The 57,671-nt window shown below is 60.6% G+C and carries 49 protein-coding genes and 4 tRNA genes (1 of these 53 running past the window's edge); 18 read left to right on the top strand and 35 right to left on the bottom strand.

What is annotated here, in order from left to right; translation table 11 throughout:
- Positions 1 to 627 precede the first annotated feature (627 nt).
- The 6 genes from ICL81_RS02655 to rpmB all read right to left on the bottom strand — a co-directional run bounded on the left by ICL81_RS02655 (position 628) and on the right by rpmB (position 4,226).
- The gene (locus ICL81_RS02655) at positions 628 to 939 is read right to left on the bottom strand and encodes a thiamine-binding protein (protein WP_188033448.1); all 312 of its coding nucleotides are present in this window, start codon (positions 937 to 939) and stop codon (positions 628 to 630) included.
- A 172-nt stretch (positions 940 to 1,111) separates the two neighbouring features.
- Positions 1,112 to 2,662 carry a DHA2 family efflux MFS transporter permease subunit gene (locus ICL81_RS02660; protein WP_188033449.1) on the bottom strand — a complete coding sequence of 517 codons (1,551 nt, stop codon included), beginning with the start codon at positions 2,660 to 2,662 and terminating at the stop codon, positions 1,112 to 1,114.
- A 62-nt stretch (positions 2,663 to 2,724) separates the two neighbouring features.
- Positions 2,725 to 3,003, bottom strand: coding sequence for an HU family DNA-binding protein (locus ICL81_RS02665; RefSeq protein ID WP_188024839.1), 279 nt, complete (start codon positions 3,001 to 3,003; stop codon positions 2,725 to 2,727).
- Positions 3,004 to 3,514: 511 nt separating this feature from the next.
- Positions 3,515 to 3,820, bottom strand: coding sequence for a 30S ribosomal protein S14 (rpsN, locus tag ICL81_RS02670; RefSeq protein ID WP_188024838.1), 306 nt, complete (start codon positions 3,818 to 3,820; stop codon positions 3,515 to 3,517).
- Between the two features lie 2 nt (positions 3,821 to 3,822).
- A complete protein-coding gene (gene rpmG / locus ICL81_RS02675) occupies positions 3,823 to 3,990 on the bottom strand; it encodes a 50S ribosomal protein L33 (RefSeq protein ID WP_010155688.1) in 168 nt (55 codons plus the stop codon).
- A complete protein-coding gene (gene rpmB, locus ICL81_RS02680) occupies positions 3,990 to 4,226 on the bottom strand; it encodes a 50S ribosomal protein L28 (protein ID WP_188024837.1) in 237 nt (78 codons plus the stop codon). The genes rpmG and rpmB overlap by 1 nt, the downstream gene beginning before the upstream one ends.
- A gap of 249 nt (positions 4,227 to 4,475) precedes the next feature.
- Between rpmB and ICL81_RS02685 the strand changes: the two genes are divergently transcribed.
- Positions 4,476 to 5,435 (top strand): rhodanese-related sulfurtransferase, encoded by a 960-nt coding sequence (locus tag ICL81_RS02685; protein WP_188033450.1) that lies wholly within the window; start codon positions 4,476 to 4,478, stop codon positions 5,433 to 5,435.
- Positions 5,436 to 5,511: 76 nt separating this feature from the next.
- Here ICL81_RS02685 and ICL81_RS02690 read toward each other — a convergent pair whose 3' ends face one another.
- Both ICL81_RS02690 and ICL81_RS02695 read right to left on the bottom strand, forming a co-directional pair.
- Positions 5,512 to 7,497, bottom strand: coding sequence for a YhgE/Pip domain-containing protein (locus ICL81_RS02690; RefSeq protein WP_188033451.1), 1,986 nt, complete (start codon positions 7,495 to 7,497; stop codon positions 5,512 to 5,514).
- A complete protein-coding gene (locus ICL81_RS02695) occupies positions 7,494 to 10,208 on the bottom strand; it encodes an MMPL family transporter (protein ID WP_188033452.1) in 2,715 nt (904 codons plus the stop codon). Before ICL81_RS02695 ends, ICL81_RS02690 begins: the two co-directional genes overlap by 4 nt.
- Before the next feature lie 133 nt (positions 10,209 to 10,341).
- Between ICL81_RS02695 and ICL81_RS02700 the strand changes: the two genes are divergently transcribed.
- Both ICL81_RS02700 and dcd read left to right on the top strand, forming a co-directional pair.
- Positions 10,342 to 11,019, top strand: a complete 678-nt coding sequence (locus tag ICL81_RS02700) for a TetR/AcrR family transcriptional regulator (RefSeq protein WP_188033453.1) — start codon at positions 10,342 to 10,344, stop codon at positions 11,017 to 11,019.
- 9 nt (positions 11,020 to 11,028) lie between these two features.
- Positions 11,029 to 11,634 (top strand): dCTP deaminase, encoded by a 606-nt coding sequence (gene dcd, locus ICL81_RS02705; protein WP_188033454.1) that lies wholly within the window; start codon positions 11,029 to 11,031, stop codon positions 11,632 to 11,634.
- Positions 11,635 to 11,754: 120 nt separating this feature from the next.
- Here the strand turns inward: dcd and ICL81_RS02710 are convergent, their stop codons facing one another.
- From ICL81_RS02710 to ICL81_RS02725, 4 genes are all read right to left on the bottom strand, one after another.
- Positions 11,755 to 12,522 (bottom strand): SDR family NAD(P)-dependent oxidoreductase, encoded by a 768-nt coding sequence (locus ICL81_RS02710; protein WP_188033455.1) that lies wholly within the window; start codon positions 12,520 to 12,522, stop codon positions 11,755 to 11,757.
- Between the two features lie 216 nt (positions 12,523 to 12,738).
- Entirely contained in the window at positions 12,739 to 14,742 is a 2,004-nt protein-coding gene (locus ICL81_RS02715) for a cytochrome c oxidase assembly protein (protein ID WP_188033456.1), read from the bottom strand.
- 133 nt (positions 14,743 to 14,875) lie between these two features.
- A complete protein-coding gene (locus tag ICL81_RS02720; protein WP_188033457.1) occupies positions 14,876 to 17,410 on the bottom strand; it encodes a LuxR C-terminal-related transcriptional regulator in 2,535 nt (844 codons plus the stop codon).
- Positions 17,411 to 18,917: 1,507 nt separating this feature from the next.
- Positions 18,918 to 19,000: transfer RNA gene (locus ICL81_RS02725), tRNA-Leu, on the bottom strand.
- 171 nt (positions 19,001 to 19,171) lie between these two features.
- Here ICL81_RS02725 and ICL81_RS02730 point away from each other — a divergent pair.
- The 7 genes from ICL81_RS02730 to pknB all read left to right on the top strand — a co-directional run bounded on the left by ICL81_RS02730 (position 19,172) and on the right by pknB (position 28,295).
- On the top strand, positions 19,172 to 19,885 hold the full coding sequence (locus ICL81_RS02730) for a DUF3662 and FHA domain-containing protein (RefSeq protein WP_188033458.1): 714 nt from the start codon (positions 19,172 to 19,174) through the stop codon (positions 19,883 to 19,885).
- Positions 19,882 to 20,499, top strand: coding sequence for an FHA domain-containing protein (locus ICL81_RS02735; RefSeq protein ID WP_188033459.1), 618 nt, complete (start codon positions 19,882 to 19,884; stop codon positions 20,497 to 20,499). The genes ICL81_RS02730 and ICL81_RS02735 overlap by 4 nt, the downstream gene beginning before the upstream one ends.
- Before the next feature lies 1 nt (position 20,500).
- On the top strand, positions 20,501 to 21,745 hold the full coding sequence (locus ICL81_RS02740) for a PP2C family serine/threonine-protein phosphatase (RefSeq protein ID WP_188033460.1): 1,245 nt from the start codon (positions 20,501 to 20,503) through the stop codon (positions 21,743 to 21,745).
- A complete protein-coding gene (locus ICL81_RS02745) occupies positions 21,745 to 23,148 on the top strand; it encodes an FtsW/RodA/SpoVE family cell cycle protein (RefSeq protein ID WP_188033461.1) in 1,404 nt (467 codons plus the stop codon). Before ICL81_RS02740 ends, ICL81_RS02745 begins: the two co-directional genes overlap by 1 nt.
- Positions 23,145 to 24,632, top strand: coding sequence for a penicillin-binding protein 2 (locus tag ICL81_RS02750; protein ID WP_188033462.1), 1,488 nt, complete (start codon positions 23,145 to 23,147; stop codon positions 24,630 to 24,632). Before ICL81_RS02745 ends, ICL81_RS02750 begins: the two co-directional genes overlap by 4 nt.
- Positions 24,629 to 26,368, top strand: a complete 1,740-nt coding sequence (locus ICL81_RS02755; RefSeq protein WP_188033463.1) for a protein kinase — start codon at positions 24,629 to 24,631, stop codon at positions 26,366 to 26,368. The genes ICL81_RS02750 and ICL81_RS02755 overlap by 4 nt, the downstream gene beginning before the upstream one ends.
- Positions 26,369 to 26,597: 229 nt before the next feature.
- Positions 26,598 to 28,295, top strand: coding sequence for a Stk1 family PASTA domain-containing Ser/Thr kinase (gene pknB, locus ICL81_RS02760; RefSeq protein WP_188033464.1), 1,698 nt, complete (start codon positions 26,598 to 26,600; stop codon positions 28,293 to 28,295).
- A 260-nt stretch (positions 28,296 to 28,555) separates the two neighbouring features.
- On the opposite strand, the gene ICL81_RS02765 is transcribed toward pknB, so the two are convergent.
- From ICL81_RS02765 to ICL81_RS02780, 4 genes are all read right to left on the bottom strand, one after another.
- The gene (locus ICL81_RS02765; RefSeq protein ID WP_353055398.1) at positions 28,556 to 31,249 is read right to left on the bottom strand and encodes a metallophosphoesterase family protein; all 2,694 of its coding nucleotides are present in this window, start codon (positions 31,247 to 31,249) and stop codon (positions 28,556 to 28,558) included.
- Between the two features lie 311 nt (positions 31,250 to 31,560).
- Complete coding sequence (locus ICL81_RS02770; RefSeq protein ID WP_188033466.1) at positions 31,561 to 32,196, bottom strand: aminodeoxychorismate/anthranilate synthase component II; 636 nt, start codon at positions 32,194 to 32,196, stop codon at positions 31,561 to 31,563.
- 15 nt (positions 32,197 to 32,211) lie between these two features.
- Entirely contained in the window at positions 32,212 to 32,367 is a 156-nt protein-coding gene (locus ICL81_RS02775) for a hypothetical protein (RefSeq protein ID WP_188024817.1), read from the bottom strand.
- Positions 32,368 to 32,376: 9 nt separating this feature from the next.
- Positions 32,377 to 33,123, bottom strand: a complete 747-nt coding sequence (locus tag ICL81_RS02780) for a class E sortase (protein WP_188033467.1) — start codon at positions 33,121 to 33,123, stop codon at positions 32,377 to 32,379.
- A gap of 62 nt (positions 33,124 to 33,185) precedes the next feature.
- On the opposite strand from ICL81_RS02780, the gene ICL81_RS02785 reads away from it, so the two are divergent.
- Positions 33,186 to 33,458 carry a cell division protein CrgA gene (locus ICL81_RS02785; RefSeq protein ID WP_188033468.1) on the top strand — a complete coding sequence of 91 codons (273 nt, stop codon included), beginning with the start codon at positions 33,186 to 33,188 and terminating at the stop codon, positions 33,456 to 33,458.
- Positions 33,459 to 33,580: 122 nt separating this feature from the next.
- On the opposite strand, the gene ICL81_RS02790 is transcribed toward ICL81_RS02785, so the two are convergent.
- Entirely contained in the window at positions 33,581 to 34,261 is a 681-nt protein-coding gene (locus ICL81_RS02790) for a rhomboid family intramembrane serine protease (protein ID WP_251381720.1), read from the bottom strand.
- 251 nt (positions 34,262 to 34,512) lie between these two features.
- The gene (locus ICL81_RS02795) at positions 34,513 to 35,022 is read right to left on the bottom strand and encodes a peptidylprolyl isomerase (protein WP_188024813.1); all 510 of its coding nucleotides are present in this window, start codon (positions 35,020 to 35,022) and stop codon (positions 34,513 to 34,515) included.
- 177 nt (positions 35,023 to 35,199) lie between these two features.
- On the opposite strand from ICL81_RS02795, the gene ICL81_RS02800 reads away from it, so the two are divergent.
- Entirely contained in the window at positions 35,200 to 35,700 is a 501-nt protein-coding gene (locus tag ICL81_RS02800; RefSeq protein WP_188033470.1) for a DNA/RNA helicase, read from the top strand.
- 246 nt (positions 35,701 to 35,946) lie between these two features.
- On the opposite strand, the gene ICL81_RS02805 is transcribed toward ICL81_RS02800, so the two are convergent.
- The 5 genes from ICL81_RS02805 to ICL81_RS02825 form a co-directional block, all read right to left on the bottom strand.
- The gene (locus ICL81_RS02805; protein ID WP_188033471.1) at positions 35,947 to 36,510 is read right to left on the bottom strand and encodes an NUDIX hydrolase; all 564 of its coding nucleotides are present in this window, start codon (positions 36,508 to 36,510) and stop codon (positions 35,947 to 35,949) included.
- A 10-nt stretch (positions 36,511 to 36,520) separates the two neighbouring features.
- Positions 36,521 to 37,558: an alpha/beta hydrolase gene (locus tag ICL81_RS02810; RefSeq protein ID WP_188033472.1), complete on the bottom strand. Its 1,038-nt coding sequence runs from the start codon at positions 37,556 to 37,558 to the stop codon at positions 36,521 to 36,523.
- Between the two features lie 32 nt (positions 37,559 to 37,590).
- Positions 37,591 to 38,055 carry a DUF4097 family beta strand repeat-containing protein gene (locus ICL81_RS12140; RefSeq protein ID WP_370566838.1) on the bottom strand — a complete coding sequence of 155 codons (465 nt, stop codon included), beginning with the start codon at positions 38,053 to 38,055 and terminating at the stop codon, positions 37,591 to 37,593.
- A 500-nt stretch (positions 38,056 to 38,555) separates the two neighbouring features.
- Positions 38,556 to 39,260, bottom strand: a complete 705-nt coding sequence (locus ICL81_RS02820; protein ID WP_188024808.1) for a response regulator transcription factor — start codon at positions 39,258 to 39,260, stop codon at positions 38,556 to 38,558.
- The gene (locus ICL81_RS02825) at positions 39,248 to 40,480 is read right to left on the bottom strand and encodes a histidine kinase (RefSeq protein WP_188033474.1); all 1,233 of its coding nucleotides are present in this window, start codon (positions 40,478 to 40,480) and stop codon (positions 39,248 to 39,250) included. The genes ICL81_RS02820 and ICL81_RS02825 overlap by 13 nt, the downstream gene beginning before the upstream one ends.
- A 310-nt stretch (positions 40,481 to 40,790) precedes the next feature.
- Here ICL81_RS02825 and ICL81_RS02830 point away from each other — a divergent pair, with 310 nt between their 5' ends.
- The 3 genes from ICL81_RS02830 (at position 40,791) to ICL81_RS02840 (ending at position 44,158) form a co-directional block, all read left to right on the top strand.
- A complete protein-coding gene (locus ICL81_RS02830; protein ID WP_188033475.1) occupies positions 40,791 to 42,797 on the top strand; it encodes an Ig domain-containing protein in 2,007 nt (668 codons plus the stop codon).
- A 95-nt stretch (positions 42,798 to 42,892) separates the two neighbouring features.
- A complete protein-coding gene (locus ICL81_RS02835) occupies positions 42,893 to 43,234 on the top strand; it encodes an antibiotic biosynthesis monooxygenase (RefSeq protein WP_188033476.1) in 342 nt (113 codons plus the stop codon).
- A gap of 9 nt (positions 43,235 to 43,243) precedes the next feature.
- Positions 43,244 to 44,158 (top strand): dihydrodipicolinate synthase family protein, encoded by a 915-nt coding sequence (locus ICL81_RS02840; RefSeq protein ID WP_188033477.1) that lies wholly within the window; start codon positions 43,244 to 43,246, stop codon positions 44,156 to 44,158.
- A gap of 83 nt (positions 44,159 to 44,241) precedes the next feature.
- Here the strand turns inward: ICL81_RS02840 and ICL81_RS02845 are convergent.
- From ICL81_RS02845 to dnaA, 12 genes are all read right to left on the bottom strand, one after another.
- Positions 44,242 to 44,317: transfer RNA gene (locus tag ICL81_RS02845), tRNA-Ala, on the bottom strand.
- Between the two features lie 176 nt (positions 44,318 to 44,493).
- Positions 44,494 to 44,569, bottom strand: a tRNA-Ala gene (locus tag ICL81_RS02850).
- A 223-nt stretch (positions 44,570 to 44,792) separates the two neighbouring features.
- Entirely contained in the window at positions 44,793 to 45,347 is a 555-nt protein-coding gene (locus ICL81_RS02855; RefSeq protein WP_188033478.1) for a hypothetical protein, read from the bottom strand.
- An 11-nt stretch (positions 45,348 to 45,358) separates the two neighbouring features.
- Entirely contained in the window at positions 45,359 to 45,925 is a 567-nt protein-coding gene (locus tag ICL81_RS02860) for a M57 family metalloprotease (RefSeq protein ID WP_188033479.1), read from the bottom strand.
- A gap of 528 nt (positions 45,926 to 46,453) precedes the next feature.
- A tRNA-Ile gene (locus tag ICL81_RS02865) sits at positions 46,454 to 46,530 on the bottom strand.
- Positions 46,531 to 46,599: 69 nt separating this feature from the next.
- The gene (locus ICL81_RS02870) at positions 46,600 to 47,007 is read right to left on the bottom strand and encodes a DUF3566 domain-containing protein (protein ID WP_188024801.1); all 408 of its coding nucleotides are present in this window, start codon (positions 47,005 to 47,007) and stop codon (positions 46,600 to 46,602) included.
- The gene (gyrA, locus tag ICL81_RS02875) at positions 47,000 to 49,537 is read right to left on the bottom strand and encodes a DNA gyrase subunit A (protein WP_370566839.1); all 2,538 of its coding nucleotides are present in this window, start codon (positions 49,535 to 49,537) and stop codon (positions 47,000 to 47,002) included. Before gyrA ends, ICL81_RS02870 begins: the two co-directional genes overlap by 8 nt.
- Before the next feature lie 25 nt (positions 49,538 to 49,562).
- Entirely contained in the window at positions 49,563 to 51,551 is a 1,989-nt protein-coding gene (gene gyrB / locus ICL81_RS02880) for a DNA topoisomerase (ATP-hydrolyzing) subunit B (protein WP_188033481.1), read from the bottom strand.
- Positions 51,552 to 51,908: 357 nt separating this feature from the next.
- Complete coding sequence (locus ICL81_RS02885; protein ID WP_251381724.1) at positions 51,909 to 52,325, bottom strand: DUF721 domain-containing protein; 417 nt, start codon at positions 52,323 to 52,325, stop codon at positions 51,909 to 51,911.
- Between the two features lie 77 nt (positions 52,326 to 52,402).
- On the bottom strand, positions 52,403 to 53,599 hold the full coding sequence (gene recF / locus ICL81_RS02890; RefSeq protein WP_188033484.1) for a DNA replication/repair protein RecF: 1,197 nt from the start codon (positions 53,597 to 53,599) through the stop codon (positions 52,403 to 52,405).
- 9 nt (positions 53,600 to 53,608) lie between these two features.
- Positions 53,609 to 54,751, bottom strand: a complete 1,143-nt coding sequence (gene dnaN, locus ICL81_RS02895; protein ID WP_188033485.1) for a DNA polymerase III subunit beta — start codon at positions 54,749 to 54,751, stop codon at positions 53,609 to 53,611.
- Between the two features lie 399 nt (positions 54,752 to 55,150).
- On the bottom strand, positions 55,151 to 56,581 hold the full coding sequence (dnaA, locus tag ICL81_RS02900) for a chromosomal replication initiator protein DnaA (RefSeq protein ID WP_215394746.1): 1,431 nt from the start codon (positions 56,579 to 56,581) through the stop codon (positions 55,151 to 55,153).
- A gap of 399 nt (positions 56,582 to 56,980) precedes the next feature.
- On the opposite strand from dnaA, the gene rpmH reads away from it, so the two are divergent.
- The 3 genes in view from rpmH to yidD are tightly spaced (at most 21 nt apart) and all read left to right on the top strand, a layout consistent with a single transcriptional unit that may run on beyond the window.
- Positions 56,981 to 57,118, top strand: coding sequence for a 50S ribosomal protein L34 (rpmH, locus tag ICL81_RS02905; protein ID WP_188024794.1), 138 nt, complete (start codon positions 56,981 to 56,983; stop codon positions 57,116 to 57,118).
- 21 nt (positions 57,119 to 57,139) lie between these two features.
- Entirely contained in the window at positions 57,140 to 57,523 is a 384-nt protein-coding gene (gene rnpA / locus ICL81_RS02910; RefSeq protein WP_188033487.1) for a ribonuclease P protein component, read from the top strand.
- A 14-nt stretch (positions 57,524 to 57,537) separates the two neighbouring features.
- Positions 57,538 to 57,671: the beginning of a membrane protein insertion efficiency factor YidD gene (gene yidD / locus ICL81_RS02915; RefSeq protein WP_353055415.1), read on the top strand. The gene runs 160 nt beyond the window's last position; 134 of the gene's 294 nt are visible here — the first part of the coding sequence; it begins with the start codon at positions 57,538 to 57,540; its stop codon lies off the right edge, out of view.

A 57,671-nucleotide genomic window follows, 5' to 3' on the forward strand; every position in this document is an offset into this window, starting at 1 on the left:
ACAAAAAGCACCCATCCACCGGAATAAGGCAGACAAGATGCGAGTTTGACCTGACAAATAGAAACACTGACATAAAAAATGTCACTGAATTATTCATCCAAAAAAGGAATCTCCAACACAAACCAAAAACGGTTCATGCCAGGGATAAAAAATTGGCATTTGACAATCAAGTGCACACTATTGAGTTCTCAAGGACCAGACACTCCCCGTACCGACCAAACCAATGGCCCTCCGAAAAGCAGTCCAACAACCAAAACCCGTAGGTTTCGGTTAACCGCAAGCGAATCAACCAGGCCAGCGATGCTGCCCGGCTGCGTTGCGGCGACAAGGGAATACATTACGCCGATCCACACCCCAGCGCAAACCGAGACCGTTTCACGGGCGTGTTCCGACACCACACGACCCGAAACCCAGTCCATCCAGCGAGCAACCCGCCACCGGGAACAGGGAAAACCCCTCAACCACCCCAAAACACACCAGAAATCGCGCAATTTCGACTCAAACCTTGGCTGCCGCACTCCCCAAGCCATCGAAACAAGGTCGTTCTGTCACAACAGGTCGTTTCTAACGCAAGAAAGGCCCCTTCTTGAGAGAACGGGCCTTTCTCGGCAGCGTGAACGAAAGCGACTAGCTCGCGGCGATCGCGCCCTCAAGCCGCTCAAGCTTGCCGTCAAGCTCACCTTCGAACCCAGGGCGGATGTCTGCCTTAATCACCAACGAGACGCGTGCACCAAAGGGCATGACCGCTTCAGTCGCGCGCTTCACGACGTCGAAGCACTCATCCCAGGTGCCCTCGACCTCGGTGAACATCGATGAGGTGCGATGCGGAAGACCCGACTCACGGACGACCTTGACCGCCTGCGCGACCGCCGGTGAGACCGATCCGTCTTCAGTGGCATTGGGCCCACCGCTGGGGGCGACTGAAAAGGCAACGATCATGACTCATCCTTACTAAGCGGGAGCGCGCGGGCCGCGTCGCTCAATGCTGCCACCCTACCGAGCGATGCCCGCGCGCGGGGGTTATGCACAAGGGGCGCGGATCGCGACAGCAGCTGGTGAGAGCTGGTCGCGATCCGCGCCCCTGTGCATGCGTGGGAAGTCCCCACGAACGTTACTTCGCGTTGGTGACGACCTCGACCGGCCCGGTCTTCGTCGGACGCGGCTTGAACGCGAGCGTGACCACCGCGCCAACGAGGATGACAACGGCAGGAAGAATCATCGACTCTGCCATGGCGCGAGCGAAGCCCTCGCGCGCGATCTCGGGAAGCGCTTCAACGTGTGCGCCGGTTCCGCTGTCTGCGGCACCAGCACCGAGGTGTGCAGCAAGGCGCGAAGACATCAGCACGGCCATTGCGGCCGAACCGAGAACTGCGCCGATCTGACGGGTGGTGTTGTAGACGCCGGATCCGGCGCCAGCGAGCTGCGGCTTCAAGCTAAAGGTGGTGATGGCCGCGAGCGGACCCCACATGATCGCGTTCGCCAGGCCAAGCACGGCGCTCGGGACGAGGAGGAGCCAGATGGATGCATCCGGGGTGAGCCAGAGCATGTAGAGGCCAAGGCCGACCGCTACGAGCAACAGTGCGATCGGCGCGAGGCGGCGCGGATCATGGTTGTCAATATAGCTGCCGACGGGCTTCGCCAGCGCAGCGGAGAGCACGGCCATTGGCACGAGCATGAGAGCTGACTGAGTGGGGGTGAGTCCACGGACGAGCTGGTAGTAGAACATGAGCGGCAGGCTCATACCGGTCACCGCGAAACCGACGGTCGTAATCGCGAGCGAGCCGATCGAGAAGTTGCGATCGTGGAAGAGCTCGAGCGGAAGCAGCGGCTCCCCCTTCTGCACCTTTTGCCACCACACGAAGATCGCGAGCACCACGACACCGGCGATAATGACACCCCAGACAGAGATCGGACCCCAAATCTGGCCCCAGTCGAAGGACTCACCCTCCTGCACGCCAAAGACCACCAGGAAGAGGCCAACCGCGCTCAACACGACGCCAAGCCAGTCAAAGCGGCGCTGGTGCTTCTCGAGCACCGGCACATTGCGCATCGCGAGATAGAACGCGATCACACCAACGGGGACGTTGATGAAGAAGATCCACTCCCAGCCTGCAGCATCGAGCAGGAATCCGCCGAGGATCGGGCCAACGAGCGTCGCAACACCAGCAGTGATGCCCCAGACCGCCATTGCTGCACCGCGCTCACGCGGCGCGAAGATGCGGGTGATGACCGCCATCGTCTGAGGTGTCATGAGCGCCGCACCGAGGCCTTGGAAGACACGAGCGATAATCAAGAGCTCAATCGAGGGTGCGAGACCGCACGCAAGCGATGCGAGCGTGAAGACCGTCAGGCCGATGAGGTAGACACGGCGCGGGCCGAAGCGGTCACCCAGGCGGCCGGTAATAAGCAGCGGCACCGCGTACGCGAGCAGGTACGCACTCGTCGCCCACAGCGTGAGCGTCATTGTTGTTTCGAGACCGGCCATGATCGTCGGGTTCGCGACCGACACGATCGTGGTGTCTACCAAGATCATGAAGAAGCCGAGAACGAGCGACCAGAGTGCTGGCCATGGGCGTATTGCGTTGCCGCGGGAATCCAAAGTCACTGGGCAATCGTACGCGCGAATGCCGGAAAGTGGGGCATGAGTTTGGCTGGGCGGCATACAAATAGAGAAGGCCCCCGCGCCGCGAACGGCGAGGGGGCCTTCCCAAAAAGCAAGTGAAATTACTTCACAGCAGCCTTGAGCTTCGAGCCAACCGAAACCTTGACGCGCTTGCCAGCGGGGATCTCGATGGTCTCGCCGGTGCGGGGGTTACGTCCGGTGCGAGCAGCGGTGGTCGCAGTCTCGAACGAAATCCAACCGGGGATCGAAACCTTCTCGCCTGCAGCGACGGTCTCCGAGACAGCCGAGAAGAGGCCATCGAGGACGCTCGAAACTGCAGCCTGGCTCTGGCCAGTCTCAGCAGCGATCTTTGCGACGAGCTCGGTCTTGTTGAGTGCCATGTTGTGTCCTTCCAGGGCCTAACCCGAAGAGTTGGCCACTGTTTGAGGTTAAAGAGACCTCTTCGCCGAGAATCGCGAAGGGTCCGATCATGTGATCGCGTACGAATCTACCTCAATTTGGCGTGATTTCGCGGGTTTCGATAAGAATTTTTCCTCTTTCAAGGCGTTTTTTCGCCGATTTTTCGCCGACAGCGTTCGAAAACACTCAGATGCGAGTAAATAGCAGCGCTTGAGCCGGTTAGGTCCCGACAGTTCGACCCGCGCCGCGACCTCCTCGAAACAGGCACTTTCTGCCGAAATCACCCCTTTCATGCGTATGAAAGACCCCTTTTCGGCAGAAAGTGCCGGTTTCGCGGGGTTGGCGGGCTTCGCGGCGGTGGCGGTGGTGGCGCGGTGGCGGGGTGGCAAGCGCGGCAAGGACGGCAAGACCGGCAAGGCCCCCCCCAAAAAAAACAAAAGGTGGGTGCGGCCCCGAAGGACCACACCCACCTTTCAGCGTAAAGCTAGGGAATTACCAAGACGACTTGGTGATACCCGGAAGCTCACCGCGGTGAGCCATATCGCGGAAGCGAACACGGCTGATGCCGTACTTCGACAGAACGCCACGGGGGCGGCCGTCGATGACGTCGCGGTTGCGAACGCGTACCGGCGAAGCGTTACGGGGAAGCTTCTGCAGGCCTACGCGAGCAGCCTCGCGGCTCTCATCGGTGCCGTTGGGATCGATGAGCGCAGCCTTGAGCTCGAGACGCTTTGCAGCGTAGCGCTCAACGATAGCCTGACGCTGCTTGTTCTTTGCAATCATGCTCTTCTTAGCCATGTTTAGCGCTCCTCTCGGAAATCAACGTGCTTGCGGATGACCGGATCGTACTTCTTGAGCACGAGGCGGTCAGGGGTGTTACGACGGTTCTTCTTGGTCACGTAAGTGAACCCAGTGCCTGCCGTCGAACGGAGCTTGATGATCGGACGTACGTCCTTGTCCTTAGCCATTAGAACTTCACCCCACGCTTCTTCAGATCAGCAACAACTGCTTCGATGCCACGAGCGTCGATCACCTTGATGCCCTTGACCGAGAGGGTCAGGGTCACCTTGCGGCCGAGCGAAGGCACGAAGTAGGTCTTCTTCTGGATGTTCGGATCGAACCGACGCTTGGTGCGACGGTGCGAGTGCGAAATGTTGTGACCAAAGCCGGGAACGGCGCCGGTCACCTGGCACACTGCTGCCATGATGGTTTCCTCTCTACCGTGAGACCAGACGGTCTCACCCAAGATTGCTTGTCTGCAGAACCCGAACTGCACTCGCGCACGTTGCCAGGTCCCACGGTCCGTTTACTGGAATTGCAAACGGCCAGTGGCCTACTTTACGGCAATCCCGGGCGATTCACAAATTGAATTCGAACGGAATCGTGACGGGGAATGTGCGGCGGATCCGCGCCCCCGACACGGTTGTCAGCCGTGCGGTTTACCATGGGTACCGTGAGCGAGCCCAAGATTCTGCTGTATTACGCATTTGCCCCCATCGCCGACCCCGAGGCTGTCCGTCTGTGGCAGACCGAGCTGTGTCGGTCGCTCGGCCTGCGCGGCCGCATCATCATTTCGAAGCACGGCATCAACGGCACCGTTGGTGGCGAGATTGATGCGTGCAAGCAGTACATCCGCCGCACGCGCGAGTTCGGGCCGCTCAACGGCCTCGAGGTCAAGTGGAGCGAGGGCACTGGCTTCGAGCCTGCAGAGCCCGAAATGCTGCACGGCAAAGATCGCCGTGCGCCGTGGCGTCGCATCGTAGATTTCCCGAAGCTCAGCGTGAAAGCGCGTGACGAGCTCGTGGCATTCGGCATTCCCGAAGAGACCGTCGTTGACGCAGCGGGCGTTGTTGGCGGTGGCGAGCACCTCTCCCCCGCTGGCGTGAACGAGCTCGTGGCCGAGCGCGGTGACGACGTCGTGTTCTTCGACGGCCGTAACGCGTGGGAGGCCGAGGTTGGCAAGTTCAAGGGCGCGATCGTCCCTGACGTGCGCACGACCCACGACTTCATCAAACAGATCGAGAGCGGCGACTTCGATCACATTAAAGATCGCCCGGTCGTGACCTACTGCACCGGCGGTATCCGCTGCGAGATCCTCTCGGTTGCCATGAAGAACCGCGGCTTCAACGAGGTCTACCAAATCGACGGTGGCATCGTGAAGTACGGCGAGGCCTTCGGTAACGACGGCCTCTGGGAAGGCTCACTCGCAGTCTTCGACGGCCGCGAGGTCATGGACTTCGCGCCTGGCGCTGAGGTCATCGGCCGCTGCCGCGTGTGCGAAGCCCCCTCAAACCGCGTCTCCGATTGCACGCTGGCAAGCTGCAAGACCCGCTTCGTCATCTGCGACGAGCACGCTGGCATCGGCTGCGAGGTGCACGCCGAGACTGCTGCTGCAGCGGGCGCACTGGCGTAAGCGGCTCACACCCGCACACACGCAAGGGGCGCGGATCACCAGGTGTTGGTGATCCGCGCCCCTTGCGCTGTCTGCCCTACTTCTTGTGGGCTGCGCGTGCGCGCATGACCCCGAAGGCGGTGAGCACGAGCCCGCCAAGGCCCCACACGACGAGGATGAAGGCGGCGAGACCCGCACCCCCAGTGCCGGCGGCGACGGCTTGGAACCCGCTGAACGCTGCGCCGATCGGGCTCGCGTCTCCAACGGCCGCGAGGCCAGCCGGAACGGTCGAGACGATGCCGACGACGAAGCCGACGACGAGGAGCGCGAAGGCGAGGAAACGACCGAACCCGCCGAGCAGCGCCGAGAGGCCCTGCACGATGAGCGCGAACGCGACACCGGCCAACACCGCGAGGCAGAAGAACGCCGCGCCCTGCGCGAAGTCGTACTGCAGCGCAGCGGGAAGCACGATGCCGGCGATGACGCCCTGTGCAGCGCCAATTGCGGCTGCCGGGCCAGCGGATCGGAGGGTGATCCAGCCGATTCCGCGAGCTGCGTCGCGCGTGCGGCTCCACAGCGGTGCGAGTACGAGGAAGCTCGCGAGCGCGCCGGCCCAGAGCGCGATGCCCGCGAAGAACGGCAGGCCAGCGCCAGAGAAGATCTCGTCACTGCCGCCCTCGGCCTTCACCGGGGTCACAGCGGTCTTGGCGAGATTTTCTGCCTGGTCGTCCGTGTAGTTCGGGATGCCATCGGCTGCCTCGCGCAGGCCGCTCGCAAGCTCACGAGTGCCCTTCGCGGAGGCGTCACTGCCCTCAGCGAGCTTGGTCACACCGGTCGCGAGCTCGTTCGTGCCAGACGCAAGTTCGTTCGTGCCGGAGGCGAGGGCGGAGGCGCCTTCGGAGAGTCCGCCGACGCCGGCGGCGACCTGGTCTGCACCCTGATATATTCCTGGAACAGCTTTGGAATACTTCGCAGCACCGTCAGCAATGGCATAGCTGCCAGCAATCAGTCCATCGAACTGTTCCAACTGTGTTTCGACGTCGTTGTTCTCAATTTGCGCGATGGCCGCATCGAGCGCGTTCGCGACTTCGATTGGATCTTGCCCCTCCGGCAGCGGAACGAGGCCAGCCCGCACCGCAGCACTCACAGTTTTGAGGGTGTCAACGTTTGCTTTCAGTTCTGTGAGTGTCTGCTTCAGCGGGTCGCGCACAGCGGTCAGCGCATCACCGACCCCGGTGGCATAGCTGTCCACGCCGTTCAGATATGTCACCATGCCGGGGTTCTCCGCGGTGCCGTTTCCGTCAACGAGTTCGTGCATACCCTGAGCAAAAGTACTCGCACCGGTCGCGAGCTGCGCAGTGCCGTCAGCGAGCTCGCCAGCGCCGCTTGCAAGCTCGGTCGTGCCAGAGGCGAGCTCGGTCGTACCGTCTGCGACGCCCTTCACGCCCGTGGCGAGCTGGGTGTTACCGTCTGCGAGCTTCTTTGCGCCGTCTGCTGCGCCGCCGATGCCCCTGTTGAGTTCGGTCATGCCGCCGAAGAGTGCGCTTACCGACTGTGTACCGAGTTGCTCGTTGAGCACACGCGTTGCAGTCTGGGTCACGATGCCCGAGAGAGCCGTGTCGATGAGGCGGCCACGGTCGCTTTCGGTGATCTGGATCTGCGCCTGGCGCACCTCGTCTGCGTCCCCAGACATCGACGTTGCCGCAGCCGAGAATGTCTCGGGGATCGTCACGATCGTGGCGTACTTGCCGTCTTGCAGACCAGCTTCGGCTTCTGCTTCGTCAGTGAGGATCCAGGTGAAGTTCGTCTGCTCACTCGTCTGCTTCGGACCACCGATGAGCTCGCCAGCGAGCACGCGACCGAGCGGCACGAGCTGGCCGTCCAGCTCAACAGGCTCGTCAAGGTTCACGACCGCCGCGGTGACATCCTGCAGGCGCTCGGTCGGGTTCCACAGGCCCCAGATAAAGAGGCCCGCAATCACGAACGGCACGAGCATCAGCCCGAGGATCGTGGTCGCGTTCACTGGCTTGCGTCCGCGCAGTCGTGGCAGCGTCGCACTAGTGGTGTTCTGCGTGCTGGTCATCGGGTGACTCCCTCAGTGGACTGGGTCAGAAAAACAGTTTCGGTGCCTGTGGGCAACGTGTGCGCCGCATCTTCGGCAGAACCGATCACGATGAAGATGGGTGCCCGTCCCGCGTTGGCGTCGATGAGACCGGCGCCGAGCGCGGATCGCAAGTCGCGCTGCTCGTCGAGCGAGAGCCCAACGACCGCGGAGTCTCTGAGATCAAGCACGAGCACAGTCGGGCGGTCGCTGAGTGCGGCGCGGATCGTTCCCTGCGACGCCCACGCGGATCGGGTCCGCAGTGAGCTCGCACGTTCCGGCAGCAGCAGGCCGTCGACCTTGAGCGTGCCGAAACGCACAGCTCGACGGCCAGTGCAGGCTTCGGCGAGCGCGAGCGCATTCGGATCCGTCGGTGAAAGCACGAGTGCTTGCCCGGGGGCGACGCGCAGGTGATCGATCCGCGCCCCGCCCTCGAGACTGAGATCTTCAGCTGCGATTGCGGCGTCAGGCTGGTCAGCTGGCCAGGTTTCGTACTTGATTTCGCGGGCAAGACCCTCGCCCTCGACATCGAACGAGGGCAGCACCTTCGCGAGCCACTTTGGCATGCGCCACGCACGATCGCCGAGCAGCGCAAGCACCGCGGGTACAAGTGTCATGCGTACGACGAACGCGTCGACCGCGACGCCGACCGCGAGGCCGAGCGCAATGACCTTAATCGACGGGTCGCCTTCTGGCACGAAGGCCGCGAAGACCGCGAACATGATGAGTGCGGCTGCCGTGACGACCTTGGCGCTGCCGGCGAATCCGCGCTTGATCGCAGACTGCGCATCGGCACCGTGCACGTACTCCTCACGGATACGGGCGACGAGGAACACCTCGTAATCCATCGCGAGGCCGAACAACACGCCCATGAGAATGATCGGCATGAAGCTGAGGACGGGCCCGGTGGACGGCACGTTGAGGAGGTCAGCAAACCAACCCCACTGGAACACCGCCACAACCGCGCCAAAGCTCGCGCCCACCGACAGCACGAAGCCAAGTGTCGCCTTAATCGGCACCCACACTGAGCGGAACACCATCGCGAGCAGCACGAGCGAGAGGCCGACCACGAGGATGCCGAACGGCAGCAGCGCGAGCATGAGCTTCTCAGAGACATCGATCGCAACGGCGGTGAAGCCCGTCACCGCGAAGCTCACGTCGTATTTCTCGACCCAGTCGTCGTGCTTGTCACGCAGGTCGTGCACGAGCTGCGTCGTGCTCTCTGCGTGCGGGCCTTCCTCGGGCACGATCTGAATGATCGCGGTATCTGCGCCCTGGTTCGGGGTTGCGAGCGGCACGTCTGCGACGCCAGGCATCGCGAGCAGCTCTTCCTTGATGTCATCCATGAGTCCGAGCGGATCGGTGCTCGTGATGATCGAGCCTGTGAGCAACAGTGGGCCGTTGCTGCCATCACCGAAGTGCTCGCCCGTCAGCTCATAGGTCACGCGTGCGGGATCGTCAGCTTCGAGCGACGTAGCGGTGGGGAGCGCGAGGCGCAGATCCGCCGCCGGAATCGTCGCAACGCCCAGCACCGCAAGCACGGCCACGATCGTCAGGATCGGGCGCCGCGTCGCACCGCGCACCCAGCCAGCGAAGAAGCGATCGGCGCGAGTCTGCTTCGGCTCGGGCGGACCAGCGGGGCCGGCCTCTGCGAGCGCCTTTCGCTGCTTCTTGGGGAGGATCTTCGTGCCAGCCATCGCGAGGATCGCGGGCGTGAGCGTCACCGAGATCGCGACCGCAATTGCGACTGCGACCGCAGCTGCGACACCGAGCGCGGTGAGGAACGGGATGCCGGCGACCGACAGGCCGACAAGCGCGATGATGACGGTGAGGCCAGCGAATACGACGGCAGAGCCAGAGGTCGCGGTCGCGCGCGCAATCGACTCCCCGACGGGAAGGCCCGCGCGCAACTGCTCCTGGTGTCTACTGACAATGAATAGCGTGTAGTCGATGCCGACGGCGAGACCGAGCATGAGCGCGAGCATCGGGGTGGTCGAGGTGAGTTCGACGAATGCGGTCACGAAGAACACGCCAGCCACCGAGATACCGACGCCGAGCATCGCAATGATGAGCGGCATGCCGGCCGCAATGAGCGAGCCCAGCGTGAGAATCAACACGATGAAGGCGATGATGACGCCGATGGCCTCCGACGCGGTTACGCCGGGAATCGCGGCAGAGAAAATCTCTCCACCGTACGACACCTGAGTGCCCTGGGGCAGCGTCTCGCGAAGATCTTCGGTGACCTGCTCAATACCCGACACGGTTTCGTCAGCGACCGTCGACATGTCAGATTCAATCTGCACGGTGAGCAACGCTGCCTGTCCGTCATCGGAGAGGCCACTACTCATCAGTTCCGAGAAGGGCGTCTGCACACCGCTGACGTCGCGGAGAGCTTCAAGCTCAGTCGTCGCGTCGACGATCGCGTCGCGGTACGGCGCATCCTCGACTGATGTGCCCTCTGGCGCAACCACGATGATCGTCGCGCTCGTGCCACTGACTTCCGGGAAGGTGTGGCTCAGCGATGTGATCGCATCCTGCGACTCAGTGCCTGGGATCGCAATCGGTCCGTTGGCGCCCTTGCCGAAGACCGCGGCACCCGCACCCAAGAGGAGCAGGAGGGCGATCCAGATGGCAAGTACGAGCGCTTTGTACCGGCTGGCCCAGCGGCCAAGCGCGTAGAGAGCTGTCGACATTCTGACCTTTCGGTACGGCCGATACAGTTGTGCATCGACTATTCGATACATAAGTGTATCCGTTTCGATACACTGGTGTATCCGACTATTCTCAGGAACCTCCGAGTGCGGAAGAGATGGGAGAATGGTGCAAATGCTCTCCGAGACACCCGACACCACACACCTCGCCGAAGCTGTGCCAAGCGCACGCCGGCAAGAGACCCGCGCACGCCTGCTCGATGCGGCGTTCGAGGTGTTCACCGAGACCGGGTTCCAGGCAGCATCCGTTGAACTCATTACGAGTCGCGCCGGTTTCACGCGCGGTGCCTTCTACTCGAACTTCTCGAGCAAGGAAGAATTGTTCGTCGAACTCTTCAACCGCGCCTACGGGCAGCGCGCAGCAGATCTGCGCACGCGCACTACCGAACTCATGCCGCACCTTGCCGCGCAACAGTGCCCCATAAGCACCGAAGAAGCAGCCGCCTACGTCGCAGATTTCTTCTTCGAAACCGGCGATGAGGCAAAGTGGTTCGCACTTGAGACCGAGTTTTTGCTCCTCGCGATGCGCGAACCGAGCGAATCTCTCCACTTCACTGACTTCGTCAGTAAGTTCCGGGCCGAGCTCGCCGACCTCGTTGACGAGATTCTGCACGTTGCCGGCCGGCGCTTTTCCCTCCCCAGCGAGAACGCAATGATCGTACTCGGCTCGGTCTACGAGCGCTCGTTCCGCATCTCAGCAATCGGCGGCTATGACGCCCCCGAAGGCCTCAGTGAACTCGGCGATCGGATTGCAGAGCTTCTCTTCGCCATCACTGAAGAGATTCCAACGTAGGATTAACCTGTGCTGCTCTCAGATCGTGACATTAACGCCGAACTCGCCTCCGGACGCATTGGGCTCAGCCCGAGCGAACCCGAAATGGTGCAGCCATCGAGCGTTGACGTGCGCCTCGACCGCTACTTCCGTCTCTTCGACAACCACAAGTACGCGGTCATCGACCCCTCAGAAGACCAGCCTGAGCTCACGCGTCTCATCGAGGTCGACCCCGAAGAAGGCTTCATTCTTCACCCCGGCGAGTTCGTGCTTGGTTCGACCTACGAACAGGTCAGCCTGCCCGACAACATCGCTGCACGCCTCGAGGGCAAGAGCTCACTCGGCCGCCTCGGCCTACTCACCCACTCGACCGCGGGCTTCATCGATCCCGGCTTCGAAGGCCACATCACCCTCGAGCTGTCGAACGTCGCAACCCTGCCGATCCGCCTTTGGCCCGGTATGAAGATCGGCCAGCTGTGCTTCTTCCAGCTGACCTCCCCAGCAGAGCGACCCTACGGCTCGGGTGCGACCTTCTCGCGCTACCGCGGCCAGCGCGGCCCGACCGCATCGCGCTCGCACATGAACTTCCACCGCGCCGATGTCACCGGCACGGTCGCAGGGGCACCGGGTAACTAACCCTTCCTGCATCAACAGCTGAGGCTCCTGGACCGATTGGTTCAGGAGCCTCAGCCGTTTCTTCATACGCGCCGGTTATTTCGGCGCCGGAGTCACTCGGTGCGTGAGCGACGGATCCGCCTAGTTGTGACCGAGAATGCCGTCGCCGCCGTCGACGCCGAGGGCAACACCAGTGATGTACGAAGCTGCGTCCGAGCACAAGAAGACAGCCGCCTCAGCCTGCTCAGCGGGCTCCGCCATACGTTTCATAGGAACCCGATCTGCCACCGCCTGGAACGCTTCGGGCGAGCTTTCCTTCCAACCAGCCAGCGCTGCAGTCATCGTCCCGCCGGGGCAGAAAGCGTTTACGCGGATGCCCGCAGCAGCATTCTCAGCAGCTGCCACCTTCGTCATACCGATAACCGACCATTTGGTCGCGGTGTACGCCGAGAGGCCAGGGTTGCCCGACTTGCCCGCAAGCGAAGCGGTGTTCACGATCGCACCGTGACCCTGTTTCTGCATTTGACGAAGCTCGTGCTTCATGAAGTACATGGTGCCGAACACATTCAGGTTGAACATGCGCTCCCAGACCGGGCCCTCCTGCTCAGTGAAGGGAGCGTTCGGTGCGCCAATGCCAGCGTTGTTGTGCGCAAAGTCGAGCGAGCCCCAAAGCTCAACGACTCGCGCAACGAGCTGCTCTGCAGCTTCTTCCTTCGAAGCGTCTGCCACAAAATACTCAGCGGTACCACCTGCGGCGCGGATCAGCTCGACAGTCTCAGCAGCCATTGCCTCGCTGATGTCACTGACGAGAACGTTCGCACCCTCGCGCGCGAACGCGAGCGCCGCCGCACGGCCGATACCCGCACCGCTCGCAGTTACCAGCCCACTCTTGCCCTGCATTGAACCCATGGATCCTCCTTGCGGCCTACGCCGAAATCGATGCTGTGGCACGCAGCTTGACGCCATGCTCAGTGCCCTGTTGCATCAATGCTCAACCCGAGTCACTCCCCGAGTCAATCTTGATTTCTCAGACCCGATGCCCTACCCAAACGAGTCCGCACGGCAGCCGTGTGGGCTGCCGTGCGGACTCGTTTGCAGATTCTTATGCCGTCTCGCGACAGCGAACTAGCGCTGCAAGCGCCTTGCGGCCCGCTCATCACGCGCCGCCTGCTCGGCCAGCATCGCATTGTAGGCCTCAAGGTCGACGTCGCCCAGGCGATCCGCCGCCCGGTCCCTGCGCTTTTGCTCCTTACGGTCAGTGCGCGACCACTGCACCGCGACGACGAGCGCCAGGGCGAGCGTCGGCAGTTCGCCGATGCCCCAAGCGATGCCGCCGCCAAGCGCCTGGTCCTCGAGCGGCGTGCCACCCCACTGGCGACCCATCGCACCGAACCAGTCTGCGCCGAGGAGGTTGTCGCCCGTCATGAGTGTGACACCAAAGAAGGCATGCGAGGCCATAGTGGCGAACAGCACGACCAGGCGCAGCGGGTAGGGGAAGCGATACGGAATCGGATCGGTGCCGACCATCGTCAGGCTGAAGAGGTAGCCCGAGATGAGGAAGTGAATGATCATCCACTGGTGACCGAGGTGCGCCTCCATCGACCAACGCATGATGGGTGTGAAGTAGAAGATCCACAGTGAGCCAACGAAGACCACAGCGGCGACGATCGGATGGGTGATGAACTTCGAGTAGGGAGTTTGAACCATCCACATGATCCACTCACGGCCACCCCACGAGCCATCAGTACGCTTCGGAATCGCTCGCAGCGCGAGCGTGACGGGCGCACCCAACACCAACACGAGCGGGATCAGCATCGTCAGCAACATGTGCATGAGCATGTGTGTGCTGAAGAGGTACGCCTCGTACGCGTTCAGGGCTCCATTGGTCGCGTAGAACAAGAACACCAGGCCAGCGAGCCATGCGATCGTACGACCAATCGGCCACTTGTCACCACGGCGACGCAGGCGGATCACGGCAGCGAGATAGAAAGCCGCACCAAAGACGCAGACCAGCGTCCAAGCGATGTCAAACTTCCAGACGCTGAAGTACTCCTGGAAACCAAGCTCGGGCGGCAGCGGGTCACCCGTCAACCACTCAGCGGGCGTAATCTTGCCGCCCTGATCACGCGCAGGATCAAGGTTCACCGGGGTCGCCGAGCGGCCGAGTGAGCCAGCGAAACCACTCACGATTCCCATTACCGCAAGCTCGCTCACAACGAGCCAGGCGAAGATGCGGCGGCCCTTTTCAGAGGTGCCGATCCGCGGAATCATCCACTGACGCTGCAGCGCACCGAACGCGCCAAGCGCCAGGAGGGTCACGGTCTTGCCAATGATGAGCTGGCCATAACCGGTGTTGAACAGAGCGTCGAACGAGCCAAGGCGCTGCATCGCGGCGACGACACCAGAGGCAGCAACACCGATGAACGCCAGGAGCGCGATCGGCGAGTAACGCGCGGTGAGGGTAGCGAGGCGTTCGCGGTCGACTGAGCGCGAGACGAAGACGAGGACGGCGAGGCCGCCGATCCACGCAGCCGCACCGATGACGTGCACGAGCAGGGCGTTCACGGCCTGCATGTGACCGGAAGCGCCAGCTGCGTGACCCTGCGATGCAATCGGCACAAAGGCCACGAGTGCAAGGACGAGGACAAGCAGCGTGCTGCGACGGCCGCGGAATGCAAACGCGGCAACCGTCGTCACTGCGGAAAGAATGAGGGAGAACAGCCACAACTGGCCCAGCTCAACTTCGGTGAGGAACTGTGCGAGGCCGGCACTGAAGAGCGGTCCAGCCGAGAGCTCGAGACCACCGAAGTCGAGGTACGAGAACAGGATTACCGCGCCCGACGCCACTGTGGACAACGCTGCCGATGCCGCTGCAACGTCCATCGCGATGCGGTACTCGGCACGGTCCGTCGCGAACGCCCACACAGCCATGAGAGTCGCACCGAGCACGCCCGAAAGTGCGAGGTTCAGTACCGTGCGCGCGATCGGCGAACCGTATCGCACGAAGGCTCCGGGGTCGACAAGCGCCCGCGGGTCAGCAGCTCCACCGATTGCAAGCCCGACAAAGGTTGCAGCGATGGCCGCTGCGAACAGCACGGCCGGGGCAAGAACGCGAAAAAGACGTGGCACGGTATCTAGCCTACGGTGTGCCTCTGCGTGCTTCCTCCGTGTGAGCGCCAGCGCACGTCACGGGTATGCGGCACGCGGGGTTCGTATGGGGTTCGAGTGGGGTTCGAGTGGGGTTCGAGTGGATGGCGTGCGATTACTGCCCGGCGTCGGCGGCAAGCAAATACTCGCGAATATCTTGCCTGCGGGTCGCCCCGAGCTTCTTCATGAGCCTGGTGACGTGCGATTCGACGGTGCGGATCGAGACCACCAACGCCTCCGCAATGCGCGGGTTCGAGAGGCCCGCCGCGACGAGCTCGGCAACCTCACGCTCACGGGCACTGAGCTTGTTGCCGGTGCCGTGGGCCTGCGGCGAAAGCGAAGCGTCAAACTCACCCGCTCGCGCCTGAAGCACGTTGATGAGCTCGGCGTCAGCGTCATGTCCCGCTGCGCGGAGCACGCCGAGCACGCTCTCGACAAAGCGCTTGGTCGAGGCAGAGTCACCCTCGCGTTCGAGACGCGCGAGTTCTTCTGTGACGGTGTTAACGTCGGTTGCGATGAGCGCGTCCACGAACTGCGCAGAGGCCTGGATGGAGGGGCTGTTAACCTGCGCGATCCGCGCCTTCGCGTGCTCCCAGGACTCGCGATCAGGCATGAACCGCATGCCGTCGAGGTAGGTCCAGGCGGCCATGAAGCGCGCGCCGCGCTCCCACATCTCGTCGCCTGTTTCACGTGCAACACGAGCCGCGGCTTCAAGATCGTAGTCGGCGGTGAGACGCACCGCGAGGAAGGCGTGATGCAGGAGCGGAAGTGCGCCATCGACCGGGCCGCCCTTCGCAAGGTCAGCCTGAAGATCGCGGGCGAGCGCGGAATGACCTCGCCGGTTTGCAAAATACGCGCTCAGAATCGTGAGGCCAACCCGGCTGAGCGGGTTTTCCCCCGCGAGCAGTCCAAAGCCAATGGCATCGGCGACCGTCTGTTCCGCCTCGTCATAGCGACGAAGTGTGAGCAACGCTGTCGCGCGGAGGAACGAATACATACGAATCCTGCGCGAATCCAGCTCGCTCTGCGCGGCTTCAAGCCCCGCGTTGGCTGCGGCGAGCGCACCATCACGCTCCCCCAGCGCCAGAGCGGTGTAGATCTGCACAGCGTCAAAGCGCGGATCGGACCCCTGCTGCGCTGAATAGAGGCCCAGCTCCTTTTGCGCCAGGGCGGCATCACCACGAACCAGGAACCACAGCGCCCGTGCCAGCGTGACCACATCGTTCGTGTGGGGGTTCAGCGAGAGGCGATCCACGTCAGCAAATGGCTCGTCTGGCTGCACATCAAGGAAGCACGTTGCCAACAAGACCGTCTGGGCCTCCAGACGGATCTTCTTGGTCTCGTTACGCTCAGCCTCTGCGCGCAGCAGGTCGATCGCCCCGGCAAAGTCACCAAGATCGTAAGCAACGTGAGCGGAATAGGCGAGCGCCCACTCGGCTCGCTCCTCGTTGGATCCGCCGAGTGATGCCGCCTCCGCGATGACCGTCCGCATCTCCTCCTGGGAGCACCCCGGATCTGTCTGCATCACCAACATCAGCCGCGATGCATTCGTGAGTGTTGGGTGCAGCGCCCACTGTTCCCTCGCGCGCAGGGTGCGGATCGCGGTCCGCTCCTGCACGAGCCGCAGGTAGGCCGCGCGCTCCTGCGTCTGGCGCGCCCTTGTGAGCAACGGTGGGATGGGATCGGGATCCGCGCCGAGCTTCGCGAGCAGCAGCTCCTGCTGCGCGCTACTCGCGCCGTGCCGGAAGTAGTCCTCAATGATCGGCGGGTTCAGGGTCACGAGCTGCCGCTCGTACACCTCGACAATTGAGATGAAGGCGCGCTCCTCGAGTGCGACAAGCTGTTCCCGCGACACCACCCGCGCCACGCTCGCCACCTCTGTCGCGCCGAGCATCGCGATTGCCTTGAGCGCGGCAAGCTCGTCATCAGTGAGGCAGTGCAGTATCGATTGCACGACGGCGCGCAGTGCCGGCGACCACAGTGAGCCGTTTGCGTGCGCGAGCCCGTCAGTCACCGTGAGCTGCCCCGATCGCTGACCCGCGTCAATCACAGACGACGCCAAGCCGACGTTTCCGCCTGACATGGCGAACACTCGACTCATCGTGGGTTCATCGAAGCGCAGCCCGAAGTTCTGGCCGAGGGTCTCCTCAAGCTCTGCATATGACATAGGTGAGAGATCCAGGGAGTACACGGCAGCAAAGCCGTTCGTCACCAGCGGGCTGTTGTGTCGCATTCCATTGCGCACCCGCGTTGCTACAAAGGGAACGTCGAGCTTCGAACTCACCGTGCTCACGACTCCCCACGATGCCTCATCAAGGCTGTCGGCATCGTCGATCACGAATATCGTGCGGCCAGGCGTCACCCTCGCGCTAAGCGCGTCGAAGGCTGCGAGCATGGGCGGCGTCCGATTTTCGGAGCTTTTCGAGTCGGCGGATCCACCAAACCCAGCAATACTCAACGCCCCGAGCGGGACCCGCGCGAATGAGGCAATGCCCCCGACCTCAAGCGTGCGCCAACCGAGCGTACCGAAGTGATCGCGAATCTTGCGCAGCAACTGCGAACGGCCGTTTCCGTGCTCGCCAATGATCTCGACGCTGCGTCCACCCTGCAGAATGTCGATCGCATTCAAGTACATTTCGCTACGCTTCATTGCCGCGCCTCCCAAGCTGTGCTGTTCGGATCTCGGCGTTGAGTTTCCACTGAGGGCAGCACCGATAACACTGACATCATGTCCACGAGCACGGAATCTGCGCAAGGTTTGTACTGGCTTTTGATCTTTCCGTGCATCCATGGGGACCCTCCTGATTAATGTCATTTACACCGAGGTCAGCACGATGTCGGCGCAGATGACTTGCTAGGCCGTAGCGATACGGAGCGGGAACGCCCCCTTCTCAAATAACTCCCGCGGCTGGGTTCACTCCATCCCCCCTGAAATACCCAGCCCTAGCCGTCATCCTCTCTACCTTTAGCGCCAGTTCCGTGTTGATCTCTTCTTGCGTTCCGGGCTCACCTGCGCCACCTCTCCCCCAAGGCGGCACTTATGCCCAGGTTTTCACGTGATTTCTCGCGAAGCGAGCGAACGCCGAGTTCTGGCCAAAGTTTGAGGAATTTTGCACACCTTGGGATAGTTATCCCCAGATTTGCCACGCCCTATCCCCAAGTTATCCACATACTTATTCACACTGTTCACAACGTGTAATTACACGCGTGTAACTATCGAACATATGTTCGTAAGCGCGAGATCGTGCAGTTTTTATACACAGAAACGACGGACTTCTACACACCCACCCACACCCTTATGCACAGAGTTATCCACAGGACGGTTTTTGGTGGATAACTCTGCGGTTGGCGGCTCAAGCGACCCGCACCCACATGCATTACGTGTCCGAGGCGCTCGATACCTGGAATCTCGCAGCGTGCACCGTCGTTCTTGCGCACCTATATATAAAGGGAGCCCAATGGTTCTTGCGGCAGTCACCCCTCGTCCTGGTGCCCTTGCGGAGGCTGTCGCGATCCGCGCCCTTCCCGACCTCCCACCGCCCGGGCCACATTGAGATGTTCTGGCTGCGTGACACGGTTTATTCGGGGCCGCGTTGGATTGAGAGTTCCGGGGTTCGTACGGCGCTGGTAACGGTGCCACCAGCAAAGCTTCAGCGTTGCCCACAGGGAAGGTGCTCATCAATCCGCAGTGTTGAGACTAGCCAGCCTCTTCCCTTCGAGATGGGCAGTTTCTGCCAAAACAAGGCGTTCCATGCGCATGAAAGAGGCTGCTGGAGAGAACGTGGGCTTTTCGCAGGATTCAGCCAGGTCTCGAACACTGAGTAAGCGATAGCCCCCGTCTTCGCGGCATTTCGCGGCAAAACTTGCAGACTGTACGCCAGGCAAGGGCTGGCGTACAGGGAAGAACGGGCCGGCCCACAGGGCCGGGCGGCCTTATTCATAGGGCAGGGGCACCGCGGGGTGTGCCCAGCAAGTCAGACCCTCGAAACGGGGTGTTTCTGCCGAAACCAGGCGATTCATGCGCATGAAAGGGGCTGTTTCGAGAGAAAGGGTCGATCTCGCGGGGTTGGGGTCGAGGTGAGGGTCGATCTCGCGGGGTTGAGGCCCGCATGTGCAAAAAAGAAGGACCGGATCACCGATCCGGTCCTTCTCATCTGTGCGCGAGGGGGGACTTGAACCCCCACGCCCTTGCGGGCACTGGCACCTGAAGCCAGCGCGTCTGCCATTCCGCCACTCGCGCGAGTGTCTTCGAGCTTTTCGGAAAATCAGACCCTCAGGATCCGATTCCCGCCCTGCTCGGGCAACTTGATTACTGTACCAGCTGAGTGCCCCTGACACCAAAGCGGGTAAGCTTGTGACCCAATAGGAACCAGGTGCACCTGCATCGAATCCCAAACGGAAAGGCAGAGCAATGGGCTTTCTCGACAACGTCGAACGCTCGCTCGAGCGCGCCGTAAATGGCGCATTTGCGCGGACTTTCCGCTCTGGAGTGCAGCCCGTTGAGGTCGCTTCGGCGCTGAAGCGAGAGCTCGATATTGGTGCCGTGATCATCGATCGCGACCGCACGCTTGCTCCGAACCGTTTCGTCGTCCGCGTGTCGGAACAGGACGCTCAGCGACTCCTGAACCTGGGTGACACCTTAGAAACTGAACTGCGCGAGATCGTCGTGTCGTATGCGCAGCGCCAGAACTACCAGCTACTCGGTGATCCCGATGTTGAGATCCGCGCCGACGACTCAGTCACGGCCGGCGTCGTGGAGATCGATGCGAAGCGCGTGACCGGCAGCATTGACTGGGTTGCAGCAATGGACGTAAATGGCGTCCGCCACGAACTTCACCGCGGTACAACGGTGGTCGGTCGTGGCAGTGACTGTGAGATCCGCATCACTGACAATGCGGCATCGCGCCGTCACCTGGAGATCATCTGGGACGGCACACAGGGCCTTGCACGCGATCTTGGTTCGACGAATGGCTCAAAGATCGACGGTCAGCGTTTCCGTGAGGCAAAACTGCAGGCGGGTACGACGATCACAATTGGCCAGACTGCGCTACGCTTCCAAATGGTGCCCGGTCGGGCTAACGCGCAACCTGGAAGCGCGGCCAGTGACTTCTGGAGGGATCAGTGAGCGAACTCACGCTGCTCGTCCTACGCATCGGGTTTCTCCTGCTGCTGTGGTTCTTTATATTCTCAATCGTCTACGCACTGCGCAGTGACCTGTTTGGTACGCCAGTTCGCCGCATGAAGCAGAACGAGCAGGGCGGCTCCCCCGTTCCCTCGGTACGCCCCGCGGCTCCGGCTCCAGCACCTGCGCCCGCACCCGCGCCATCACCGGTTCCCACACCCGTTGCCGCCGCAGCCCCGATTTCACGCCCGAACCCGGCGCAGGCACCCGCGTTTGATCCGATTACGGACGCATTCCCTTCGGCCAACGAGGCCCCGCAGACCGCTGCAGCGACGCAGCTCGTCATCACCTCCGGCGTTGCAGCCGGTACGTCGATCCCCCTCGACGTCGCAGTTTTCACGATCGGACGCAGCTCCGATTCCACCCTCGTCATCGTCGACGAGTACACCTCTACCCGTCATGCGAGCCTCGCAAAGACTGGCAACGAGTGGCGACTCACAGATCTTGATTCCACGAACGGCACCAAGCTCGACGGTGTGCGCGTGCGCGGCACGGTACCCGTGCCCCCGTTCACCCCGGTCACGATTGGTACGACGACCTTTGAGTTGAGGCCGTAACGTGAGCTACGGCTACAAGAGTGCCATCGGATCACACGTTGGCATGGTGCGCTCCAACAACCAGGACTCCGGTTTTGCGGGCGACTACCTCTACCTCGTTGCCGACGGCATGGGCGGTCACGCCGGTGGCGACGTCGCTTCGGCACTGGTTGCGAAGGAAATCGCAACCCAAGATCTCCGCCCCGAAAGCTCGTCAGAGATGGCCGGCCTCACGCTGCGCAACGCACTGCTCGAGGCAAACAAGAAGCTACGCGGCACCGTTAAGGAGCACCCGGAGCTCGCTGGCCTCGGCACCACGTTCTGTGGCTTCCTGACGGTCGGCAAGCAGCTCGCCCTCGCACACATTGGCGACTCACGCCTGTACCGTCTGCGCGACGACAAGCTCGAGCAAATCACGAAAGACCACACCTTCGTCCAGCGCCTGGTCGATAGTGGGCGGATCACCGAAGAGGAAGCCAAGTTCCACCCTCGTCGGTCGGTACTCATGCGCGTGCTCGGCGATGTCGAATCGGCGCCCGAGATCGATGTCTCAGTGCTCGATACGCAGCCCGGTGACGTCTGGCTCCTCTGCTCAGACGGTCTCTGCGGTTACGTCGAAGACCCTGACATCGAGAAGATCCTGCGCCGCAGCCACACGCTGCAGGGCGCGGTTGATGCGCTCATCGATAAGAGCCTCGCGCACGGCGCCCCTGACAACGTCACTGTTGTGCTGGTGGAGACCGTCGAAGAAGAGATTCCGCACGAGGAGCCGAACCCACGGTTCGTCGGATCCGCCGCCAATGCACCCGTCTTGCGCGATGGTGAAATCACGACCGCTCGCATGCGTCTGCTCAGTCGTCGCCGCGTTCGTCGCGTTCCCGTCGTTGAAGAGTCGCACTTTGAGCCCCGCGTTGATGAGTACCTCGCAGAGCTGCTCGCTGAGACAAAGCGCCGCAACAAGCGTCGCCGCGTCATGTGGTTGCTCGGAGTCGTAGCCGTGCTTGTGGCGATCGGCGGCGCGCTCCTCTTCAGCTACCAGTGGACGCAGTCACGCTACTTCGTCGGCACCGACGGTGAATCGGTCATCATCTACCAGGGCGTCCAGCAAACTTTCGGGTCGTTCTCGTTGTACTCCGTGGCCGAAGAAACCGGCATCCCGCTCGATGCGCTCGACGGAATGGAGCGGCGTCAGATCCAGCGCAGCCTCTCGGCTGGTTCGTTGTCAGAGGCTCGCGATATTGTGCTGAGACTGGGAGGTGACGAGTAATGAATGACCAGCAGGCGGCCCAGCCGCGCACGTTCGAGCAGAACCGCACGAGCGAGAACATTCTGCAGCGCATTACTGCGATCCGGGCCCCGCGCCTGCTTCGCAGCATGGAGCTTGCACTGCTCGTCTTCTCGCTGATCGTTGGCATCTCTGCTGTCCTGGTTATCGATCTCACGATCCACGGCAAGGTCGAGACGAACCTGCTTGCCCCTGGCATTCTGTTTGTCGTGTTGGTGACCGCGCTGCACCTGGTGGTGCGCAAAGTTGCGCCCGATGCCGATCCGCTCATTTTGCCGATCGCGGTGTTCTTGAACACCATCGGCATCGCCATGATCTACCGCATTGATCTCGCAGAAGAGCTCTCAGGCTGGGGTTCGGGTGCCGTGCGTCAGCTCGTGTGGTCGTCGATCGCAATCGCGGCCTGCATCGTGCTCTTGCTCATCATCAAGAACCACATGGTGCTGTTCCGATTCACGTACCTCAGCGGCCTCGGCGCACTCGTCCTGCTGTTGCTGCCGATGCTGCCCGGTATCGGCCGTGAGATGTACGGTGCACGCGTGTGGATCATGATCGGCGGTTTCTCGTTCCAGCCGGGCGAGATCGCCAAGATCCTCCTCGCGATCTTCTTCGCGGGGTATCTCGTGCGTAACCGTGACGCGCTCTCGATGGTGGGCAAGAAGTTCGCTGGTATCCGCTTCCCGCGTGGCCGCGACCTTGGCCCACTGCTCGCCTTCTGGCTCGTCGCAATGTGCGTGCTCGTGTTCCAGCGCGACCTCGGTACCTCGCTACTCTACTTCGGCCTGTTCCTGTCGATGCTGTACGTTGCGACCGGTCGTATTGGCTGGATCATCCTCGGTGTTGGTCTGTTCCTCGTTGGCGGCATCGTTGCGAGCCAGACCCTCGAGTACGTGAACGTGCGCTTCGCGAACTGGCTTGATCCGTTCGCCGACCCGTACAACGCGAGCTTCCAGATGTTGCAGGGCCTGTTTGGCATGGCGAACGGTGGCCTCACTGGCACCGGCCTCGGCCAGGGCTTCCCGCAAGACACCCCACTCGCCGACAGCGACTACATCATCCCGTCGCTTGGTGAAGAGCTCGGCCTCGTTGGCCTGTTCGTCATTCTCGCGGCGTACCTGTTGCTCGTTGGCCGCGGCCTGCGCATCGGTTTCGCTGGTCAGGACGACTTTGGCAAGCTCCTCGCAACCGGCCTGGCATTCTCGATCGCGTTCCAGGTCTTCATCGTTGTCGGTGGCGTGACTCGCGTCATCCCGCTGACTGGCCTGACTGCGCCGTTCCTCGCGGCTGGCGGATCATCCCTTGTCTCGAACTGGCTTATCGTCGCGATGCTCGTACTTCTGTCGAATTCGATCAGAAATAAACCGAAGTTGGTGATTCGGTCATGAATAAGCCGCTGAAGATTCTGACCAGGACCATCTTCTTGATGTTCCTGGTGCTGTTCTTCGCTGTCACCATGATTCAGTTCGTGGATGCAGACGAGCTGCGTGCGAACGAGCTCAACTCGCGCACGCTCAAGAACAGCTACAAGGTCGAGCGCGGCTCGATTCTGGTCAACGGTGAGCCCGTTGCATTCTCCGTGCCGACTGATGACTCGTACCACTACACGCGTCAGTACTCGGACGGCGAGCTCTATGCTCCCATCACGGGGTACTACTCGCACCTACAGGGCATGTCAGGTCTCGAATCTGCGATGAACAAGGAGCTCTCGGGCACCGGTAATGCGCAATTCTTCAGCCGCCTGCTGAACACGCTCAACGGTATTGCGCCGCAGGGCAGCTCCATTGAGACCACGATCGATCCCGCAGCCCAGCGCGCTGCGTTCGATGCGCTTACGGAGTTCGATTTCACAGGCGCCGTCGTCGCAATCGAGCCAGACACTGGCAAGATCCTCGCGCTCGCTTCGACGCCGACGTACGACCCTAATCTGCTCTCCTCGAACAGTGATGCGCAGATCATCGAGAACTACCAGGCACTCGAAGATGATCCCGCACAGCCCCTCGCAAACCGTGCGGTCGCTGGCGATCTGTACCCACCCGGGTCTGTCTACAAGCTGGTTTCGGCATCGGCAATCCTTGAGGCTGGTAAGGCAACCCCGACCAGCCCGCTGCCGAACCCCTCCGCGTACACGCTGCCTGGTTCGTCGTTCCAGATGAAGAACACCACGAACGCAGCGTGTGGCCCGGGCGACAAGACGACCCTGACCGAGGCGATCCGCATCTCCTGTAACTTGCCGTTTGCGCAGCTTGCGGCGGGTATGGACCCCAACGCCATCCCCGATATGGCTGAGGCGTACGGGTTCGGTGATGAACTCGAGATCCCCTTCCCGACGACCGCGAGCCAGGCCCCCAAGCCTGAGGACGCGGCGCAGGCTGCGCTCTCGTCGATCGGCCAGTTCGACGTGCGTTCGACGCCCCTCCAGATCGCAATGGTTTCGGCCGGCATCGCAAACGGCGGCACAGTCATGTACCCGCAGCTCGTCGAATCGGTGATTTCGCCCGACCTCAAGGTCGAGCAGTCATTTAGCGAAAAAGAGTACTCCACGCCTATTTCATCCCAGACGGCGAATGAGATCGCTGCGATGATGGAGCTTGGAGTTTCTTCGGCAGACGGCTACGCAAATTCCTCCGGCATTGACGGGGTCCGCGTAGCTGGCAAGACGGGCACTGCCGAAATGGGCAACGACGAAGACGGAACGGTTCGTCCGTACACGCTTTGGTACACCGGTTTCGCACCGGTAGACAACCCGAAGGTTGCCGTAGCTGTAGTGGTCGCCGACGGCGGCGGAGCTGCATTTAATTACGACGCAATGTCGTCAGAGACCACAACAATCATTGGAAAACGAGTAATGGAAGCGGTGTTGAGCGAATGAGGCCAGCAGAAGGGATCACGTTCGGCGGTCGCTATGAGCTGAGCTCACGGGTCGCCGTTGGCGGCATGGGCGAGGTTTGGCGGGCGACCGACAACATCATCGGTCGTACCGTCGCGATTAAGATCCTCAAGGACGAGTACATGGGGGACCCTGGGTTCCTCGAGCGTTTCCGTGCCGAGGCACGTCACGCTGCGCTCGTGAACCACGAGGGTATTGCGAACGTATTTGACTACGGTGAAGAGCAGGGGTCGGCGTACATCGTCATGGAACTCGTTCCGGGCGAACCCCTTTCGACCATCATCGAGCGCGAAGGTCGTCTGCCGTCGAACCGCGTACTCGGCATCGTCGCGCAGACCGCGACCTCGCTGCAGGCTGCACACGACGCAGGCCTCGTGCACCGCGATGTGAAGCCGGGCAACCTGCTCATCACCCCTGAGGGTCGCGTGAAGATCACCGACTTCGGTATCGCACGCATCGCCGACCAGGTGCCGCTCACCGCAACCGGCCAGGTCATGGGTACCGTTCAGTACCTCGCGCCTGAGCAGGCAAGCGGCCACTCGGCAACCGCAGCGACCGACATTTACTCGCTCGGCATCGTCGCGTACGAGTGCCTCGCAGGTAAGCGCCCCTTCACTGGCGAATCGCAGGTCGCAATCGCGATGGCTCAGATCAATGACGAGCCGCCCGCACTGCCCGATGACATCCCTGAGGCAGTCCGTAACCTGGTGTACGCGTGCCTCGATAAGGACGCAGACGGTCGCCCCGAGACCGCGGCAAAGCTCGCTTCGGCAGCTGCAGCCCTGCACCGCGGCGACGTGCAGCTCGCTGCGAGCTACGTTCCGCAGGTACTCGGCGCACCTGACACGAGCGCTGCGACCACCGTCATGCCGCAGATGGACGACGCTGCGACCACGATGATGCCGCAGACTGGCGTGCTTGCTGAGTCTGCCGAAGGCGACGTAGAGAGCACCGACATCGAGGGTGACGAGAAGCCGAAGAAAAAGAAGAGCCGCTGGACCTGGCCGCTCATCTCGCTGCTCGCGCTGCTCCTTCTTATCGGTGGCGGTACCGTCTACGCACTGGTCTCTGCAGCGCAGAACGACGAGGGCACGACGACCCAGACCACCAAGCCGAAGCCGAAGCCGACCAAGCCGACCGTTGTTGAGCCTGAAAAGCCCACCACCGCGACGATCGACGAGAGCCAGGTTGTCGGCAAATCATACGATGAGGCAGTTGGCTACCTGAACGGTCTCGGATTCCAGAACATCAGCAAGACTGAGGTTGGCCCCGTTCCCGATGCACAGGTCGGCCTCGTTTCTGGCATCAACCCCTCGGGCAACGTCGCATTCGATCAGACGATCACCCTGGCTGTGAACACCGGTTTCCCGCAGCTCGGTACCCCGTCAACGCCGAAGAGCGATGTCTCCTCAGTCGCTGTCGGCAGCACCTTCACGGTGACCGGCTTCGACTCAAGCTGCCCATCGGGCCTTGGGAACCCGACGTACGAGATCATCACCGATCCGCAGGGCATCGTTTCGTTGCAGAACACTCCGTCGGCAAACGGCGCAACGTTCATGGCGATGGGCGCTGGTTCGGTCAACATCTCGTACAAGATCACCTGCTCGGGCGCGCAGGAGCGCACCTCTGACGCATCGGGTGCACTCACCATCAAGGTGACTGAGCCTGTTGTACCGCCCACCGGTGACAGCGACGCAAGCGAGAACAAGGACAACTAAGTTCCGCATCTCTTCCAATGATGAAAAGCGAGGGCATCCGATTCGGGTGCCCTCGCTTTTTGTATTGGCTCTACGCGCGTATGCGACGACGTTTGTTCGCTATCTCGACGACAGTTGTAGGCCTGAAAAACATCTGATCCACGTACTGCAATCGTTATGCATGACCGTCGTGGCGCTCAGGCCAGACACGTAGACTGGAAGGTAGTTTGTCTCTACGGAAGGGGTGTGCATGTCCGAGGCCGCAGGCGTTGGTGAACAGCGTATCCTCGCAGGGCGTTATGCGCTTGGCGAGTTCATCGGCCAAGGCGGTATGGCTACGGTCTACCGCGGGACAGACACCAAGCTCGGGCGTCAAGTCGCTATCAAGGTGATGAAGGCAGAGCTGGCGCACGACGACCAGTTCCGTTCGCGCTTCCGCCAGGAGGCCCAGTCGGCTGCTCGAATGGCGCACCCGACTATCGTTCGCGTCTTTGACGCAGGTGACGACCTCATCCAGACGGCTGACGGCGCAAAGCGTCTTCCATTCATCGTCATGGAGTACGTCGAGGGCACCAACCTCCGTCAGCTCGTGCAGGAGCACCCTCTGTCGATGCAGGAGGCAGCTCGCGTCACTGAGTCTGTCCTCACCGCGCTCGAATACTCGCACCGCGCAGGCATCGTGCACCGCGACATTAAGCCCGCAAACGTCATGATTACCAAGACCGGCCAGGTCAAGGTGATGGACTTCGGCATTAGCCGCGCGGTCTCAGACACTTCCTCGACGCTGCAGCAGACGACCGCTATCCTCGGCACCGCCGCATACTTCTCGCCGGAACAGGCGAAGGGCGAGCCGATCGATCCGCGCACCGATCTGTACTCAACTGCGGTCTTGCTCTACGAACTCCTCACGGGCAACGTGCCGTTCGTTGGTGAATCTGCGGTCTCCGTGGCGTACCAGCATGTGAGCGAGCGCCCGAAGGCACCGAGCACGCGCAACCCAGATGTCACGCCCGAGCTCGATGCAGTCGTCTTGCACGGCCTCGTGAAGGACCGCACCCGTCGGTTCCAGACCGCGGCTGAGTTCCGTACTGCGCTCCGCGAGGCGTCGATCGGCCAGATGCCCGATCTGCCCCAGCCAGAGACCGAGAACAGCATGCTGTTCACGAGCGGTGACGAAGTTTCAGACTCCGACCTCGCGCTGCGCCAGCTTTCTGAAAGCGGCGGATCGCGTTCGCAGAGCCGCCCGCCGGTCATGTGGACGTGGGCTGCGATCCTGACGGTTGCCGCGATCGTTGTCGCCGTAATTTTCTGGCTCGTGACGCTGCCGTCGCCAAACATCGAGACGGCACCGCGCGTTCCTGATCTCACGAACTACACCCGCGCCGAAGCCATCGATGCGCTGGGAAAGCAGAACCTGATCCCGCTGATCTCTGAAGAAAACAGCGAGACAATCCCAGGCGGCTACGTCATCTCCACCGACCCCGAGGCTGGCACGACCCTCTCGCAGGGCGCTGAGGTTGGCGTTGTCATCTCCCTCGGCCCCGAGTCGGCCGAGGTGCCTGACATCGGCAGCACCACGCTTGATGCCTACACGAAGAAGCTCCAGGAGCTCGGTCTGCGTGTCGGCGAGATCAACCAGAGCGACGATCCACTGCCCGCGAACCGGGTACTCAAGGTTGCTCCGGAGCCGAACACCGAACTGCGCTCGGGCTCAACCGTCGACATTACGGTGTCGAGCGGCCTCGTCGAGATTCCCGACCTCACCGGTCAGTCACTCGAGGTGGCGCGTTCGCTCACCTCGTCGCTCAATGTGAAGCTGCAGCTGCGCCCGCTGACAACGGCCGACACCGGCTGCGAGGTTGGTGAGAGCCTCCCGATCATGGAGCAGTCGCTCATCGGCCGCCAGCCCCAGGGCTCGGCGCTGGAGCTCACCTACTGCACCGGCTAAACAGGCCAACCGGCCCCAACAGGCCAACCCCGCGAAACGGCCCCGTTCCTGCGAGATGACAAGTTTCATCCGCAAGAACGGGGCCGTTTCGATGGAGCGGGGCGTTTTCGATGGAGCGGAGCCGCTTCACTCGGTTGCCAGACACCAGGCACCCGAATGACAAGATGTGGTGTCCACTGCACCGCATGAGAGCCCGGGCTGCACAGTAAACGGCCCCAACCGCGAGCAATACGCAGCTGGGGCCGATCACTTACGGGGAGCTACTCGCTCGCGGTCGCCTGCTGACGTCGGCGGATCATGACCGCAACACCCAGCGCCAGCAGCAACGCACCGGCGGCGCCGAGCGGGAGCAGGCCTGCTGCACCGGTGTTGGCGAGGCCAGCCGCGCCGTTGGCCGCGGTGCCGTTCGTGCCGCTCCCGGCGGTGTTCGAACCGCCCGCAGAGCCGGAGCCGGAGCCGGAGCCACCGGAGGTTCCCGATCCGCCGCCGGTGCCGCCGCCGGTGCCGCCGCCGGACCCGCCACCGGGTTCGACGGGCGCAGCTGCAGTCACAGTGAGCGGCGTCGAAACTGACTTGCCGTTGGGCAGCACGACGACGAGTTCGTGCGGTGCGTCGGTCGCGGTGTTCGCGGGGATGGTGACAGTCGTCGAGAACGCGCCATCGGCGTCGACGGTTGCGGTGCCGAGCTCGACCGGGTCAGAGTGCAACTCGACCTTCAGCTCACTCTCGGGGGTGAAGCCTGTGCCTGCGACGGTCAGATCCGCGCCCTGCTTCACCTCGGTTGCGCCGAGCGTCAGCTGGGGTCCGGCCGGTGCATCAACGCCGGGTTCGGTGACCCACTTGGTGTCGGTCGCGTACTTGGTGACAGTGAACTCGTCGAAGAGCTCGCCGACCTGCGGCACTGCCTTCTCGGTGTAGACCGGGCGCTCGCCACTCGCGTCAGTGAGTGTGAAGCTCTTCGCGCCACTGGGGCGCTCAGCGACGTACGAGCGGTAGGTCAGCTGATCCTCGGTGACGTCGATCACCTGGTAGGTCGTGACGTCCTGGGCGCGGATCCGCTGGATCGCACCATTGTTCGTCCACACGTTCTTCTCCTCGGTCTCGAGGTCGTAGTGCTTCGCGCCCGAGTTCGAGACGGCGTAGACGGGGCCGGTAGTCAGGCCGGAAGTGTCGGTGAGGTCGGCGGTGTTGTATCCGCGGCCGTAGGTGTGATCGTGGCCCATGAGCACGAGGTCAATGTTGTTCTCTTCGAAGACGGGAACCCAGTGCTTGCGCAGGACCGCTTCGTCACGTCCCGACGAGGTCGAGTAGACCGGCTGGTGGAAGGTGACGACGTTCCACTTCGATGCGCTGTTCTTGAGCACGTAGTCGAGCCATGCAGCCTGGTACTCGGTCCAGAGCTCCTGCACCTTGCCGCTCGGGCATTCGGTGCCGGTGCACGCGGGGAGGTTGTCAGGCTTCAGGAAGGTGGTGTCGCGGGTCGCGTTAAGCGTGATGAAGCGCACGCCCTGGTAGTCCGTGAAGTACACGGTCTCTGCCGCGAACTCTGCCCAGCGCTCGAAGTATGCCGCGTACTGCTTCGCCGCATCGGTATCACCCTGGGCGAGCGCTGCGAGGTCGCCGATGGTTTCGGTTCCCGGCTGGTTCAGCGGGTATTCGAAGTGCGCCTTCCATGACTGGAGCAGCTTGTCACCCGAGTACTCGTGGTTGCCAGGCGCGGCCATAACGTTCGTGCTCGTTGCCGAGCGCTCCATACCCTTGAACCAGTTCTGCCACTCGACATCGTTGCTGCCGGTGTTGATGAGGTCACCAGCGTGTACCGAACCGATCGAATCGGTCGCCTTCGCCTCAGCCTGCAGCACGACCGACGGCCAGGTCGTATCGAGGCCGATCTGCGCGTCACCGTAGTAGACAAACTGGAAGTCGGTGTCGCTCGGGTCAGCGGTCGTGAAGTCGAACCACTCACTCCATGCGCCGGGCAAACCGACGCGGTAGCGGTAGTCAGTTGCGGGCTCGAGCTCGGCAACCGTCGCCGAGAAGTGCTGGTTGAGGTTGCCGTTGACCTTGCCGGCTTCGTACGCATCAATCACGCGAGTTGATGCGGGGGCGGATCCCGCTGCCGCATCGCCAACCGCACCAATCTCTACCTGGCCGATCGTGTGACCTGCGTCACCCGCGAGCCACGAGAACGACTGTGAGGTCGCTGGTGTCTCGGTCGGGGTGAGGATCACGCGCGACGGTGCCGCCGCCACAGGATCAACCGAGCCGTCTTCGTTCTTCGCCTGCACGGTGAGGCTCGTCATGTCAAAGTAGGCGTCGGACGATGTTTCGCGGTCTTGGTACAGCGCAACAGCGATCGTGTTCGTACCGTCGTGCAGCAGTGCCGGATCAATCGCGAACGTGCTCTTCACTGGGTCACCAGCGGAGCTTCCCGCGTACTGTAGGTTTGACGGGTTCGCATCGTCGACGCGCTCGTCGACAAAGCCCGCCACCTTCTCACCGTTGACGTACACGCGGAGTGCGTCGTCGTAGATAACCTCTGACTTCACGGCGCCGATCTGCGCCGCAGCACCCTCAGCGAGCTCGAAGCTCGTCCGGAAGAAGTAGGTCGGCACCGTCGGTGCCGCGGTGTCATTGATGTAGTGCTGCAGCTTAGTCTTCGGGGTGTACGGCCCGACCGCGGCAAGCTTGTTGCCCTTCACACCGAATGCGCCCGGCGCAACGGCCCAGGCATCATCTGCGAAGTCTGGGGCGGTCCAGCTGTTGCGATCCGCGCCCTCTGCCGATGGTTCAACGGCGGTATCAAGGTAATGCCACTCGGTTCCCGTGGTCACGAGCGGAGTGGTTGGGAGTTCGGGCGTAGTCGCGGCAGCGAGTGGCGCGGCGAGAGCGGAGCTTGCGACGGGCAGCGCGAGGCCGCCACCAACAAGCGCGGCAAGGGTGACCAGCGTCACACCTCGCCTCACCCGCGGAGCACGGGCAGAGATCATCATCATTCCTTTGGTCGGATGCACATCTTGCACCGGCTGCTGCCGGCCATGTCCATCCCACCGCAGGCGAGTAAACCACTACTCTCCCGAGGGTTTCCCCGCGATGAACGGCAGCTGGCGGGGCAGCTGGCGGGCCGACTTGCGGGACGGTGCCCAGACACAGCAAACCCCTCGAAACAGGGCGCTTCTCCCGAGAAGCGGCCCTTCATACGTATGAAAGGGACGATCTCGGCAGAACCTGCCAGTTTCGAGGGGTTGAGTCCGGAGGTGAGTATCTACGAGCGGATCAGCGGTGACAGCGCACGCGCCGTCTCCGCAGCATTTGCAAGCCCGGCGATGCGGAGCCAGTTGCCGAGCTGCTGGTAGCCGCCCTCGGTCAGCACCGACTCGGGGTGGTACTGCACGCCGAAGATCGGGCGATCGCGGTGACGCACAGCCATGACGACGCCATCGGCGGTCTCTGCGGTGATCGCGAGCGACTCAGGCACGGTGCTGCGCACAATCGCGAGCGAGTGGTACCGGGTAGCCGCAAACTCGGGAGCGACGTGTGCAAAGAACTCGTCACCCGTGTGCTGCACGCGCGAGACCTTGCCGTGCATGAGCTGTTCAGCGTGCGTGACGACGCCACCGAGCGCCTCTGCGATGGCCTGATGGCCGAGGCAGACGCCGAGCAACGGGATGCCCTCGCGCACCGCAAGGCTCACCATGGGGATCGAGACACCCGCCTCAGCGGGAGTGCCCGGACCTGGCGAGACGAGCACGCCGTCGAAGCCGCGCACGAGTTCTTCGAGTTCGCCGACCGTCACGTCATCATTGCGGATCACATGGGTCTCGGCACCGAGCTGCTGCAGGTAGCCGTTGATCGTGTAGACGAAGCTGTCGTAGTTATCGATCACAAGGATTCGGGTCATCAGGGTACCTCTGGGCTATTCGACAGTGACTTCGGGTTCGGGCAGCAGGGTCGCTACCCACGGGTAGATGTAGAAGATGAGCGCATACACGAGCACAGCTGCCGCAAGGAGCAGGATGATGACGCGCAGCCAGGCCGGTCCGGGGAAGAAGCGCCAAAGAATGGAGAACATTTCGCAGCCTTAACCTTTCAACTTTGGGTTCAGTTCAAGCAGCTCGGCCGGTGGGCCTTCATTGCGCGGCTGGAAATCTTCAAGCACGGAATACGCGATCACTCGCTCGTATGCGCCCCAGTGCTTCGGATGGCAGCTCGTAAGCGTGAGAATCTGGTCGTCGCCCGCTGCGCTTTCAAGGCGCGGGAACGGGTTCAGCACGTCAACCTCGCTCGGGTCAACATACTCGGCCGACCGATACCTGTAGGTGTACCAACCCTGCTCCGTTTCAAGGAACAGCGGATCACCGATCCGCAAATTCATAATCTCGCGGAACGGCTGCGTGTGACTGCCAGAACGGTGTGCAGCCCAGGCAGTGTTGCCCGGTTCACCCGGCATCGAGGTATCGGCGTACCGGCCGATGCCCTTTTCGTCGAGGTCGAGCACCAGGTCGCGGTTCGTGCCCTCAGCGACACGGTTTGTGTAGGTCTTGCCGAATGCCGGGACGTGAAGCACACCGAACACTTCGCCCTCTGCGGGGCGAGCAACGGCAGGCACACCCTCGATGTTCGGATCATGTACGAAGTTTTCTTCCCACTTCGCGGAGTCTTCGGCCGTCAAAGTGGTCTGCTTTGCCCCTACTGTGAGGTTCACATACCAGGGTTGCCAGACGATGAATCCGAGCACAGCAATGCCCGCGACCAGCAACAGCTCACCGATCACCGTAAGTGGGCTCAGGCGACGACGCCGAGCCTTTCCGGGTGCGACCCTATTCATAGTCCCTTATCTTACGGGTGACTCATCGAATTTTTCGGGACTCTCGCTGTAGACTCAGGGACATGGTTGCATCAGGAAAGCAAGTGCAGAAGAACGGCAAGGCAGAGGTCGCTAGCGCTGAGGCGCGCCGTGCTGCACGCAATGAGGCCCCGAACCCCGTGTGGTTCAAGCCCGTTATGTTCGGTTTCATGTTGATCGGACTCATCTGGATCGTGACGTACTACATCACGAGCTCAACCGTCGGCTTCCCCATTCCCGCACTCGGGAATGGCAACATCTTCGTTGGTTTTGGCTTCGTCTTGATCGGCTTCCTCATGACCCCCTGGTGGAAGTAACCACAAGAATTACACCCATGTAGTTTCTCCCCAGACTGGGGAGAAACCTGTGGATAACTTTGAAGGCCCCCGGCGTACTGCCGAGGGCCTTCAAGGTTTTATCGCGGATCTATTCCGCAGTGCTAGTTGAGCACCAAGCTTGGCGACACTACAAAGTACGCAAAGCTGAGTGCAACCAAGAGCGCAGCTTCGAGGGCGAGGAAGGTGATCCGCGCCCCACGTTTGCGTGGCCCCTGCGTGCGCACGAGGATGAACATCGTGAGCGCACCGATCAGGAAGCCGCCGAGGTGTGCCTGCCACGCAATGCTGACGCCGGGGAGGAACCCGATGCCGATATTGATGGCGAGCATCACAACCAGTGACTTCGTGTCGACCTGCATCGCCTTCATTGCGACGAACATCGCACCCAAGACGCCAAAGATCGCGCCAGAGGCACCCACCGTCGGAACGAGCTGCGCCGAGGGCTGGACGTAAGCCCAGAACATGACGCCGAGTGATCCGCCAACGCCAGAGAAGACATACAGCGCGGCGAAGGCCGTGCGGCCGATCCGCCGCTCAATCTCGCGACCAAAGATCCACAGCGCATACATGTTCAACACAATATGCAGCCAGAATCCGGTCGAATGCGTGAACATCACTGTCAGCATGCGCCAGGGTTCAAACACCTCGGGGCGTGAGTACAGCGGGGCATACCACAGCGCCGTCGTCACCAAGTCAGAAGCGAAGTAGTGAGTGATGAGCTGCAAGACGAAGACGACCGCACAAATCGCGATGATCGCCATCGTGACCGGAGTTTCCATCATGCTGATGCGACGCCCGAGCACTCGAGTCGCGCGGCCAGCACGCTTCGCACCACTGGGTGTGGCCTCTCGTACGCAGTCTGGGCACAGCAGCCCAACTGCGGACGTTACCTGGCATTCACCGCACACCGTTCGACCGCAACGCTGGCACAGCGTGAAACTGGGCCGCGTCTTGTGGCGGTAACACACGTCATTGGCCCCGTACTCAGCGCGTTCGCCAAATACGGGGCCAGAGCCGTTAGTTGACAACGGAATTAGACCGCAGCGATCTCAACACCGGTGATGACGACGTCCTCAACGGGGCGATCCATTGCGCCAGTAGCAACCGACTCAATCGCGTCAACGACAGCCTTCGAAGCATCGTCAGCGAGCTCACCGAAGATGGTGTGCTTGCCAGTGAGCCATGCGGGCTCAGTGGTGGTGATGAAGAACTGCGAGCCGTTGGTGCCCGAAAGGCGACCGGTCATGTCGGGACGCTTGCCAGCGTTCGCCATAGCGAGCTGGTACTTACGGTCGAACGAGAGCTCGGGGTGAATCTCATCGTCGAAGTTGTAGCCGGGGCCACCGGTACCGGTACCGGTGGGGTCACCGCCCTGGATCATGAAGTCCTTGATAATGCGGTGGAAGATAACACCGTCGTAGAAGCCCTTGTTCGCAAGGTCTTCGAAGTTCTTCACGGTCTTCGGTGCGTGGTCACCAAAGAGGTTGATCACGATGTCACCGTGGTTGGTGTGAATGGTCGCAACAGAAGTATGAATGGTCATGTACTCAGTCTACGGGGAGGTGCTCTGAGTTCATACGGGAAGAAGCGTTGAGTTCTCTCGGAAGACGAGATGAGAAACTACAGGGAATACCAGGACGCACAGGCGGATTCGGTGTAGCGTTGGAGCAACTGAAGTGTTCCGCATGGCGCCGACCACGCGGACTGGAGGAGGAGTCGAATGAAGCTCTCACGTAAACGCCGCCGCGAGCTCCGCCGTCTGCGCGCTGAAGCACAGGAGCTGCTCGATCAGCAGCGCGTCGTGCTCGGCCAGGCCGGCGAGGTTCTGAACCACGCAGGTCGCCAGGCCCGTCACCTCAGTGACGAGCACCTCGCTCCCCGCGTCGAGAAGACGTGGAACCGCGTCCGTCCCGGCGTAGAGTGCGGCATTGAGAACGCTCGCCGCACCGCGGAGCAGGTTCGTGTCGCGACTGCTCCCATGGTCTCGAACGCGCTGCAGGGCACCATTCGCACCCTCGACCGCTTCGAAAACCAGAACGCTGCCAAGCAGGTTCGCCGTTTCGGTGAGCGCACCGGCTACATCGCGCCCGCGAAGAAGCGCTCGGGCGCTGGCAAGTGGATCGCAATCTCGCTCGGCGTCGCAGCTGCGACCGCTGTTGGCGTGCTGCTCACCCGCGCGTTCAGCACCGACGAAGATCTTTGGGTCAGCGCAGAGGGTTAATACTCTACGTGTGATTCGGCGAGGCGGTCAGGGGTTCCCTGGCCGCCTTTGCTGTGTGTTCTTGCGGCCCGGCTCGGTGGCCTGGCGCGGCCTGGCTCGGCGCGGCCTGGCGCGGCCTGGCCTGGCCTGGCCTGCAAAGCCCGCGAAACGGGCACTTGTTGCCGAGATTGACCCTTTCTACGCGTAGAAAGGGTCAATCTCGAGAGAAAGGGGTCTTCTCGCGGGGTTCACCCGCACCCGCGAGGGCTATGCGCTCGGTGAACCCGAGTCACCGCCCGAACCTGAGCTCTGACTTTGGCCGCCCTGGTTGCCCTGGTTGCCCTGGCCGCCGTTCTTCCCACCGCGCTTGCCTGCGCGCTTTCGGCGCGGGTTGCGTGCAGCAACGGGACGGTTCTGAATGCCAGCCATCCGCATACCGGTTCGCACGAGCGAAAGTGTCTTGAGCGACTTGATTTCGCGGATCGGAACCCAACGTGCCTCGTCGGAGGAACCGTCAATCTCATGTACGAGCGGGCCGTCTTGAACAGATGCGCGGTACACGATGCGGATGGTGTGCAACTCGGGAGTCTGTCCGTCTTCAACGTCTTCGCGCACCATTACGCGAGAGTCGACACCAAGCAGACGACCTGCCTTCGCGGTCAGACCGGTTTCTTCGAAGATTTCGCGCACAACTGCGTCGCGCGGATCTTCCCCGTCTTCTAGTCCGCCACCGGGCAATGTCCAGCCGTGCAGGTGCCCACGACGCCAATGCGTCAAAAGGATCTTGCCGCGCCGCTCAATGACTGCGTATGCAGCAACTCGTAGATCCATACGTATGAGCTTAGCTTGCTCGCCACCCTGTGACCCAGGAGTTTAACCGCGCGTATGCTTCCGTGCGGGCATCTTTCCGAGACAGAAACACATCATGCAACGCGTTCGGGATACGTTCAATCGTGACCGACCGACCGAGCCTGGTCGCCGCCGACGCAACCGCTTTCACTGACAACACAGTGTCAGCGGTCGTGAGTGCGTCGCTCCACCGCAAGGGTGCTTCGTCGTGGTCAGACATGATCACGCAGACCGGGATCGTGAGGTGTAGCCCCTTCTCAACCCGTTCGTGGCCAGTAAGCACGGCACGGAGCCAACCGCTGTAGACCGCGTGAGACTTGTCTGGCCGCCACTCGTGGTTGAGCCGGTCGAGCACCTCTGTGGGGCCGACCTCACGCTGCGCACGGCTGTAATACCCGAAGTCGAACTGCGGGCTCGCCTCGCGCGGAGCGATCCACGCACTCATATTCATAATGGGCATCATGAGCTTGCGCGCAACGGAAGAGAGTTGGAATTCAAGCCAGGGACTGTTAAGTATGAGCGCGCTTGCCACCCCAGGGTTGTTTGCCGCCCAGAGGCTGAGCACAAGCCCGCCCGTCGAGTGGCCGAGGAGGACGAGCTCGCGGCCGGTACTGCCGTGGTTCGCGCCGCTCGCGCTGCCTTCTCCCCCGATGATCGCAACCGCTCGCGCGATCTCGGCGTCGTATTCATCGAGCGATTCGATGTATCCCGGGGTCTGCCCTGGCCGCAAGCTGCGCCCGTACTTTCGCAGGTCGAGTGCGTAGAAACGGGCGCCGCGAGCGGTCCAGTATTGCGCGAGCGGAGTTTGGAAGAAGTAGTCAGACCAGCCGTGGACGTACAGCACGTCGACGTTGGAAAGGTCTGGCTTTTCTGGGGGCGCGGATCGCAGCAGCCGCTGCCACAAGCTCCGCTCTGCAGGCAGGGATCGCACCAGAGTAGCAACGAGGGGACCTTCGGTGTCTTCCCCCAGGTCGATCTCGGTGCACTCGAAGCCTTCACCGAGCACATCAGGGCGCCACTCTACAGTCATGGGTTCAGACTAGCTGTGGTGCAGAGTCTTTCCTAGCGAAGTGTGATCTCTCCCATTTCAGCGCTGACATCAACCACGTTTGGAGATTTCGGATCGTGTGTGAGGAGGTTGGTAATGCTGCCCATCTCAGACTGAGTACTCACTCGATAACCGCCAGCCGGCAATGTCACATCGGCACTACCGAGCTCGACATCGACTGTGACACTCGCAGGCTGTTTTCCTTCGGCCGTGATGGTGGCCTGCCCCATACCTACCGAGGCATCGATAGTGCGTGCCTCGGTGACATTGAGCGTTGCATCGCCCACGCCTACTTCGAGCTCCACTGCGGTCGCGGTGCCCGTGTAGTCAACACGGCCAGCCTCAACGTTTATGTCGAGCATTACGAAGTTACCCGCGAGCGATAGGTCCCCCGCGCCAACGTTGATTTCGGCACTGAGCTTCCCGTCGTATTCGACAGGAAGTAGAAGGGTTGCTTGTTCGTTGTCGTTCATCTGCATCGGATTCGCGTTGCCAGTGCGCTCGATTTGTAGTGTGCCCTCGTCGTTGTACGCGGACCATTGGTAGCCAAAGTTCCCTTCGATACTCAGCGTCGGGACTTCGATGTCAGTGAACTGAACGGTCATTGCAGACGCTGCCGCGTTCACTTCAATCGCTCGCACGTTCGTGAGATCAAGATCGACCGTCCAACTACGTTCTCCGTGTTGCTGCGGGTGGAACTTTCCGTCGTTCGCAAAACCCTGTGAAGTGGCCGCTCGTGACTCGCTCGCAGCAGTCGCTTCATAGGCGAGACTCGCAAGCCAGATGCCAGCAGCGCTAAGCATTCCAAGCGCCACGACACCGCCAGCAATACCGACGCCAATTGCTACACCGCGGCGCCGCTTTGGACGCTGGGCGGAGGCCGGCGGCTGCGGCATCTGCGTTGGTGGGTGCGGCTGTTGCATCGATTGCTGCAAATGCTGCGGTTGCTGTTGCTGCCCTGTGAAATTCTGCTGGTCGGTCATGCGCCCATTCCGTTCTGCGGTCGATTCGTGTGAGCGGGCCCGCCCGCGCTCTCAATATGCGCGATCGCGGCGAGCACCCGACGGTTTCCGTCTTCGGCCTCAAGCCCGAGCTTCTGGAAGATCGCGGTGATGTTCTTTTCGACGCTCGCCTCAGAGATGAAGAGGAGCTCAGCGATCAGCTGATTCGAGCGCCCTTCGGCGAGCGCTGCCAAGACTGAACGCTCACGCGGGGTGAGCTGCTGCATGCGCTCGTCTTTGGCACGGCGGGCGAGGAGCTGAGCTACGACCTCAGGGTCGAGTACCGTCGCACCTTCACTGATCCGTTCAATTGCTGCGATGAAGTCACCGACGTCTGCAACGCGGTCTTTCAAGAGATAACCGAACGCACCAGTCTGCACACCGCTCGGACCTGCTCCGATGAGCTCGCTCGCGTATCGCTCCTCCACATACTGTGAGAGGACGAGGAGCGGCAGCTCTGGTCGCGTTTGGCGTAGCTCGAGAGCCGCGCGGATTCCTTCATCAGTAAAGGTTGGCGGGAGCCGAACGTCAAAGATACACAGGTCGGGGTTGGCCTCTGCCACCTTTTCCATGAGGCCCGTGGTGTCGGGCAAGGCTGCTACAACCTCGTGTCCACCGTGTTCGAGGAGACGTACAAGCCCCTCTCGCAGCAATACAGAGTCTTCACACATTACGATGCGCATGGCACGCTCACCTCCAGAGTAGTTGGGCCGCCCTTAGGGCTAGCAAGGGTACTCGTGCCGCCCGCTGCAAGCACGCGGTTTTGTACACCGTCTAGGCCACCACCCGGTACTAGGGTGGCGCCACCGATGCCATTGTCTTCGATTCGCGCCCAGAGTGTGCCATCTTCTCGGAGGCGCACTATGACTCGACATTCACTCGCACGCGAGTGCTTAGCCGCGTTGGTAAGTGACTCTGCAATCACGAAGTAGACGGCTGCCTCAGCTGTACGGCTACACCGACCGGTGAGCTGCACATCGAGAGTTACTGGGATGTGTGACCGTGCGGCGAGCGCGGAGAGAGCTGCGTCGAGACCACGGTCATCGAGAACGGAAGCATAAATGCCTCGGGCGAGCTGACGCAGCTCAGTGATCGCAGCCTTCGTTGAGGTGTGGGCCTCAGCGACGAGCGTCTTTGCGGTTTCAGGATCAGTGTCGATCATCTCTTTTGCGAGCCCAAGGGTCATCGCAGTTGAGACGAGTCGAGGTTGTACGCCATCATGTAGGTCGCGTTCGACTCGGGTGCGCTCAAGATCTGCTGCGCGTACCGCGCCTTTGCGCTGTTCTTGCGATGCCGCAGCTCGCTCTTCGAGCTCTGCTTCACGCACAGCCGAACCGATGAGCGCGATCGAGAGCAGTCGGTGCAACATGGCTGCGCCGTACAGGGTGCCCAGCCAGAAAAGGAAGCCCGCAACCGCAATGCCCATTCGCACTCCCGAAGATGCCGCAGAGTTACCCCAAATGAGGGACTGCACCGCATCAAACGACGTTTGGAAAACCCACTGCAAGATCACGAGGAGCACGAAACCCAGCGCAATGGTCAGGAGTGAGTTCGCGAGCGCGCGCCACATGCGTGCATCAACCGACTGCCGCAGCACTGCCTTCAGCCAACCACCAAACGTCGGAATCTCGCGGCGGGTGAAGCGCAGGTCGGGAATGCCAAGGTCGTAGAGCTCTGAGACACGACGAGTTTCAAACCAGCCGATGCCGAACAACGCGTACACAGCACCAACGAGCATGACCAGGCCTATGCCCGCGAGTGGGATGAGCCCGATCGAAATCGCGATGTAGCTCGCTCCCCCAACCACGAGCCCAAACCCAATGACGCCGTACGCCAGCAGGTGCAAAATCGTCAGCCCGATACTCAGCGGCGGCTTCTGCCGGCTCGAGGTTTGTGTGTTCATACCTCTAAATTACGGTGCGACTGCATGCGGGAGTAGCCCGATACCCGGAGAGATGTTTTCTGGGTTTCCCTACCTTTTGCCATCTTTCGGCACGAACCGCCCACTGCGAAGTGCACTTCTTCCACGAAAACCCGGGGTTACGCCACACCATCCTGGGCCGGCCTACGATGTTTCCCGTGAAACAGTGAAGCTGATCCGCGCCCATACTGACGCTGTTTTCTAGCGACGCGCGCCAGTAAGATCCGTCATATAGCTACGTCTCCGTTAAGCGAGTGCGTGGTCGATCTTTCCACGATGGAGTGAACCAGACATGAAGATGCGCACAGGACTGAGCATTGGAGCCGTCATCGGCACCATGTTGCTCGGAGTAACCCTCGCACCAGCCAACGCCGCGGAAGTATCAGAAGTTGCGCCGGCTGATCCTTCTCCTCCGAGTCCAGATATGAATGTCGAAGACCCGCGCATTCTTGGTGGGGAACAGGCTGCTGTGAGTGATGCGCTTTCGATCCGCATTCCCGTCATGCGAGACCCGGCACTTGCCACGAGCACCGAACTTGAGAATGCGCAGCCGTGGTCTCTCACACTCAGCCGCACCGGCACATACGCCTACGCAACATCTCGCGCGTCTACAGACACCCCAGCGAACAGCTTCCGTGATCTGTATGTCTTTGATCTGGAATCACGCAAACACGTCAAGACGATCCGGTTCGACGTTCCCGGGCAGATTTCACCACTGTCTGCGGCGCGCGATGCTGACGTACTCGCGTTCTCCGTTGGTGGCACGCACGTGTTCACGCTCAACACGCTGACGAACGAGCTAGTCGGGGCGCCCCTGCCAGTTCCGTCGTCGAGTTCGTACCGCGACACCATCAGCACAGATGGCCAAAGCTATTACATGGCCGATGTGTACGGAACCGTCAGAAAGCTAGATCTCTCGACCGGCACGATCACCGCATCGCAGAGCATCGGGGTCGACCGTACTGGATCAATCACGTTGAGCGCCGATGGAAACTCCGTCATTGTCGGCTCAGGTGGACGTGCGTTTGATGGCGCGAGCATCACTGTTCTCAACGCGGCGACGCTTGCTATTGAGAACGGCCCCAACACTAACTTTGCTACCTGGCAGTTCGATCGGATCCGCTCAGACCTCAAGACCGGATCACTCTTTTCTACCGGCTATTCCTGGTATGTGGAGCGCTACGATCCGAATTCAGGCGCGCTCACCGGCTCGGTAGCCATCGCGCGGTACATGAATGACTTCATTGTGGATCCACGCAACGATCCGTCAGAAGGTAGCGCACGCGAAGATCGCGCCTGGGGTCTCACGACCGAATACGATCTTGTCGCCCCTGCAATCTTTGGCAATGAGGTCGCTGGCACCGAGGATCGGCGATCAGACAGCTTCCGCGACACCGACGGTGTCCCCATCTACATGGATCAGCGCGCTACGTGCGCCGACGAGGCCGCATTCCCAGAAAGCTGCACCGACATCGGCGAAATCGTTGTGAGCAACGGTGGCGGATCAGCACCCGACACCGACAACAGCATCACCGTGCTTCTGCCACCCGTGATCACCACACAGCCCCTGAATGCCGCGGTCACTCGACTCGGCGACTCAGCCCGCTTCGCGGTGAGGCTCGACGGGGTGAAACCAGACGCAGCCAGCAACATCACCTGGCAGTCCTCCCCCGACGGCACCGCCTGGACCGATCTCGATGAGCACTCCACCACGCTCGATGTAGAAGCAACCGAAGAGAGCGTCGCACTGCAGTACCGTCTCGCGTACGTTGACGACTTTTGGAATGTGTCTGGCGCATCTGAGCCTGTTTCAATCACCGGTCCCGCCCCGGTGATCACCTCACAAGCCCCACAGAACACCATGCGTGTCGGCGAACCGATCACCCCGATCACACTCAGTGCGAACGCACAGGGCAAGCAAACCTGGTCGATCGACGGCCTGCCAGCAGGGGTCACCTTCAATGCGAACTCCAAGCTCTTGAGTGGCACCCCGACAGAAGCTGGCAACTACACGGTAGTCGCGACCGTTACTGATGCGTTCGGCAGTGCAACGCAGACCGTTGACGTGACGGTCGAAAAGGCCGCTCCGGGGCCAGACCCCGAGCCAAAGCCTGACCCGAAGCCAAAGCCCGAGCCCAAGCCGACTCCGGGCAACCCAGGAAACGGTGGGGACACCACCGGTGCCAGTAACCTCGCCCACACTGGCGGCGCAGGTTTGACCCTGGTTGCCGGGGCAGCTGGACTTCTCACCATCATCGGAGCAGGCGCCGTCTTCCTCGCTCGCCGAGGCCGCGCATAGCGCTGTGGTGGGGCTGGATGCGGATCCGCGCCACGCCCCACCACCCCCCCCTCGCGCACTCGCCCACTCGTGCACTCTCCTGCGAGAATCAGTGGATGACAACGAAGCCAAAATTCAGCTCCACCTTCATCTTCGAGGTGGGCAATCTCACTGACGAGTTCCACCGCATTGATAGTGAAATTGCGCAGCGCGCACGTGAGATTGATGGGTTCCTCGGTGAGGAAGCTTGGCACAACGAAGAGACCGGCCTCCACGCAGAGGTGTATTACTGGTCCAGCATGGAGTCGCTGCGTGAGCTCGTTGCGATGGATACCCACCAGCTCGCGAAGGCACGCTACGGCGAATGGCTTGGCGAGTACCGCGTCGTGATCTCTGAGGTTCAGGCGGTCTACGGAAACCCTGCGCTCGGTCTCGAGCACATCCCTGCCGGCGTCTAAGGGCCCACGATGTCTCTTTTCACCGGCCTGAGCGCCTTCCCACTGACTCCGATGCGCGCGGATCACGTCGACGAAGCCGCCTTCGCGGCAATCGTGGAGCGTCTAGCCGTCGCCCGCGTTGACTCGATCACCGCGCTTGGTTCTACTGGCTCCTATGCCTACCTCACGCAAGCGGAACGCGCCCGCGTCACCAAGATTGCTGTGGACAACGCTGGAGACGTGCCTGTCTTCATTGGAGTTGGAGCGTTGCGCACAAGCCACATGCTCGAGAACATTTCGGTGGCCGAGAGTACCGGTGCTTCGGCAGTGCTCGTTGCGCCTGTGAGTTACCAGCCGCTCACGCACGACGAGGTATACGAGTTGTTCCGTGCGGCAACCGAACGCTCACCACTCCCCGTCATCGTCTACGACAACCCACGCACGACCCACTTCACCTTCGATGTCGATCTGTACGCACGCATCGCGGCGCTGCCTGGCATCGCATCGATCAAGATTCCTGGAGTGCCCGCTGATCTGGTTGCCGCTCGTGCGCAAGTCTCACAGATTCGCGCTGCGATCCCCCAGCACGTGACGATCGGTGTCTCTGGCGACCAGTCCGCTGCAACCGGTCTACTCGCCGGCTGTGACGCATGGTATTCAGTGCTCGGTGGCACACTCCCCGTCCAAGCACTCGCGCTGGCCCGGGCAGCTCAGCGCGCACGAGCAGGCGATCCACAGGGCGCGGATCTCTTGCGAACCGCGTCAGCTCGGCTCGCACCTTTGCTTGAATTATTCACCGAGCTCGGCGGTAGTCTCCGTCCGATTGCGGCCGTTGCCGAGCAATTGGGTTATGCAGATATGTCGTGCCTGCCATTGCCGGTACAGGGCCTCGGATCAGTTGAGCGGGATCGAGTTTCTCAGGTGCTGGCCGAGCTCATCAATTAGTTCCCTCACTCGGTCCCAGCATTCCGGGGCTGGCGCCGGGCGCTCAATACAAAAGAACCCCACCTCAATGAGGTGGGGTTCAGTGGTGGATCCTGCGAGAATCGAACTCGCGACCTCCTGCTTGCAAAGCAGGCGCTCTACCAATTGAGCTAAGGACCCGTTGTTTACCCGGATATTCTCCGTGCGAACTCATTAACTATATCCCAGAATTTCAGGGAGTAAAAATCGGGCGGTCACGAATGGGCGTTTCGCGGGCCTCGTGTCAGTGCGACACCGCCAGGCTCCCACCAACAAAACACAACGAAAGAACCCCACCTCAATGAGGTGGGGTTCAGTGGTGGATCCTGCGAGAATCGAACTCGCGACCTCCTGCTTGCAAAGCAGGCGCTCTACCAATTGAGCTAAGGACCCGTTATCTGACCGGGAAGAACCCGTTCCGACTCAAGAAACTATAGCGCTTCCCCAGCCCTCAGTGCAAAATCGCGACACGCCGACGTGCCAGCGCAAGGCGCCAGCGCCGTACGTCGCGGCACACGGGCGTCCCGATCCGCGCACGGTTTGGGCAGCAGTTTCCCGCTGCCCAAACCGCAAGACGCATCGACACAGGCGTGCACAAGCGCGTGCACGAGCCGGGTTATTCGTCGGCGATAGTAGCAATAACGTCTTCGAGCTTGAGCGTGACTGGTAGTTCGGGCGACTCTGGGTCAAGCTTGATGAATTCGCTCCCCTGGGTCTGCTCGTAGACTCCGGCGTACACCCCGGTGACTACATACTTACCCGTTGCCACCCCAGGTTCGTACTCATACTCGGTGAGGAAGAGGAGATCTGTAGTGCCGGGCTTCAGCGCTCCCACGGCTTTCGGGGTGCCCACACTTACGACCGTGACTTGCTCGGTTGCTGATCCTTTCAGCACGTCGCTCGGGTGCACGACGCGGTCAGTGAATGGCAGCCCGTCCATCTCAGTCTCAGTGAATTCCTCGCTGATACTGGCGACAACGACCAGGTCGCTTCCTGCCGTGAGATCTGCGATGGTGCCATAACTCATCACCCTGCTCACTTCGTAGCTTTCCACCGTCGGTTCTGGGGACACTGCCACTGTGCTCTCACTCGAAGCCGCCGATGAACATCCAGCGAGGCCAGTAAGGAGAAGTGCTGCAGCACCCATCGCTGCGAACCTGCTTGCAAACATGTACCGCTCCCCTAGTAGATCTTGTTGACGCCGGCGATGTCATCCGCCCGCGGGGTCGAAATCTTGCACTGCGCATAACGTACCTGGCTCGAGCGGTGCATCACCGCGAGCTTCGAGCAGGCACCCGTGTCCTGATGGGCAAGCCCGAGCGCATGACCGATCTCATGCGTAAACACGGATTTCTTCGCTGCGGCTGCGTAGCTGTTTGTGTATTTCGTGTTGAGCCATGCGAAGGCGGTGGAGGTCCAGGCGCCATTTTTGCAACCTGGTGCCTTGAGAGTGGTGCCGGATTTCATAATTCCGTCGAACCCTGTCGTCCCAAAGTTTCCGTTGGCGACGGTGAGCTGAGCGCCAGAGCTGACTTTCTTGAAAGTGACTTTCGTGCTGGAGTTCCAGGAACTGATCGCGCTTGTGGCTGCCGATCTGTAGGCCGCGTCTGTTGTCGCGTCCTTCCACAGAATTGTCCGTGTCTTTATTTTGCACCCTACGAAGTTTGCGGCTTCGGCTGCATCCCCGCTAAAGACCGGGAATGAGACCGCGAGTAAAACCGCAAGAGTGCCAATCAGAATTTTCTTCACGCTTCCCCCTTTCGGTACGAACACCTCATCGTGTTCTTGGGATTTAGTTTGGTGAAGCTATGAGATTCACACAAGCGCTTTTTTGTACAAGGCGTTGTTTCACTACTCGTACATTTGGCGGCGCGCACATTCCTGCGGTGGGATGCGGATCGCAAAGCGTCATCCTCAGACGCACGAGAGTCTCACAAGCGCGTCAATTTGGTCAGTCTGCGGGTGCTGCTCTGTGCACACACGCAAACCCTTGAGAGAGGCGTTTACGGCGATCTATTTTGTCGTCACTATGACGAATTGTGTCGGATCGCTGTCAGAAGGCGGACTTGGCAAAGACGTACGTGCCTTGAGCGCCGCGAGCTTGGCGCTGGTGCTTGTTCGCTCGTTCGCTTGTTCGCTCGTTCGTTCGCTCGTTCGTTCGCTCGTGGAGACGATACGAGTGAGAGACTCAGCACCTATCCACTGCGCTCAGCCGCAAACGAGAAGTGCGCGCAGAAATGACGAAAGGCAGTTGATTTCTCAACTGCCTTTCGGTTTTGGTGGGGCTACCAGGACTTGAACCTGGGACCTCTTCATTATCAGTGAAGCGCTCTAACCACCTGAGCTATAGCCCCGCAACCAAGAGTTAACTTTATACGGTCAATCCTTGGCCGGCAAAATCGACGCCGCCTGTTCGGCGTGTCTTAGTTGCTGGTGAAACCAAGCTGGAAGCCGCCAACAACCCGCACAATGAGGTTGTAGAGCAGCGCAGCGATTGCACCGAGTACGGTTCCGACGACGACGTTCAGTACGCCGACGATAACCGAGAAGCCGAAGACCTGGGCAAAGCCGAGGATATTCAGCAAGCTGTACTCGCCACCGGTGATGTCCATGAAGAGCTGGTTGATCTGATCGAGCACGCCAGTCTGCACAAGCACGAAGTACACGAGGATCGTTGCGACGATGCTCACTACCGCGAGGCACACCGAAACGAGGAACGAGAACTTCACGGCCGACCAGAAATCGACGTAAACGAGCTTCAGGCGGACCTGCTTGGTCGGCGCCTTCTTACGGCTCTTGTTCGCGAGCTTGTCTGCGACTGTATTACTCATTCACGTTTTCCTTGTTCTCTGGGGTCTCAGATTCAGAATCTTCAGAGGTGCCCTCGTCGAGACCGCGCTCCGAATTCCGCGCGATCCCAATAATACGATCCTGTTCTGGGAACCGTGCAAACACGACGCCCATGGTGTTACGGCCCTTGGCAGGAACTTCGTTCACGTTTGAACGAACAACCTTGCCACTTGCGAGGACGACAAGAACTTCGTCGTCCTCCCCCACGATGAAGCCGCCGACAAGATCGCCGCGTTCCTCATCGAGCTTTGCAACCTTGATGCCGTAACCGCCGCGCTGCTGGACTCGGTACTCGTCTGCAGCGGTTCGCTTTGCGTAGCCACCTTCGGTGACAACAAAGACAAATCCCTGATCATCGGTCAAACGCGAGGCCGCAAGCAGTGAATCTCCCTCACGGAAGTTCATACCGCGAACACCGCTGGTCGAGCGACCCATCGGACGGAGCGCATCATCGCTCGCCGTGAAGCGGATCGACATTCCGTGCTTCGAGATCATCAGAATGTCATCATCAGCCTCTGCGACCAACGCAGAAATGAGCTCGTCACCCTCGCGGAGCTTGATCGCGATAATGCCGCCGGTACGGTTCGTGTCGTACTCAGCAAGAGCTGTCTTCTTTACCAGACCGTTACGGGTAGCGAGCAACAGGTAGCCGGCGTCCGAGTAGTCACGGAGATCGAGAATCTGCGTGACCGTCTCGTCTGGCGCGAGCGCAAGCAGGTTTGCAAGGTGCTGGCCCTTTGCGTCACGACCGCCCTCAGCAAGCTCATACGCCTTTGCACGGTACACACGGCCGGTGTTCGTGAAGAACAACAGCCAGTGATGCGTAGTGGTCACGAAGAAGTGCTCAACGATGTCATCAGCACGCAGCTGCGCACCCTTGACACCCTTGCCGCCACGGTGCTGCGAACGGTAGTTGTCGATGCGCGTGCGCTTTACGTAGCCACCGCGGGTAACGGTGACGACCATTTCCTCTTCAGGAATGAGGTCTTCCATCGACATGTCGCCGTCGTAGCCGTGAAGAATCGTGGTGCGGCGATCGTCGCCGAACTTCTGCACGACCTCGTCAAGCTCCTCAGCGATGATCGAGCGCTGCTCTTCAGGCGAAGCGAGGATGCCCTCGTAGTCCTTAATGAGTGCCTCGAGCTTTGCTGCGAGATCAAGGATCTTCTGGCGCTCCAGCGCTGCAAGACGACGCAGCTGGAGGGCAAGAATTGCGTCGGCCTGAATCTGATCGACGTCGAGGAGCGTCATGAGGCCCTCACGAGCCTCATCGACCGTTGGCGATCGGCGGATCAGTGCGATGACCTCGTCAAGCGCATCGAGTGCCTTGAGGTAGCCACGCTGAATGTGTGCCTCAGCCTCAGCCTTCCTCAAGCGGTACTCGGTACGGCGGACGATGACCTCGACCTGGTGGCGTACCCAGTAGGTAATGAAGCCGTCGAGCGGCAGCGTGCGGGGCACACCGTCGACGATGGCAAGCATGTTCGCGCCGAAGTTCTCCTGCAGCTGCGTGTGCTTGTACAGGTTGTTCAGTACAACCTTTGCGATCGCATCGCGCTTCAGCACGATGACTAGGCGCTGACCGGTACGACCACTGGTCTCATCGCGAATATCCGCGATGCCCTGGATCTTGCCTTCCTTCACGAGGTCGGCAATCTTAATCGCGAGATTATCCGGGTTCACCTGGTACGGGAGCTCGGTCACCACGAGGCAGGTACGACCGTGGATCTCTTCGATCTCCACGACAGCACGCATGGTGATCGATCCGCGTCCCGTCGTGTAAGCATCGCGGATACCGCGGGTACCGAGGATGCGCGCACCCGTTGGGAAATCAGGACCCGATACGCGCTCCATGAGGGCTTCGAGAAGCTCTTCCTTGGAGGCGTCGGGGTTCTCGAGGTGCCATTTCGCAGCGCTTGCAACCTCACGGAGGTTGTGCGGCGGAATGTTCGTCGCCATGCCGACCGCGATACCCACTGAGCCGTTGACCAGCAGGTTCGGGAATCGCGCCGTCAGGACCGTGGGCTCCTGGGTACGACCATCGTAGTTGTCCTGGAAATCGACGGTGTCTTCATCGATATCGCGCACCATTTCCATGGCGAGCTGGGACATCTTGGTCTCGGTATAACGGTGTGCAGCCGCGCCGTCGTTACCCGGCGAGCCGAAGTTGCCCTGACCAAGCGCAAGTGGATACCGCATTGCCCATGGCTGCACGAGGCGAACGAGGGAGTCGTACACCGCCGAGTCACCGTGCGGGTGGAACTGACCCATGACGTCACCGATAACACGGGTGCACTTCGAGAATGCCTTGTCTGGGCGGTAGCCACCGTCGTACATCGTGTAGATCACACGACGGTGAACGGGCTTCAAACCGTCACGAACGTCAGGAAGCGCACGACCAACGATCACGCTCATTGCGTAATCGAGGTACGAGCGCTGCATCTCGGTCTTCAGCTCGATCTGCTCGATGCGTCCCCTGGATGCATCGGTGCCGGTATTCTCAGTGCTCACGCTCTCGACCTCCGGGGTCTCATTGTTAGATGTCAAGGAAACGCACATCCTTCGCGTTCTGCTGGATGAAGCCACGACGTGCTTCCACGTCCTCGCCCATCAGCGTTGCAAATACCTCGTCAGCAACTGCGGCATCTTCCATAGTGACCTGGAGGAGCGTACGCGTCTCAGGGTTCATCGTGGTTTCCCAGAGCTCTTCGTAGTTCATCTCACCAAGACCCTTGTAGCGCTGCACACCGCTCTCCTTCTGGAGGCGCTTGCCTGAAGCCGCACCGGCCGCGAGGGCCGCGTCGCGCGCTTCATCGCTGAAGACATATTCGTGATCTGCGTTGGTCCACTTGATGCGGTACAGCGGCGGCTGAGCGAGGTACACGTAGCCCATATCAATCAACGGACGCATGTAGCGGAAGAGCAGCGTCAGCAGCAGCGTGGTGATGTGCTGGCCATCGACATCAGCATCGGCCATGAGGACGATCTTGTGGTAACGCGCCTTCTCTGCGTCGAAGTCTTCACCAATGCCCGCGCCGAACGCGGTGATCATTGCCTGAACCTCTGCGTTGTTGAGTGCGCGATCAAGGCGTGCCTTCTCAACGTTCAGGATCTTGCCGCGAAGGGGCAGAATTGCCTGGGTCTCGGGGTTACGTCCGGTCTTTGCCGAGCCACCTGCCGAGTCGCCCTCCACGATGAAGATTTCGGAAACTACGGGATCCTTGCTCGTGCAGTCCGAGAGCTTGCCGGGCATGCCGCCCGACTCGAGCAGGCCCTTGCGGCGAGCAGTCTCGCGCGCCTTACGCGCAGCGAGACGAGCAGTCGCAGCCTGAATTGCCTTACGAATAATGTCCTTCGCGGGGCCGGGGTTGCGCTCGAGCCAGTCTCCCAGCTCGGTCGAGACGACCTTCTGGACGTACGCTTTTGCTTCGGTGTTACCGAGCTTGGTCTTTGTCTGGCCTTCGAACTGGGGCTCCCCCAGCTTGACCGAGATAACCGCAGTCAAACCCTCACGAACGTCATCGCCAGAAAGGTTGTCGTCCTTCTCGCGGAGGATGTTCTTTTCACGCGCGTACTTGTTCACCAACGTGGTGAGCGCCGCACGGAAGCCTTCCTCGTGCGTACCACCCTCATGCGTATTGATGGTGTTTGCGTAGGTGTACACGCTCTCTGAGTACGACGTCGTCCACTGCATCGAAATCTCAGCTGAGATCTTTCGTTCAGCATCTTCGGATTCGAACGAAATGATGTCGTCGTGAACGACCTCTGCACGCTTCGAAGCGTTGAGGTGTTGGACGTAGTCCTCAATGCCACGCTCGTACATGAAGCTGTCGTGCTTCGGCGCGGGAGCTACGAGCTCACCGTCCGTGTTCTCCACCGGCTCCTGCGGACGAAGGTCCGTGAGCTCAATACGCAAGCCCTTATTCAGGAACGCCATCTGCTGGAATCGAGTGCGAAGAGTGTCGTAGTCGAACTCGATCGTCTCGAAGATCTCTGCGCTCGGCCAGAAAGTAATAGTTGTTCCGGTTGCATCGGTGGCTTCGCCCTGCGCGAGCGGAGCGTCGGGAACACTGTCCGTGAACGACATGTTCCACGTGAAACCTTGACGCTTTACGGCGACATCGAAACGAGTCGAGAGCGCATTCACAACCGAAGAGCCAACGCCATGGAGGCCACCCGACACTGCGTAACCGCCACCGCCGAACTTGCCACCCGCGTGGAGAACTGTGAGGACGACCTCCACGGTCGACCGACCTTCGGTGGGGTGCTCGTCGACTGGGATACCGCGACCGTTATCGATAACGCGTACCGCTCCGTCTTCCAAGATGGTGATTGAGATAGTGTCGCAGTAACCTGCGAGCGCCTCATCGACAGAGTTATCTACGATCTCATACACCAGGTGGTGCAGGCCACGAGGACCGGTCGAGCCGATGTACATACCGGGACGCTTGCGAACTGCTTCGAGACCCTCGAGTACTTGGATATTATCCGCACCGTACTCTTGGGTTTGCTGCTCTGAATTCATGTTGCGTTACACACTCTCTGTGGATCGCCAGGCGACAGAATTGTCGCGGCACACTTCAGTACCCAAGTCTACCCTTTTTGGGTCGAAATACGGCCATTTGCGTGCGTTCTGAGACATGTTTTGCAGCGTGGCTCCGTCATAATTTCAGCTTCCGAAGAGGCCTGTCCACCAGAACGGCCTTAGCTGCCCATCTAAGAAAACACGGATTCCGGATTTCTTGCACTAGATAGGGTAAACGTCTGATGAGTGAACCTCCCCTGTTTCACGTGAAACGAGTTACTCCAGATTCGCTCCACGGTAAAATGAGCCAAGATGGACACCAGTTCCAGTCGAGACCGCAGAATCGATCTGGGAAAACTATCCGTAGGTGTCTCTGGGGCCTCGACCAGGCACAACTCGTCGACCGTGCCGCCAGGTTGGAGCCCCCGGAGCCATGAACTTGATATCGCGAATATCGGAATCTGGGTAGTCAACAAGAATTCGGGTAATGAGTTCAGCACGCAATCGTCGGAGCTCAGTCGCCCAAGTCGTCGAATCGCACTGCACCTGGAGGATGCCATTCTCAATGCCGACCACGGTCGTGTGTGCAGCGGTGGACTCCCCCGCGAACGCAGACCACTCGGAAACCAGGCGCGCCTGATCAAGTTCTCCGCGCCACCCCATGTCTTGGGCAACGACATCGAGAAGGTCGCCGAGCGCGCGCGGGTCCCGTCCTTTGGCAAAGGGTCGAGTGATGCCTTCACCGTCTTGGGCGGCGAGACGGCGGCGTCGCATAGGACGCCCTTTCCATACCGACTTCGCACGCAGGTATGCGTCGGCAGAAAAGCCTGGACTACCTGGCGCCACCATTACTAAGTGCCCTCTACGAGCTCGCCGGCGATGACCTGAACTTCGTGCCAGTCCAGCCCTGCCGGGATATCTTCGCGGACAGCAGAGGTGACAATAACCTGCTCAAAATCACTCACCGCTTGCATCAATCGCTCACGACGCCCAGTATCCAACTCAGCGAAGACATCATCGAGAAGAATCACGGGATCACCGGCAGAAGACTCAGCGCGAAGGACATTAGCGAGTCCGACTTTAAGGGCGAGCGCGAATGACCACGACTCACCATGGCTCGCGTATCCCTTTACTGGCAACGAATTGAGCGAAAGTAGGATGTCATCCCGATGGGGTCCAACCAGTGTCACTCCCCGATCAAACTCGCGCTGCCGAACCAGCTGAATTGCCTCGTGGAACTGTTCAGTGAGCGTTTCACGTGAAACCGATGGGCCCTCCATTGACTGTGAAGCGCGCGAGGCGCCGAGCCCTGTTTCACGTGAAACACGATGCGAATTTACTCCCTCGAGTACGTCAGCAACTGATTCGAAGACACGCATCGTGGGTGAATGGTCCGCCCCGACAAGTGAAGTGTAGGCGTCGCGCATGGGTGTTTCGAGGTCGGTGATTAAATCACGCCGTGCCAACATGATTCGCACACCGTGCTCAACGAGCTGCTCATCCCAAACGGAGAGAGTCGACTCAATAGCCGAACGTGGCTGCGTTCGTGCTGACTTCAGCAGCGCAGTGCGCTGCTTGACGATCTTCTCGTAGTCGTTCAGGGCTCCGCCGGCAATCGGAAGGCGTGCCGCTAGTGCATCGTCCATGAAGCGACGGCGAACGGATGGTTCACCACGAACGATCGTAAGATCCTCCGGGGCGAACAGAACTGAGGAAAACCAGCGAGTGAGCTCGCGTGCGCGAACAGGATTTCCGTTCAGCTGTGCACGATTAGCGCCGACGCGGTTGATCTGTGCCTCGAGAATGACGTCGCGCTCCCCCGCTGCGACTTTCATGCGTGCGATTGCTGCCGGTGCGTCTCCGCGTACCATCGCAGCATCCGAGCTCACGCGGTGTGAACGAAGCGTCGAGAAGAAACCAACTGCCTCAACAAGGTTGGTCTTGCCCTGTCCGTTTTTGCCGAAGAGCAGGTTCGGTCCTGGTTTGAGCGGGAGTTCCGCAGAAACGTAGTTCCGAAAATCCTTTAGAGAAAGGTGCGCGACGCGCAACGCTGCCTCTTATCGAAGCAGCAGGTTAGGCTGCAACAGGTAGCGGAAGCTCTCGTCATCAGCCTCGTCTTTGCTGCGCTGGCTCGTGATGAGAACGGGGCCCGGCTTACCCGGATTGTCGGTACGGGTGAAGCCAATGCGAGCAAACTCTGCATGAGTCGAACGCAGGCCATCGAGCAAGAACTGCGGCTTGAGTGACACGATCATGTCGTCACCAACGAGATGTGCATCAACGGTTTCCTGAGCCTGAGCCGACTCTGTACCCGCAGCCTCGAGCACCACGGTGCCCTCACTGAAGGAAAAACGGAGTGCTGCCTCGCGCTCGAGAACAAGCCCGACTCGGCCAACAGCCTCGATCAGTTCACTTGTGCTCATCACCGCGTAATTCGTCACCTGATCAGGGAAAAGGCGGCCAACGGGTGGGTAGTTGCCCTTGATGAGAAGCGACGTTACGGTCTTGTTGCCACCGCTGAAGGCGATGAGCTCACGCTCACCATCTTTGATGATGGAAAGTCGAACCTGACCCTCATTCGAGAAGGTCTTTCCGACCTCTGTGACGATCTTCGCCGGCACGAGTGCCTGAGAAGGGACGTTCTCCGACTGCTGCTCCCAATCGATGCCGCGGGTAGCCACGCGGTAACGGTCGGTAGCAGTCAGGGTCAGTACGTTTTCTGCGATATCGAAGAGCACACCGGTGATTACCGGAGTGACATCGTCCTTCGAAGCAGCAAGTGCGACTTGAGAAATCGCCTTTGCAAATTCATCTGCGGGAACAACACCTGAAACAGTGTCCACAACAGGAACCTGCGGGTACTCCTCAACCGGCATTGCGGGCAGGCTGAACGATGAAGATCCGCATCGAACCTCTACGCGGCTTTCCACGAGAGAAATTTCAACATCAGAGTGGGGCAAACGGTTCGCAATTTCGCCAAGAAGGCGTCCTGAAACCAACGCACGTCCAGCAGTGCTTACTTCAGCAGCGATTTCCGTGCGTGAGGAAACCTGATAGTCAAAAGACGAAATCGTCAGTGACTGGTTCTCAGCCTCTAGAAGCACACCGCTCAACAAAGGTTGAGTTGGTCGCTGAGGCAAAAGCTTCGCTGCAAACGAAACGGCATCGCTGAATAAATCCCGATGGACCGTAAAACGCATATTGCATCCCTTTCGAAGCTGAGAGTGAGGGCTCGTGCCCAGACTCACATATCTTTGCACATTCCAAGATTCTTGGCATTCGTGTCGAGCACTTCGGCTTCGGTAAAGAGTGATGGAGTGCCCATGAAAGTTAACAAGAATCTGTAATCGTAATAGGCCCTGTGGAAACTGTGGATAACTTCGTCGGAGCTAATAACCACAAGGGAACTACACGAATGTCACCTGTTGAAGGATCTTGAATAGCTCCACATCCTTGTGATTCCGCGAAACTTACAAAAACCGCGCAATTCACAAGTAACTTGCCTGAGTGCACAATTTTTGTGAACTTGTCCACAGTTATCCACAGGCACCATGTTGAGAATTACAAAATTCTTGTAAAAACCCCGGGTGAACGCGGTGTTACGAAGCGTTTTGCTTGATGCGTGTGGTGAGTTCTGTGACCTGGTTGTACACGGAGCGGCGTTCAGCGATGAGCTGCGTAATCTTCTTGTGGGCGTACATCACGGTTGTGTGATCACGCCCGCCAAAAAGCTGACCGATCTTCGGAAGCGAAAGAGGAGTCAGTTCACGGCAGAGGTACATTGCAATCTGTCGTGCGAGCGCAATTTGTTGTGCGCGCGATGGGCCGTAGAGATCATCAACCGCGAGGTCGAAGTAGTCAGCAGTTTGACTAATGATCGATGACGGCTGAACTTCGTTGTCGGCATCTAGGGTGATGAGATCCTTGAGCACCGTGTGCACAAGCGCCATGTCAATCCGCTGCTGATTCAGGCTCGCGTAAGCCGTGACGCGGATCAGGGTACCTTCGAGCTCGCGAATGTTTGATGAAAACTTGCTCGCGATGAATTCCAGGATGTTGTCGTCTACCTCGAGGCGCTCGCGTTGTGCCTTCTTGCGAAGGATCGCGATTCGAGTTTCGAGGTCGGGAACCTGAATATCGGTGAGAAGACCCCACTCAAAACGCGAAAGCATGCGCTCTTCAAAACCGCGAAGCTGCTTCGGCTGCACATCGCTCGTGATGACCACCTGTTTGTTGTGATCATGCAAGGTGTTAAACGTGTGGAAGAACGCTTCCTGAGTTTCAACCTTGTCGGCCAAGAACTGGATGTCGTCAATGAGGAGCACATCGACGCTGCGGTATCGAGCGTGGAACGCCGATCCCTGGTTGTTCGCGATCGAGTTAATGAAGTCATTCGTGAAATCTTCTGAGCTCACGTACTTCACCTGAATGTCGGGGAAGAGCTCGATCGCATAATGACCAATTGCGTGAAGCAGGTGAGTTTTGCCCAAACCTGAGTCACCGTAAATGAACAACGGGTTGTACGCACGGGCCGGTGCTTCGGCGACAGCAACCGCCGCAGCGTGAGCGAACCGGTTCGACTGGCCAATAACGAAACTGTCGAAGCGATACTTCTCGTTCAGACGTGGCGGTTCCGCCTGTGAACGTGATTGTGCGCGAACGGAACGCGTTTCAACGGGACGATTCGGTTCGACGGGGCGCGCAGAATCGTTTCTGGAGGACGAAAACTCGGAAATCTCGTTTCCCGAGCCCGCTGCAGGCCGTGAAACGTCAAAAGTCTTCTCCTCAAACGATTCTGGCTCGAGTACAGGCTGAGCATCTGCGTCAACGATGACGATGAAGCTCTGAATTGGTTCAGCGCCAGGCACTTCAGCGAGCGCCTCCATGATGGCGGGGCGAAGTCGGTTCTCCAGAAGCTTCAGGGTGAACTCAAGCTGAACCGCAAGATACAAGGTGCCGGCTGCCAGGCCGCGGGGGAAAGCGAGAGCGAGCTGAGCGCCAACTGCCGGACCCACGGCGGGGTTCGACATCACAATTCGAGTGACTTCCTCCCAGATTTCGCTGAGTTCCGCGTCGTTCAATACACACCTCTAGAAATCTGTGGACAAAAGTTATACCCAAGCAGTGAGCTATATGTGAATAACTCAAAAAATCGCGCGGATATGCGGCAAAGTGCCGCTTTTTCCACGTTACCCACAGATTTGTCCACAGGCAAGTCCACAAAGGCGGGTTTACCTGAGAGTGTCTCCGAGGCGGCTCACATTGACGCACGTTCAATTCCCGCGTAAACTCAATACCTTGTATGGGCGCCCGCTCGCCTGACGTGCTGCGTAAGCAAACGTCGGAACGAGTGCTGAGTGCCTAGCGTCCGACTTCCTCTTCGCCTGGAGCGCAAGGGGATCTGTTCCAAAAGTCACGGAGTCTGCATTATGACCAAGCGTACGTTCCAGCCCAATAACCGCCGCCGCGCAAAGAACCACGGTTTCCGCGCACGCATGCGCACCCGCGCAGGCCGCGCAATCCTCGCGGCACGCCGCGGCAAGGGCCGCACGAAGCTCAGCGCGTAATTTTCGGAACCGGGTTGCGTTATGCCGTCACGGCAGCACCGCATTACTCGGGGAGATGATTACCGCCAGACCGTTAGGTCTGGACGCCGCGTGGGAGGTGCTTTTTGCATCACCCACGCGGTTTCTCATTCTCGGGGGGCTGAATCAGCTCTCCAGGAATCATCTCCTGCGAGGTTTGGCTACATCGTTTCGAAAGCGGTGGGCAATTCCGTCACCAGGAATCTCCTGCGTCGGCGCATGAAAACCATTTCAGAGCGCCTCATTCACGAGGGACTGACGAACGTGGACATCGTGTTCAGGGCACTTCCGGCATGCGCAGATGCCTCATTCGCCGACCTCGAAGCTGAGCTTCGGCGCGGTGTGATGAAGGCAATGGAACCGCGGGCGCGGGACGAGCGACGATGATTTGGCGGCTCGTGATGGAGCTGTGGTTGCTCCCACGAAACATCGCGATCGCGATCATGAAGCTCTACCGGCTCGCGATATCCCCGCTCTATGGAGATGTCTGCAGGTATTACCCGTCCTGTTCCCGGTACTCTGTAGAGGCATACCA

The sequence above is a fragment of the Leucobacter sp. cx-328 genome, assembly GCF_014530035.1.
Taxonomy (GTDB): Bacteria; Actinomycetota; Actinomycetes; order Actinomycetales; family Microbacteriaceae; genus Leucobacter.

Bases quoted from the DNA above. Each gene is read 5' to 3' on its own strand.
- dnaN (WP_188033485.1), bottom strand. From the start codon at position 54,751: ATGCGTTTTACGGTCCATCGGGATTTATTCAGCGATGCCGTTTCGTTT.
- ICL81_RS02885 (WP_251381724.1), bottom strand. From the start codon at position 52,325: ATGCGACGCCGCCGTCTCGCCGCCCAAGACGGTGAAGGCATCACTCGA.
- ICL81_RS02700 (WP_188033453.1), top strand. From the start codon at position 10,342: ATGCTCTCCGAGACACCCGACACCACACACCTCGCCGAAGCTGTGCCA.
- ICL81_RS02660 (WP_188033449.1), bottom strand. From the start codon at position 2,662: ATGCCGCCCAGCCAAACTCATGCCCCACTTTCCGGCATTCGCGCGTAC.
- ICL81_RS02775 (WP_188024817.1), bottom strand. From the start codon at position 32,367: ATGTTCTCCATTCTTTGGCGCTTCTTCCCCGGACCGGCCTGGCTGCGC.
- ICL81_RS02825 (WP_188033474.1), bottom strand. From the start codon at position 40,480: ATGAACACACAAACCTCGAGCCGGCAGAAGCCGCCGCTGAGTATCGGG.
- ICL81_RS02745 (WP_188033461.1), top strand. From the start codon at position 21,745: ATGAATGACCAGCAGGCGGCCCAGCCGCGCACGTTCGAGCAGAACCGC.
- rpmG (WP_010155688.1), bottom strand. From the start codon at position 3,990: ATGGCTAAGGACAAGGACGTACGTCCGATCATCAAGCTCCGTTCGACG.
- rpmH (WP_188024794.1), top strand. From the start codon at position 56,981: ATGACCAAGCGTACGTTCCAGCCCAATAACCGCCGCCGCGCAAAGAAC.
- ICL81_RS02720 (WP_188033457.1), bottom strand. From the start codon at position 17,410: ATGAAGCGTAGCGAAATGTACTTGAATGCGATCGACATTCTGCAGGGT.
- ICL81_RS02780 (WP_188033467.1), bottom strand. From the start codon at position 33,123: ATGAATAGGGTCGCACCCGGAAAGGCTCGGCGTCGTCGCCTGAGCCCA.
- rnpA (WP_188033487.1), top strand. From the start codon at position 57,140: ATGCCGTCACGGCAGCACCGCATTACTCGGGGAGATGATTACCGCCAG.
- ICL81_RS02750 (WP_188033462.1), top strand. From the start codon at position 23,145: ATGAATAAGCCGCTGAAGATTCTGACCAGGACCATCTTCTTGATGTTC.
- ICL81_RS12140 (WP_370566838.1), bottom strand. From the start codon at position 38,055: ATGCAGATGAACGACAACGAACAAGCAACCCTTCTACTTCCTGTCGAA.
- ICL81_RS02690 (WP_188033451.1), bottom strand. From the start codon at position 7,497: ATGACCAGCACGCAGAACACCACTAGTGCGACGCTGCCACGACTGCGC.
- gyrB (WP_188033481.1), bottom strand. From the start codon at position 51,551: ATGAATTCAGAGCAGCAAACCCAAGAGTACGGTGCGGATAATATCCAA.
- dnaA (WP_215394746.1), bottom strand. From the start codon at position 56,581: ATGTCGAACCCCGCCGTGGGTCCGGCAGTTGGCGCTCAGCTCGCTCTC.
- ICL81_RS02855 (WP_188033478.1), bottom strand. From the start codon at position 45,347: ATGTTTGCAAGCAGGTTCGCAGCGATGGGTGCTGCAGCACTTCTCCTT.
- ICL81_RS02870 (WP_188024801.1), bottom strand. From the start codon at position 47,007: ATGAGTAATACAGTCGCAGACAAGCTCGCGAACAAGAGCCGTAAGAAG.
- rpsN (WP_188024838.1), bottom strand. From the start codon at position 3,820: ATGGCTAAGAAGAGCATGATTGCAAAGAACAAGCAGCGTCAGGCTATC.
- ICL81_RS02805 (WP_188033471.1), bottom strand. From the start codon at position 36,510: ATGGATCTACGAGTTGCTGCATACGCAGTCATTGAGCGGCGCGGCAAG.
- ICL81_RS02665 (WP_188024839.1), bottom strand. From the start codon at position 3,003: ATGGCACTCAACAAGACCGAGCTCGTCGCAAAGATCGCTGCTGAGACT.
- ICL81_RS02795 (WP_188024813.1), bottom strand. From the start codon at position 35,022: ATGACCATTCATACTTCTGTTGCGACCATTCACACCAACCACGGTGAC.
- ICL81_RS02730 (WP_188033458.1), top strand. From the start codon at position 19,172: ATGGGCTTTCTCGACAACGTCGAACGCTCGCTCGAGCGCGCCGTAAAT.
- ICL81_RS02695 (WP_188033452.1), bottom strand. From the start codon at position 10,208: ATGTCGACAGCTCTCTACGCGCTTGGCCGCTGGGCCAGCCGGTACAAA.
- ICL81_RS02810 (WP_188033472.1), bottom strand. From the start codon at position 37,558: ATGACTGTAGAGTGGCGCCCTGATGTGCTCGGTGAAGGCTTCGAGTGC.
- ICL81_RS02785 (WP_188033468.1), top strand. From the start codon at position 33,186: ATGGTTGCATCAGGAAAGCAAGTGCAGAAGAACGGCAAGGCAGAGGTC.
- ICL81_RS02710 (WP_188033455.1), bottom strand. From the start codon at position 12,522: ATGGGTTCAATGCAGGGCAAGAGTGGGCTGGTAACTGCGAGCGGTGCG.
- ICL81_RS02800 (WP_188033470.1), top strand. From the start codon at position 35,200: ATGAAGCTCTCACGTAAACGCCGCCGCGAGCTCCGCCGTCTGCGCGCT.
- ICL81_RS02840 (WP_188033477.1), top strand. From the start codon at position 43,244: ATGTCTCTTTTCACCGGCCTGAGCGCCTTCCCACTGACTCCGATGCGC.
- ICL81_RS02820 (WP_188024808.1), bottom strand. From the start codon at position 39,260: ATGCGCATCGTAATGTGTGAAGACTCTGTATTGCTGCGAGAGGGGCTT.
- rpmB (WP_188024837.1), bottom strand. From the start codon at position 4,226: ATGGCAGCAGTGTGCCAGGTGACCGGCGCCGTTCCCGGCTTTGGTCAC.
- ICL81_RS02755 (WP_188033463.1), top strand. From the start codon at position 24,629: ATGAGGCCAGCAGAAGGGATCACGTTCGGCGGTCGCTATGAGCTGAGC.
- pknB (WP_188033464.1), top strand. From the start codon at position 26,598: ATGTCCGAGGCCGCAGGCGTTGGTGAACAGCGTATCCTCGCAGGGCGT.
- ICL81_RS02830 (WP_188033475.1), top strand. From the start codon at position 40,791: ATGAAGATGCGCACAGGACTGAGCATTGGAGCCGTCATCGGCACCATG.
- ICL81_RS02790 (WP_251381720.1), bottom strand. From the start codon at position 34,261: ATGATGGAAACTCCGGTCACGATGGCGATCATCGCGATTTGTGCGGTC.
- ICL81_RS02770 (WP_188033466.1), bottom strand. From the start codon at position 32,196: ATGACCCGAATCCTTGTGATCGATAACTACGACAGCTTCGTCTACACG.
- ICL81_RS02835 (WP_188033476.1), top strand. From the start codon at position 42,893: ATGACAACGAAGCCAAAATTCAGCTCCACCTTCATCTTCGAGGTGGGC.
- ICL81_RS02655 (WP_188033448.1), bottom strand. From the start codon at position 939: ATGATCGTTGCCTTTTCAGTCGCCCCCAGCGGTGGGCCCAATGCCACT.